A 57,050-nucleotide genomic window follows, 5' to 3' on the forward strand; every position below is an offset into this window, starting at 1 on the left:
TGCAGGTGTTCAGCGAGGTGACACCGGAGCCCGACGAAAAGACCATCCGCCGCGGTGTCGCGATGCTGGCGCGGGTCCAACCCGATCTGCTGGTCGCCGTCGGCGGCGGCTCGGTGCTGGACGCCGGCAAGGCGATCCGCCTGTTCTACGAACACCCGGAGAAGAGCCTCGATGAGCTGACGATGCCGTTCCTCGACCCGCGCCAGCATCGCGACACCGCGGCGGATGGTCTTTTCGTCGGGCTCCGGTGTCACCTCGCTGAACACCTGCACGTGTGGGGCGCGCAACTTGCCGCGCAGCTGGTCGACCACGCCGCGCTCTTCGGTCGGGACGTCGGTGATCACCACGACGGTTTCGCAGTCGAGATCGCGCAAGTTGTCCAGTGCGCCTTCGTTGAAGTAGGTATTGGACGGGACGCGGAACCACTGCGGCGGGGTGCGGCGCCGCGAGACGGTCTTGATGTTCAGTAGTTGTCGATAGTTGACGTTCTCCGTCGTGCTGGACCCGCCCCAGGTGCCGCAACCCAACGAGAACGTGGGCGTCAGGTTGTTGTACACCCCGCCGAGGGCTCCGACCGCGGTGGGCGCGTTCACCAGGATGCGCCCCGTGCGGACCGCCAGGGCGTATGCCTCGATGACGTCCTCGTCGTTGGCGTACACCGCCGACGTGTGACCCAGCCCCCCGTGCTCGGTGACCAGGACGGCCACGTCGATGGCGTGCTGTACGCCGGTTGCGCGCACCACGCCGAGCACCGGCATCAGCTTCTCGGCCAGCAGCGGATGCGAAGCGAGTTCGTCCAGGTCGGCAGGTAGCTGTGCCAGCAACACCTTCACGGTCGGCGACACACTGAAGCCGGCTCGGGCGGCCAGCTCCGGCGCCTTCTGCCCGAGCGCCTCGTGCGAGACCTTGTCGCCGCAGCCGAATGCGAACTCTGCCAGCGCCGTGGCCTCGCCCGGGGTGAGCAGTCGGGCGCCCATCCGCTCGAACTCGGCAATCGCCTCGTCGTATATCTCGTCATCGATGATGCAGGTTTGCTCGGCCGGGCAAATGACCGAGGAATCGAAGGTTTTCGAGATCAGGATGTCGACGACCGCGCCCTGCAAGTCGGCCGTCTTGTGAACGTAGATGGGCGCGTTGCCGGGGCCAACGGACAGGCCAGGCTTTCCGGCCGAATTCGCCAGCGCGACGATCTTCGGTCCGCCCGTCACCCAGATGAAATCGACTCCTGGGTGCTTGAACAGGTAGTGCGTCACCTCGTGCGCGGCGTCCGGAATGACTTGGAGCGCCCCAGGTGGCATTCCGGCCGCTTCGGCCGCGGGGCGGAGGATCTCCAGGCTGCGTGCGCAGCAGCGCACCGCATCCGGCGAGGGCCGGAAGAGGATGGCGTTGCGGGTCTTGGCGGCCACGATCGCCTTGAACAGCACCGTCGAGGTCGGGTTGGTCACCGGGGTGATACCCAGCACGACGCCGATCGGCTCGGCTACATGGGCGATGTTGTTTTCGACGTCCTCGTCGATGATTCCCACCGATTTCTTGCCGCGCAGGTAGTCGTGCAGGAACTCGGTGGCCACATAGTTCTTGACGACCTTGTCCTCGAAGACGCCGAAGCCGGTCTCCTCGATCGCGACAGTCGCCAGTTCCCCGGCGGCGCGCACGCCCGCGCGCACCATCGCCTCGACGATCGCATCGACCTGCTGCTGGTCGAGCTTGCGGAATTCTCGGGCCGCCTGGGCCGCCGCGTCGACGATCGCGTCGACTTCGTGTTTGCGCTGTTCGGCAACCGCGGGTGCTTCGAGCGGGGAGGCGGTCTGCGTTTGTGTAGTGGTCATGATCGCGATTTCGGCTCAGGAACAGGTACTAAGGGCTCCAGAATGAGCGGATGCCACGTCGTCCGCCTAGGGCTGAAAGGCCCTCGCCGAGCTGGCCCGGCCAGGCCACATCTGGCGCGTGCGGACCGTCCGCGGTGCCCAGCCCGGGCCGATACTGGCGGTCATGCGCGTCACCGTCGACTACGACCTGTGCGAAGGGCACGGACAGTGCCTGCTGGCGGCTCCCGACGTGTTCGACATTCCCGACGGTGCCGAACAGGTGGTGGTGCTCGAGCCGGAGCCACCCGAAGCCGACCGCGAACGGGTGATTCGGGCGGCCGCGATGTGTCCCGCCCAAGCGATCCGAATCCTCAACTGATCCGGACGGTTTCGGCAACGTCATCGAGCAACCGGTAGCGCCCGGCCAACGCGGCGGCGGCGATGCGGTTGTTGACCCCCAGTTTGTGCAGCAGCGCGGCGACCATGCGTTTCGCCGTGCGCTCCGACACCAGCATCCGCTGGGCGATGTCACCGGTCTCCATGCCGGTCGCGAGCAGCGTCCACAGTTGCAGATCCTGCGCGCTGAGGCTGTCCAGCAGCTCGGATGGCGGCTTGCGGGTGTTGCTCAGCAGCGCATCGAGCAGGGCGCCGTCGACGACCCGCAACCCCTCGGCGATCGTCCAAAGTGGCCCCGCCAGCGCCTCCGGCCTCGCGGTCTTGGGCAGGAAGCCGTCGGCTCCGGCCCGCAACGCCTCTTCGGCCAGCCCCAGGTCGTCGGTCCCCGAAAGCGCCAGGATCCGGGTCTTCGGGTGGCGCGCCTTGATGTGCCGGATGGCGGCGACGCCGCCCAGGGGCGGCATCGACAGGTCGATGATCGCGACATCGGCGCCGCAGCGGGCCACCAGGTCGGCTGCCTCTTCCACGTACGTCGTCTGGCCGCCGACGGTGAACAGCCCGCCCCATTCGCGGGTGAGCAACAGGGCCAGGCCCTGTGCAAACAGTTCATGGTCGTCCACGATCACCACGACGTACGGCGAGCGAGTCATTGCCGCGATGCTAACCCCAACTCTATGGTCAGCTGGGTGAGACAGCTCGATCGAACGGACTTCGACGGCGAGGACTACGGGCTGGCCCGAACCGTCGTCGCGGTACGGGTCGCCGTGGTCATCTCAATCGGCGTGCTGCTGGCGATCGGACCCCAGTGGGTCCGGCAGCACACCGCCGCCACGGTGGCGGTGTTGGGCGCCGCGATGCTGTACGCGGCCGTGCTGATGGCCTATCCGCAGCTGGAGGTCCGGCGCACCCGGTACTCGTGGCTGGTCACCGGCTTCGATTCGGCGTTCACGCTGGCGCTCATCGCCTTCAGTGGCGGCGTCTACAGCCCGGTGGTCGCGGTGCTTGCGCTGGCCGTCATCGCCTCGGCTGCGCGGCTGTCGTTCAGCGAAACCCTATTGGTCGCAGTACTTTTAGGTGCCGCCTACGTCGCGGTGGCGCTGACGTCGTCGCCCCGACTTCCGGTCACCGCGGCCCCGGCCCTGCAGGCCGGGTGGTCGGCGGTCTATCTGATCTTCGTCGCGATCATCACCGCGGGTCTCTCCGCGCTCGCCGAACGCGAACACCGCTCCCGGGTGCGGGCTTTGGTGGAGGCCGAGGCCGAACACGCCGCCGCCGAAGAGGAACGCGACCTGCGGGCGCGCCTGCTGCGGTCCTACCAGTCGCAACAGGACGGACTTCAGGTGCTGGTGCACGAATTCCGCACCCCGGTCACGTCTTTGGAGGCGCTGACCGAGGCGCTGACTTCACAGCGGGCCATGTCGCAGGCCGACCGGGACACCAGCCTGCAGCTGGTGGCGCGCCACGTCCACCACCTGGCGGACATGCTCGACGCGCTCTCCGACGTCGCGCTGAGTCGCCGCCCGACCTTCTCGGCGGGGCGGGTCCGTCGCGTTGACGTGGCCGACCTCATCGTTGCCGCCGCCGACGCCGTCGGTCTGGCGGCGCCGCGGTTGCGGCTGAGTGTCAGCGGCGACGTCGGCGCCGTGGCCGTGAACGCCCAGGGGCTGCGCCGGCTGCTGACCAACCTCCTGGAGAACGCCTCCCGGCACGGCAGGCGCGAACCGGTCGACGTCACGTGCTCGCGGGAAGGCGATGAGTTGGTCTGCGCCGTGGCCGATCGGGGCCCCGGCATCCCGGCCGACAGCCTGGGCGAGCTGACCACCAAGTACGTCAGCGTCGGCGGCCAACGTGGCACCGCCGGGCTCGGCCTGTGGATTGTGCAGCAGATCGCCGAGGCGATGGGCGGCCGGGTCGACTTCGCCGCGCGCGACGGCGGGGGCCTGGTCGCCACCTTCCGCGCACCGATCGCCTGATCGCGGGTTTCATGCGCTGGCCCGCGCAGGCCAGTGTTTGGCACTCGCGCCTGTGCCGCGCCGCCACCGCGCTGGTCAGCATGGCCAGATGACCGCACCCACGACCGCGCCCACCCACAAGGGCATCGATCTGAGCGCCCGCGAATTCTGGGCGAAACCCCCGGAAGAGCGCGACGCCGCCTTCGCCGTCCTGCGCGCGGAGAACCCCGTCCCGTGGAGCCGCCCCGCGGAGTCGGATCTGTTGCCTCCCGAGCTGAACACCAGGGGCTTCTGGTCGCTGACCAAACAAGAGGACATCCGGATGGCCAGCCGCCACCCGGAGATCTTCTCCTCGGCGCAGGGCATCACCATGGAGGACTTCGCCCCGGAGGCGGTGGAGATCGCCCAGTCGTTCATCGCCATGGACGCCCCGCGGCACACCCAGCTGCGCGGGATCACGACGGAGGCCTTCAAGCCCAAGAACGTGCGCCGCCTGGAAGGCTGGATTCGCGGCCACGCCCACGACCTGGTCAGCGAAATGGCACACCTGGGTGAGGGCGACTTCGTCCAACTCGTGTCGGTCAAGCTGCCCGGCCGCATCTTCGGCAGCTTCTTCGGCCTGCCCGAAGGCGAACTGCGTGATCAGGCCGTCAGCGCCGCGCAGCGGCTCGTGGGCTGGACAGACCCGAACATCCGCGGCGAGCAGAGCGAACTCGAATTGTTCATGGGCGCCGTGATGGACCTGCACGAGGTCGCAACGGTCTTGATCCCGCAGCGGCGGGCCAATCCCGGCGACGACCTGATGACCTGGATGGTGCAGGCCGAGTTCGACGGCAAGAAGATGACCGACGACGAGCTCAAGGCCTTCTTCGTCTTGATGGGTGTCGCGTCCAACGACACCACGCGGCACGCCTCGGCCCACGCCATCGCGGCCCTTTCGAAATTCCCCGACCAGCGCACGCTGCTCGTCGAGGACGTCGAGGGCCGGGTCGGCACCGCCGTCGAGGAGGTGTTGCGCTGGGGGTCGCCGCTGCTGCACATGCGCCGCACCGCCACCCAGGACATCAACATCCGCGGCTCGGAGATCAAGGCCGGCGACAAGGTGGTGCTGTGGTACTACTCGGGCAACCGCGACGAGGACATCTTCGAAGACCCCCACTCGTTCAACATCCTGCGAAACCCGAATCCGCACATCGCCTTCGGTGGCGGCGGTCCGCACTTCTGCCTGGGCGCGGCGCTGGCACGCACCATGCTCAAGGCGTTGCTGACCGAGGTCTACACGCGCATCCCGGATATCTCGGCGCCGCAGCCCAACTACGCCCTGGCCAACTTCATCAACGGTGTCAACAGCCTGCCGGCGACCTGGACGCCCGAGAAGCGCTGATCCCAAGGAGTTTTCGATGAAAACCAAAGCAGCGGTGCTGTGGGGGCTGCACCAGAAGTGGGAGGTCGATGAGGTCGACCTCGACGGGCCCAAGGAGAACGAGGTCCTGGTCAAGATGGCCGCCGCCGGGCTGTGCCACTCCGATGACCACCTGATCACCGGCGACATGCCGATGCAGTTACCGGTCGTCGGTGGGCATGAGGGCGCCGGCGTCGTCGTCGACGTCGGCCCGGGCGTCACCGAAGTCGCCGAAGGCGATTCGGTTGCGCTGAGCTTCATCCCAGCCTGCGGCCGCTGCGAACCGTGTTCGCGCGGCATGAGCAACCTGTGCGTGCTCGGCGCCGCCATCATCGCGGGACCGCAACTCGACGGCACCTTCCGGTTTCACGCGAAAGGACAAGCGCTGGGCCAAATGTGCGTGCTGGGAACGTTCTCCGATACACGGTGGTGCCGCTGGCCTCGGTGATCAAGGTCGACCCGTCCACCGCACTGGACACCGCCGCCCTGGTCGGGTGCGGAGTCACCACCGGCTACGGCAGCATGGTGCGCACCGGCGAGGCACGAGACGGCGACACCGTGGTGGTCATGGGCGTGGGCGGGATCGGCATGAACGCGGTGCAAGGCGCGCGGATCGCGGGTGCGCGCGTGATCGTCGCGCTGGATCCCGTTGAGTACAAGCGTGGCCGCTCACTGGAGTTCGGTGCCACCCACACCGCTGCGACGGTCGACGAGGCCCAAGCCCTGATCACCGACCTGACGCGCGGCCAGATGGCTGACGTCTGCGTGGTCAGCACCGATTCGGCTGAAGGGGCGTATGTGGCTCAGGCGCTGAGCCTGGTCGGCAAGCGCGGCAGGGTGGTGATGACCGCGATTCCGCATCCGACCGACACGTCCGTCGCCATGTCGCTCTTCGATTTGACCCTGTACGAAAAGCAGGTTCGCGGTTCACTTTTCGGATCCTCCAATCCGCGGCACGACATACCCCGAATGCTCGACCTGTACCGCGCCGGGCGGCTCAAGCTCGACGAGCTCGTCACCCGGGAATACACCCTCGACGAGATCAACACCGGCTACGCCGACCTGCACGCCGGGGTCAATCTCCGCGGACTAATCCGGTTCTGACTCTGCCATGAGCCTAATCACCATCATCGTCATTCTCGCTGCCCCGCTGGGAATCCCGGCCGGGGTAAGCGCCGCGCACCACGCCGCCGGCCGATGGAGGAGCTTCGCGCGATGGCGCCGACGGATCACGGCTCGAAGTTAGTGCCGCTCGTCAGCTGTTCCCATTTCGCGATCTCGCCGGCGCGAGCGTCCGCGGCGTAGCGGTAGTAGGCCAGGGCGTCCGGGCCGAGGAGCAGGAATCCCGGGGGCTCGCTTGACTCGACCGCCGCGATGATCGCGGTGGCCGCCTTGGCGGGGTCGCCGGCCTGGTTGCCGTGCATGGTGTCGTTCTCCTTGCGGCGCCGCCCCGCGGTCGCGGCGTAGTCGTCGATGACGGTGGCCGACTGGACGAGCGAGCGACCGGCGAAATCGGTACGGAATGCACCAGGCTCGACGATGGTCACCGAAATGCCCAGTGGGGCAAGCTCACCGCGCAGGGCGCCACTCATGCCTTCGACGGCTGCCTTGGCGGCCGCGTAGTAGCCGGACCCCACCGGGGTCACGGTTGCGCCGATCGAGGAGATGTTGACGATCGCGCCGCTGCGGCGTGCCCGCATGCCGGGCAGGACGGCCTTGATCATGGCGACGGTCCCGAAGAAGTGCGTGTCGAACAGGGTGCGCACGTCGGCGTCGTCGCCTTCTTCCACGGCGGCGCGGTAGCCGTAGCCGGCGTTGTTGACCAGGACGTCCGGGACGCCGAACCGATCGTGGGCTTCGCGCGCCGCCGAGGCGACCTGTGCGGGGTCGGTGACGTCGAGCGTGACGGCGAGCACCCGCTCGGGCGCGGCCGACGCCAGGTCGGCGACCTTCGCGGCGTCGCGCGCGCTGACGACGGCGTTGTGGCCGGCCCCGATGACGGCTTCGGCGAGCGCGCGACCGAGTCCGGTCGAGCAGCCGGTGATGAACCAGGTGGACATACGGACGGCTCCTTAACACCGAGACGAAATGCAGGGCTATGCCGTTGCAATTCTTCTCTTCGATCGCGGAACGTGGGCCTTCATAATCAACTATCGTCCGTCTTGAGCAATTGATCGGCACCGGCGAAGGAAGCATGCAGTGAGGACGCTAGAGGGCGTTCTGGCCAGGCACCCGTTCTTCCGCGGGATGGACCCGCGCCATGTGCAGTTGGTGGTCGGGTGTGCGGCAAACCTGCGCTTCACCGCGGGCGAGTTGATCTTCCGCGAGGGCCAGCCCGCTGATCACTTCTATCTCATCCGCGCGGGCAGGATTGCGCTCGAAACCCCCGCGCTGGGCCGCGGCAGCTTGACGGTGCAGACGCTCGGAGACGGAGACATCCTGGGCTGGTCGTGGTTGGTGCCGCCCTACAACTGGCGGTTCGACGGGCGCGCGGTCGAGACGACGCGCGCCATCGGTTTCGACGGCAAGTGCCTGCGCGGCAAGTGCGAAGAGGACCACGAACTCGGGTACGAACTGCAGAAGCGTGTGATCGCGGTTCTCGGCCAGTATCTCGATGCGACAAGGTTCCGGCTCCTGGACATCTATGCCGATGTCGTCGGATAGGGACGGACCGGCCCTCAGCCTTCGAATGCCGGACCGTCGAAGCGGTCACGAGTGATGAATTCCGCGACCGGTCGGCGGCGCAGCCTGGTCGGCTGGCGCACCGGTTTGCCAAGGGGCACAACCGCGGCGAGCGCGTGCAGGTCGGGGATCCCCAGCAGGCGGCGAACCTGGTCCTCGGCCGCGATGGCCATGGTTGTGATGGTGCCGCCGTAGCCCTCGCTGCGGGCGGCCAGCAGGACGTTCCAGATCAGCGGGTAAACGGATGCGCCACCGGCCAGGCCGACGCGGTCCAAGTCCTGATCGATCGAGGCGACGACGGTCAGGTCGACCGAAACCACAAGGACGACCGGCGCTTTCGCGATCGGCGCGACGAAGGTGTCGGGGATGTCGGTCTGGTCGATGACGTCCTGCGGCACACCGCTGGGATGGATTGAATTCCAAGGGTTTTCACCCGCCTGCAGTTGGGCGAAGTAGCGCCGGGCCGCGGTCACGCCCAGATCGGCGAGGCGGCGACGGGTGTCCGGGTCACGCACCACGGTGATGTGGGCGCCCTGGCGGTTGCCGCCGCTCGGGGCGAACCGGGCGTTGTCGAAGATGCGCCACAACACCTCGTCGGGCAACGGGTCGTCGGTGAAATCGCGCGCCGCGAACGTCGTCCGCATGACGTCGTACAGCTCCATGGCGGCGTCACGCGCTCGCGGAGGCGCGGCGCTCCAGGCGGAAGGTGCGTTTGAATCCGGCCGGCTGCGTCGTCAGGGTCACCTCGACCGCACCGCTGGGCGCGATGACGTAGCGCTCCTCGACGTCGGGCCCGTCCCGCCACCGGCCGACCTGCTGGCGCCCGAGGTCGTCGCGCTCGTGCAGGGCCGGGTCGAACGGGAAAAGAACCGGGTCGTAGGGCGTCACGTCGCCGTCGGGCCGGCCGTTGACCAGGCGGCTGCACTCGACGAACCGGAAGTGGCCGATGTTGTGCGCCGCCCGGTAGGTCCGCTTCACCACCAACGGGGTGTGCCCATCGGCGGGCAGCGAGACGTCCTTGCACACGATCGGGTCGAAGACGACGCCGGCGCCGGCTTCGGCCTCGCGGAAGACGCCGAAGTTGCGCGAGAAGCGTTCGGAGAGCGCGAAATCGGATTCCTTGTCGAGAAAGACGGCCAGGCCGATCGCGGTGGCCGCGAAGGGGTGCGGCGAGCGTTTGACCCGCTTGTCGCCGAAGGCGGTGCGCAGCATCCGCGAAACGAGCGGGAAGCTGCCGGCGCCGCCCACGACGTAAATGCCGGCGACTTCCGACCAGGTCACGTCGGTGCCGCCCGGCGCGGGGTTGTGCAGGACGCGTTCGAGCAGCTTCATCGTCTTGTCGACCAGCGGAGCGCAGGCCGCGTAGACGTCGTCGACCGGACACGAGAACGGGGGCCGGTCCGCCCCGTCGACGCCCGAGAGGTCCACCAGGAAGCGGCGCGTCTGCGGACCCACCGCCTCCTTGCGGGCCGCGACCTCCTCCCGCAGCAGGTCGCGGGCGGCGGCGTCTACGCCGGAGAGCCGCGAACCGGCCAGCACGAGGTCGACGATCGCCTCGTCGAAGTCGTCGCCGCCCAGGCGCTGGATGCCCTCACTGATGACGACCTCGTTCGCGTGTCCGGTCATCTTGAGCAAGGAGGCGTCGAAGGTGCCGCCGCCCAGGTCGTAGATGAGGACGTATTCCCGTTTGGCGGTGATGGTGGAGCGGTACCGGTGCGCGTATTCCAGGCTCGCGGCGGACGGCTCGTTGAGTAGCGCGACGACGTGGAAGCCGGCCGCGACGAAGGCGTCCAGTGTCAGCAGGCGCTGGGCGCTCGAGGCGTTGGCCGGCACGCTGATCGCGGCCTCGACGGTTTCTCCGGCGGCGAGACTGGCGTTGGAGCGGCGCAGCAGGTCGCTCTTCAGCTGGGCCAGAAAGCCGGTAAGCAGGTCCGCCAGTCGATGGCTGCGGCCGGCCAGGCTCACCTCGGTCTGGGGCCCGGCCTCATTGAGCAGACGTTTGAACGATCGCAGGACCGACCACCCCGGGTCGTGGCGGACGGCGGCGGCCTCCGCACCGAACCGCAAGTCCCCGGCGGCGTTGGCCGCGACGATCGACGGCCACGCGTCAACGCCGTCGAACGAGATGACGGGATAGTTGCCTCGGTCGACGGCCGCAACGACAGTGTGTGTGGTGCCAAAGTCGATGCCGACTCTCATCGCGCAATCTTAGGACCGCGCTGGGGAGTTCGACACGACCTTTTCGGTCGGCGCGTCCCATCGTTTTTGCAACTCCCGCTCGGCGGCGGTAGCGACCAGACCCGACGGCGCGAACCGCTTCGACGGCACTGGCTCATCCTCGGTCAGCGGCCTGCCCGCGCCGCGCATCGCGCTCAAGGCGACGACCACCCCGGTGATGACCACGATGACGACGACAAGCGCGAACAGGATGGACAGCGTGCCCTGGACGAAGGTGTTCCTGATGACCTCGTCGAGTTGATGGGCGTTCTTGGCCGAACCGAACGACGTCTTGCCGGCGTTTCTGGCCGCGAGGTATTGGAAGTGCTGCGTCCAATAGCCGACATTGGGATCCGCCGAGAAGATCTTCTGCCACGACGCGGTGAGCGTGACCGCCAAGTCCCACAGCAGCGGAATCCCGGGAATCCATGCCCACTTCAGCAGGCCCTTCTTCACGACGATCACGGTGATCACGGTCAGCGCGACGGCGGCCAGCAGCTGGTTGGCGATGCCGAACAGAGGAAACAGGGTGTTGATGCCGCCCAGCGGATCGGTCACGCCCATCAGCAGGATGCTGCCCCAGGCGGCGGCCACGGCGAGGCTGCAAACCCACACGCCCGGCCGCCAGCTCGGGTTGCGCAGTTTGGTCAGCGGGCCGCCGAGGTTGCCGAGTGCGTCGGACAGCATGAACCGCGCGACGCGGGTGCCCGCGTCGACGGCGGTCAGGATGAACAGCGCCTCGAACATGATCGCGAAGTGATACCAGAACGCCTTGAGACCCACCCCGCCGAAGACGCGTTGCAACACCTCCGACATGCCGACCGCCAGGGTCGGGGCTCCGCCGGTGCGCGACACGATCGACTTTTCTCCCACCCCGGCGGCGGCCCTGGTGAGTTGGTCCGCGGTCACCGGGGTGCCCGACAGGCCGAGCCGATTGACGTAGTCGGCGGCGGTGGCCGCGGTGCCACCCGTTTGCGCGGCCGGGGCGTTGAGGGCGAAGTACAGGTGTTGGTCGAGGATCGCTGCGCTGATCAGGGCCATGACGGCGACGAACGACTCGGTGAGCATGCCGCCGTACCCGATGAACCGCATCTGGCTTTCCTTCTCCAGCAGCTTGGGCGTCGTCCCCGACGAGATCAGCGCGTGGAACCCGGACAGCGCGCCGCACGCGATGGTGATGAACAGGAAGGGGAACAGCGAGCCGGGGAACACCGGTCCGTCGCCGCTGGCGGCGAACCGCGAGATCGCGGGTGCCTGCATGAGCGGGCGGGCCAAGCAGATGCCGACCGCTAGCAGGGCGATGGCGCCGACCTTCATGAATGTGGAGAGGTAATCGCGCGGGGCCAGCAGCAGCCAAACAGGCAGCACCGAAGCCACGAAACCGTAGCCGATGATCAGCCACGACACAGTCACCGGTGAGATGCTCAACCACGTTGCGGCCCAGGGTGTTTCACTGACCCAGTTGCCGGAGGCCACGGCCAGCATCAGCAGCACGAAGCCGATGATCGATACCTCCGCCACCCGCCCCGGCCGCAGGAATCGCAGGTAGCACCCCATGAAGAGGGCGATGGGGATGGTCATGCCGATGGAGAACACGCCCCAGGGACTTTGGGCCAGGCCCCGCACCACCACCAGCGCCAGCACCGCGATGATGATCACCATGATGACGAACGCCCCGACCAGGGCGGCAGCGCCGCCGGTGGCGCCGAGTTCGTCGCGGGCCATCTGACCCAGGGAACGTCCCCGCCGCCGGGTGGAGATCCACAAGACCAGGTAATCCTGGACCGCGCCGGCGAACACCGCGCCGATGACGATCCAGATAGTGCAGGGCAGGTAGCCCATCTGCGCGGCGAGCACCGGGCCGACGAGTGGTCCGGCTCCGGCGATGGCGGCGAAATGATGACCGAACAACACCCGCCGGTCGGTGGGCACGTAGTCGGTGCCGTCCTCGAACATTTCAGCCGGCGTCGCGTGATCGTCGCGCGGGCGGACGATTTTCATCTCGATCAGCCGGGCGTAGAACCGGAAGCCGATGAGGTACGTACAGATCGCCGCGACCACGAACCAGACCGCGTTCACCGCCTCGCCGCGCGCGAACGCGATGATCGCCCACGCGACCGCACCGATCACGGCGATGGTCCCGAACACGACCTTGTGCCGGACGGTGATGGGGGAGCGGTCCACGATCGCGACGGGCGGCAGCTGCTCGTCGGTGTGGATGTAGCTGACGTCGTCGTCGCGCGCTTTCACTGCCACGGCGGAAACCCTACGCGCGGAAGAAGAACAGCGCTTGACTTAATACAGCGCGCGCACGGCATCGATGGTGTCGGCCTCCGCCGGGCCCTTGTCGTCGCGGTAGCGCACCACCCGGGCGAACCGCAGTGCCACACCCCCGGGGTAGCGGGAGGATTTCTGGACGCCGTCCAACGCCACCTCGACCACCTGCTCGGGCCGCAACCGCACGACGTAACCGTCGGTTCCGCTGACGGCGAGTTCGCTGAACCGCGCGGTCTGCCAGTCCAGCATCGCGTCGGTCATTCCCTTGAATGTCTTTCCCACCATGACGAATTCACCGGTGGCCGGGTCGCGCGCCCCGAGATGGATGTTGGAGAGTTTGCCGCTTCGGCGCCCCGACCCCCATTCCACCGCGAGCACCACCAGGTCCAGCGTGTGCACCGGCTTGACCTTCAGCCAACCGGCCCCGCGCCGGCCCGCCTGATACGGCGCGTCCGGCGCCTTGGCCAGCACGCCTTCGTGGCCGGCGGCCAGCGTCGCGGCCAGGAAGTCCTCGGCGGCCGCGGGCTCGGAGGTCAGCAGCCGATCCACCCGCTGCGCCTCCGGCACCAGCGCGTCCAGGGCGGCCAGCCGCTCGGCGGTCGGCGCGTCGAGAAGGTCATCGCCGTCACGGTGCAGGATGTCGAAGAAGAACACCGAAAGTGGTTGCGCCGCACGGGCCGCGTCCACATCGACCGACCGGCCGAACCGCGACGCGGTGACCTGGAAGCGGTGTGGGGAGTTGTCGGAACGCAGCGCGATCGCCTCGCCGTCGGCGATGAGGCCGCGCACCGGCAGGGCCAGCGTCGCCTCCACCACCTCGGGCAGCCGGGCGGTGACGTCGTCGAGGCTTCGGGTGTAGACGGTGACCTCGTCACCGGACCGGTGAATCTGCACCCGGGCACCGTCCAGCTTCGCCTCGAAAATGGCTGTGCCGCCGTGGCGTTCGAGCGCATCGGCCACCCCGGTGGCGGTCTGAGCCAACATCGGGCCGACCGGCCGGCCGACCCGCAGGGTGAACGCGTCCAGCGCGCCGGTCCCGCCGCCCAGGGCGGCGGCCGCCACGGCCGGCAAGTCCCCGCCCAGCATCGCGGCGCGCTGTACCGACGCGGCGGGGATGTCGGCGGCCCTGGCCACCGCGTCCGCCATGATCCCCGCCAGCGCGCCCTGGCGCAGCTCCCCGCCCAGCAACCGCACCAGGAAGGCCTGCTCGATGTCGGTCGCGGCGGCCAACAGTCCCGCCACCAGTTCGGCGCGCCGCGCCTGCGACCCCTTGCCCGACACCGCCCCGATCTCCGAGAAGCTGGCGTCCACACCGGCGACGGTCAACGTCGGTTGCGACGCCGCCGCCGGCCGCGACCGCAAAGACGCCCAGCCGACCCCGATCTGGCGCTGCCGCAGCTCCCCCGACAGCCAGGAGACCACGATCGCGACCCCGTCGGGGTCGGGCGCCGCGCGGCGCAACAGGTCGGCGATGTGGGCGACCTTGCTCAGCCGTGACGACGTGCCGCCCACGTCAAGTGAGGTCGTCGCGACGTCGAGAAGGAGCACGAAATCAGCTTGGCACGGCTCTCGGACAAGGCGGGGTCAACCCTGCCAGACGGACACGCTAGCGTGCCTACGTAACGTTACAGATCGCATGGATTCTGACAACCCAAAGGAGAGGCCGGATGGAGATCAACGGGAAGAAGGTCGTCGTCATCGGCGGCGCGTCGGGGATGGGTCGTGCGTCCGCGGAGTTGCTGGCCGAGCGCGGGGCGGACGTCGCGATCTTCGACCGTGAGGGTTCCGACGGGAAAGACGTGGCCGAGGCCATCGGGGGCGCGTTCTACCCGGTCGACGTCACCGACTTCAAGGGCACCGAGGAGACCCTGCAGACCGCCGTCGACAAGCTGGGCGGCCTGCACGTCATCATCACCACCGCCGGCGGCGGCATCGCCAAGCGGACGATGACGAAGTCCGGCCCGCACGACCTCGAATCCTTCCAGTCCGTGATCGACCTCAACCTCATCGCCACTTTCAACATCAGCCGGCTCGCGGCGGCGCACATGGCCAAGAATGAGCCCGAGGACGAAGAGCGCGGCGTGATCATCAACACCGCCTCGATCGCGGCCTTCGAAGGGCAGATCGGGCAGGTCGCCTACACCGCCGCCAAGGCCGGCATCGCCGGCATGTGCCTGACCATGGCCCGCGATCTCGGCTCGCTGGGCATCCGCGTGCTGGCGATCGCGCCCAGCCTGTTCGCCACGGGATTGACGCAGGGCATTCCGGACGAATTCGCCGCGGCACTCACCAAGGACGCGGCCTTCCCCAAGCGTCTCGGCCGGCCGATCGAGTACGCCAAGCTGGTGGCGGCCATCGTGGAGAACCCGATGCTCAACGGCCAGTGCCTGCGGCTGGATGCCGGGCAGCGGTTCGCGCCCAAGTAGCGACCCGCCCGGGCAGCCCTCCTCGCATTAAGTACACTCTTTAGGCAGCCGCCCCGCTTCCCCTCGAAGCGGGGCCGGCTACCCAGCCGGTAGCGAGGAGGGTCCCTCATGGGTATCGCACTGACCGACGACCACCGCGAACTCGCCGAGGTCGCGCGCGGGTTCCTGACCTCGCAGAAGGCCCGCTGGGCGGCGAGGTCCCTGCTCGACGCCGCCGAGGAATCCCGGCCGCCGTTCTGGCAGAACCTGGTCGAGCTGGGCTGGCTCGGACTGCACGTCGACGAAGAACACGGCGGTTCCGGTTTCGGTCTGCCCGAACTGGTGGTGGTGGTCGAGGAACTCGGCCGCGCCGTCGCGCCCGGGCCGTTCGTGCCGACCGTCATCGCGTCGGCGGTGATCGCCAAAGACGGTAGCGCCGAACAGAAGTCGCGGCTGCTGCCCGGCCTGATCGACGGGACCGTCACCGCGGGCATCGGCCTGGACGGCCGGGTGGAACTCAAGAACGGGATCGCCGACGGTGACGCCGGAATCGTGTTCGGTGCCGGGATGGCCGAGTTGCTGCTGATCAACGCTGGCGAGGACGTGCTGCTGCTGGAGCGCGATCGCGCCGGCGTGTCGGTCGACGTGCCGAACAACTTCGACCCGACCCGGCGCTCCGGACGGGTCCGCCTGGAGAACGTCAACGTCAGCGCCGACGACGTCCTGGTCGGCGCGCGGGCATCGGCGCTGGCCCGCGCACGGACCCTGCTGGCCGCCGAGGCGGTGGGTGGCGCGGCGGACTGTGTGGATGCCGCCGTGGACTATGCCAAGGTGCGGCAGCAGTTCGGGCGCACCATCGCGACTTTCCAAGCGGTCAAGCATCATTGCGCGAACATGCTGGTGGCGTCCGAGTCGGGGGTCGCCGCGGTGTGGGATGCCTCGCGTGCGGCATCCGAGGACGAAAACCAGTTCCAGCTGGCCGCCGCGGTGGCCGCGACCCTGGCGTTCCCCGCCTACGCGCGCAATGCCGAGCTGAACATCCAGGTGCACGGCGGCATCGGTTTCACCTGGGAGCACGACGCGCACCTGCATCTGCGCCGCGCGCTGGTGATCGCGGCGCTGTTCGGCGGTGACGCGCCGGCCCGGGATGTCTTCGAGCGCACGGCCGCAGGCGCCAAGCGGGAGAACAGTTTGGACCTGCCGCCCGAGGCCGAGGAACTGCGCACCCGGATCCATGCCGACGCCGCCGAGATCGCCGCCCTCGACAAAGAGGCGCAACGCGACAAGCTGATCGAGACCGGCTACGTCATGCCGCATTGGCCCAAGCCCTGGGGCCGCGCCGCCGACGCGGTCGAGCAGCTGGTGATTGAGGAGGAGTTCCGCGCGGCCGGCGTCAAGCGGCCCGACTACTCCATCACCGGGTGGGTGATCCTGACCCTGATACAGCACGGAACCGATTGGCAAATCGAGAGATTCGTGGAGAAGGCGCTGCGCCAAGAGGAGATCTGGTGCCAGTTGTTCTCCGAACCCGAGGCCGGCTCCGACGCCGCATCGGTGAAGACCCGCGCCACGCGGGTGGACGGCGGCTGGAAGATCAACGGGCAGAAGGTCTGGACCAGCGGGGCCCAGTATTGCGCGCGCGGCCTGGCCACCGTGCGCACCGACCCGGAAGCTCCCAAGCACGCCGGCATCACCACCGTCATCATCGACATGAAGGGCCCGGGCGTCGAGGTGCGGCCGTTGCGGCAGATCACCGGCGGCTCGGAATTCAACGAGGTGTTCTTCAACGACGTGTTCGTTCCCGACGAGGACGTCGTCGGGACGCCCAATTCGGGGTGGACGGTCGCCCGCGCGACGCTGGGCAACGAGCGAGTGAGCATCGGTGGCAGCGGATCGTTCTACGAGGGCCTGGCGTCCACCCTGGTGCAGCTCGCTGCGCAGCAGTCGGATCGCTTGGCGGGCGCGCCGATTCGGATCGGGTCCTTTCTCGCCGACGATCACGCGCTGCGGCTGCTGAACCTGCGCCGCGCCGCGCGCAGCGTCGAGGGAGCCGGGCCAGGACCGGAAGGCAACATCACCAAGCTGAAGCTGGCCGAGCACATGGTGGACGGGGCCGCGATCTGGGCGGCGCTGGCGGGCCCGGAGGTCGCACTGATGGACGGGCCCGGTGCGGTGGTGGGCCGTCTGGCGATGGGAGCGCGCGGCATGGCGATCGCCGGCGGCACCTCGGAGGTCACCCGCAATCAGATCGCCGAGCGGATCCTCGGCATGCCGCGCGACCCGCTGATCAACTAAGCCGCCCGGGTCAGGCGGGTGCGAACAACGGCGCCCCGCCGCTGCCCTTTTCCGGCCGGATCTCGACGGTCATGCCGCACCTGACCGAATCGGGTTCGCAGTCAACAATGTTGGCGGCCACCCGCAGGCCCTCTTGTTCGGCGAGCTCGACGATCGCGATCACGTACGGGACGGGAATCTCCGGGTTATACGGGTGGTGGTTGACCGTATAGGTGAACACCGTGCCGCGGCCGGAAACCGGCCGCGCTACCAGTTGGCCGCCGCAAGTGCGGCATTCGCCGGCCGCGGGATGCACCCACCGCGCGCAGTGGGTGCAATATTCGATGAGCAGCGGCTCGTCCGGCACGACGAATACAGTACACTCAATTGATCCGATGCGGGGCTGTGGGCTGACGGGCGGTGTGCATGACGCATTTCGAGAAGGACGCGATCCTGTCCGGCATCGGCATCTCGCGGATCGGTCGCCGCAGTGGCATCCCGGGCCTGGACCTGACCATGGAATCGGTGCGGGCCGCCATCGAGGATGCCGGGCTGGTTCCGTCCGACGTCGACGGCATCGCGACCCTTGGCGACACCCCCGCCGAGGAGGTCAACGCGGGGCTGCGGATCGAGGCGGCGGATTGCGGATCCGGCTTCGGCACCGGCGGCTTGCTCAGCCCGGTGATGTCGGCGTGCCGCGCAGTCGCCGAGCGTCGCGCCCGCCACGTGGTGGTGTACCGGACCATCCAAATGCTCGGGGGCACCGTCCCCGTCAAACCACAGGAGAACGCGCCCGCGCCCCCGCTCGCGCGGATGTTCGAGGCGCCGGAGGGCGCCGAACGGCCGGCCGTCGGCGCGATGGACGACGTCAACGATCTGGTCGCGGCCAACGCCTACTCCGCCGCGAACTGGCTGGCGCTCAATTGCCGGCGTCACATGGAGTTGTACGGGACGACCAAACAACAGCTGGGCTGGGTGGCGCTCAACGGCAGGCGCAACGCCGCGCTGAATCCGCGCGCCGTTTATCGCGATCCGATGACCATGGCCGACTACCTCAGCGCGCGGCCGGTATCCACCCCGTTCGGGCTGCTGGACTGCGACGTGCCGATCGACGGCTCCATCGCGGTGGTGGTCTCGCACGCCGAGTACGCGCGGGATTGCCCGCACCGCGCGGTGGCGGTGGAGGCGATCGGCGGGTCCGACGGCGCCGGCGGCTGGTTCCACCGCGACGACTACCCGAAGATGGCGATGTCTGATGCGGCGGCGCAGATGTGGTCGCGGACCGAGCTGAAGCCGTCCGACCTCAAGGTCGCCGAACTCTATGACGGATTCACCTATCTGACCCTGGCCTGGCTGGAAGCGCTGGGAATCTGCGGCGACGGCGAGGCCGGGCCCTATGTCGAAGGCGGCGCCCGCATCGCCCGCGACGGTGAACTTCCCCTGAACACCTACGGTGGCCAGCTCTCGGCCGGGCGCATGCACGGCTACTGGGCGCTGCACGAGGGCTGCCTGCAGTTGCGTGGCGAGGCGGGGGAGCGGCAGGTGTCGCGGCGTCCGGACGTCGGCGTCGTTTCCGTCGGAGGCGGCCCAGTCGCCGGCTGCATGTTGCTCACATGCTGAAAAGGTTTGCGCCAAAACGCCATTGGGCCTGACATGAGCACTGGTCTCGGGAACAAGCTGGCGTCCAAGGTCGCGCGGGACCTCGAGGCCGAGATCGTCCGCCGCGGCTGGGCCACCGGCGAATCGCTGGGCTCCGAACACGCTCTGCAAGAGCGCTTCGGGGTGAGCCGCTCGGTGCTGCGCGAGGCCGTCCGGCTCGTCGAGCACCACCAGGTGGCCCGGATGCGCCGCGGGCCGGGCGGCGGGCTGATCATCTGTGAGCCCGATGCCGGCCCCGCCACCCGCGCCGTCGTCATCTATCTCGAATACCTCGGAACGACGCTCGGCGACCTCCTCAATGCACGCCTGGTGCTCGAACCGTTGGCGGCCTCGCTGGCCGCCGAGCGGATCGACGAAACGGGCATAGCCCGGCTGCGGGCCGTATTGCGGGGCGAGGAACAGTGGAAGCCCGGGTTGCCGACACCTCGGGACGAGTTCCACATCGCCCTGGCGGAGCAATCGAAAAACCCTGTGCTGCAACTATTCATCGACGTGCTGATGCGGCTCACCACCCGCTACGCCCTGCGGTCGCGGACGGACACGGCCAGCGAGGCCGTCGAGGCGGTCGACCGGATGCACGTCGACCACTCCGAGATCGTCGCCGCCGTTACGTCCGGCGACTCGGCGCGGGCCAAGACGCTCAGTGAACGACACGTCGAGGCCGTGACCGCCTGGCTGCAGCACCATCACCCCGGCAATGCGAGCAGGCGACGCAAGCCGCGGCCGCTGAACATCGAGGTGCCCCGCGGCAAGCTGGCGGAGATGCTGGCGGCCACGATCGGCGACGACATTGCGGCCAGCGGTTGGAAGGTCGGGTCGGTCTTCGGCACCGAGACGGCCCTCCTGGAGCGCTACAGGGTGAGCCGCGCGGTGTTCCGTGAAGCGGTGCGGCTGCTCGAATACCACTCGATCGCGCACATGCGCCGCGGGCCCGGCGGTGGCCTCGTCATCGCCACACCCCAGGCGCAGGCGAGCATTGACACCATCGCGCTGTACCTCCAATATCGCGACCCCAGCCGCGAGGACTTGCGTTGCGTCCGGGATGCCATCGAGATCGACAACGTCGCCAAGGTGGTGAAGCGGCGCGGCGAATCCGAGGTGGCCGCCTTCCTGTCCGCCCACCGGTGCGAGGTCGACGAAACGCCGGGTGACATCGCCGACGCCGCCGTCGAGGAGTTCCGATTCCACGTGGGGCTGGCCCAACTGGCGGGCAACTCGCTGCTCGACTTGTTCCTGCGCATCATCGTCGAGTTGTTCCGGCGGCACTGGTCGACCACCGGGCAGGAGCCGCCGACCTGGGCGGACGTCCTGGCGGTCCACCACGCCCACCTGCGGATCGTGGACGCCATCGAGGCGGGTGACGAGAGCCTGGCCCGATATCGCGTGCGGCGTCATCTGGACGCCGCCGCGTCCTGGTGGCTGTAGTTCGCAGATGTGATCTGCAGCGCGGTATAGCGAAGGCCCGTCGGGGGTACTGGGGAGGGAGGAAGTGACGGCCGGTCCAGCAGGGGGTTGGCGTTAGTGATCGAGAGCGAGAGTGCTGGAGTGACGGCGGGCACCGACATTGGACAACTCGGCTTCGTCCATTCGGCACTCATCTACCAATCCCAGCGGGAGTACCTGGAATTCGTGACGCGCTTCGTCAACGAAGGGCTGGCGACCGGTGAGGCGGTGATGGTCGCCGTGCCTTCGGACAAGTTGGCGCTACTCCATGACGCGCTGGGCGAGTCTTCGGCCGATGTGCAGATGGTCGACGTCACCGAGGTCGCCCGCAATCCGAGCCGGCTGATGGCGATGGAGGGGGCTTTCGTCGACGACCACCCCGACCGGCGGGTGCGGATCGTCAGTCAGATCGCCTGGCCCGGCCGCACCGAAGAGGAGCTGGTGGCCTGCGTGGAGCACGAGGCACTGGTCAACGGGGCGATGGACGGCTACCAGGTGACCGGTTTGTGCCTCTACGACGGGAGCCGGCTCGGCGACGACGTGCTGGCGGACGCCCGAGCGACACACCCGCTGCTCTGGAGGGGCGACGCGCTGCAACGCAGCGCGGACTACGCGCCCGACGACGCCCTGCAGCGCTGCAACCGACCGCTGCCCGGCAATCCGGGGGCCGTCACCTACGTGGTCAAAAAGTCATCGGACCTCAGCCCCGCGCGTTCGTTCGCCACGAATTACGCCGGGTGGATCGGGTTGTCCCAAGACGGGATCGAGGACCTGCAATTGGTGGCCACCGAGCTGGCCAGCAACAGCCTGATGTACACCGAGGGCGCGTGCCAGCTCGCCTTCTGGCGCGACGACGACTACCTGGTGTGCGAGGCGCGAGACACCGGGTGCTTCGAGGATCCGCTGGTCGGGCGAATGGATCCGGGGCCGTGCGGCCCCGCCAGCCGCGGTCTGTACCTGGTCAATGCCATCTCGGACCTGGTCCGCACCCACACCACCGCCAGCGGCACGACGATTCAGGCGTATCTGCGGGTCGATCCGTCGGCTGGGCCTAGGGGGTAACCGAAGCAACCCCCGGGAACCGCCCCCCACATCGCGGTCCCGAGGGTCGCTCGTTACAAACGGTTAGACGCAGATACCAAGCGCGCTAACTACGCAACCTCCGCCGGCGGCCCCGCCGCCGACAAGTCCCCCGCTTCCGGCCGCCGATGAAGCGCATCCTGTCGGTAGGAGCGACATCGCGGCCAACCCGACGGCCGCGGTGGCGACTTTGAGGGTCTTCTTGGTGTCTTTCGCCATCATGATGAGCCTTCTTTCATCACATTCCGAGGGGGAGTAATTGCACATCCGTTCAACGAACGGATGCCCCGACCCCATACCCGGTGCTGGGCGCGAGTAAACCTAAATTCTTCACTAATTTCGAGACGGGTTGACGCGTTATGCCGCTCGGCAGAAACTTGCACGTCAGGGCCGTATACGGCTAATGTCTTCGCTCGTGCGTCTTCACGATCGCGCCTTCAAGAAGGCCGTAGTAGCTAGCACCCGCAGCGGGGTCTGACCTAGACCGACCCCCCGCTGTGGGTCGGAAGCTACTGCAGTCGGTCGCTCCTTTCGACCGAAGAAGACCGGCACATGACCCTTCTCGAGACCCTGCCCGAGCGGCTCAACCCGTCCAGTGACCAAGCCGGCCAGTGCGCCGCGACGGCGTGGTTCGCCCAGCAGTTCGGCGCGCCGTTACCCCGCGGTCTGCGGGAAAAGGCCGACGCGATGTCCTGGGAGCGTTTCGTAGCGACCTACGGTCACTCGGCAGGCCCGATCCGCCTCGGCAACTGGGCGTGCACGGACACCCACCGACGACGGGGGCCGCAGGCCCGCCACTTCCGGGCCACGATCGCGGTCGGCGACCGCATCGAGACGTCAACCGCCGCGGCCGGTGGCCCGATCGCGGCGCTCAGCGCGATGCTGCACGAGCGCGGAATCCCGGTGGAGATCCTGAAGTTCCATCAGCTGCGATCGGGCGGGGACACCGCCACCTTCATCTGCGGCAGCAACGGCGCCCGCGAGGAGTGGGCGATGGGCTGGGCCGGCGACCCGACGCAGTCGGCACTGCGCGCGGTGATCGCCTGCGCCAACCGGTTGCTCGCCTGAGGCCTACAGCGGGCGCAGCACGATCGGCATGCCGTCCATCGGTATCGGCATGCCGCCGTAGTCCAAGTGCGGCTGGTAGCCCGGCCGGGCCAGCTCCAGCCGGTAGCGGCGCAGCAGCCGGTGGACGACGGTCTTGACCTCCAGCTGACCGAACACCATGCCGATGCACTTGTGCGCGCCGCCGCCGAACGGCGCGAAGGCGTAGCGGTGCTTCTTGTGCTCGGAGCGGGGCTCGGCGAAGCGCTCGGGATCGAATTTGTCTGGGTCGGTCCACAATTCGGGCAGCCGGTGGTTCATGCCGGGCCAGATGGTGATGTTGGTCCCGGCTGGAATGTAGTGGCCGAGTAACTCGGTGTCGCGAACGGCCTGCCGCATGTTGAACGGCAGCGGCGTCACCATGCGCAGCGACTCGTTCATGATCAGTTCGAGGGTCTCCAGCTTCTCCAGCGCCTCGATGTCCAGCGGGCCGTCGCCGAGCCGCGCCGACTCCTCACGGGCCCGCTCCTGCCACTCGGGGTTCGCGGCCATGTTGTAGACCATGGTGGTGGTGGTCGACGTCGATGTGTCGTGGGCGGCCATCATCAAGAAGATCATGTGGTTGACGATGTCTTCGTCGGTGAAGCTGTTGCCGTCGTCGTCCTCGGTGTGGCACAGCACCGTGAGCATGTCATTGCCGGTGGCGTTGCGGCGTTCCTTGACCCGCTCGATGAAGTAGTCCTCGAGGAGCCTGCGGGCCCGCAGCCCGCGCCACCACTTGAATGGCGGAACGGGCTGCCGGACGATCGCGCCGCCCGCGCGCGTCGTGATCGTGAACGCCTGGTTGACCTTGGTCACCAGGTCGTGGTCCGTGCCCGGCTCGTGCCCCATGAACACCAAGGACGCGATATCCAGGGTGAGTTCCTTCATCGCCGGGTGGAACAGGAAGCGCGCGTCGTTGGTGGGCCAGTTGGCGACGATGTCGCTGGCCACCCGGTCGATGTGCTCGACGTAGCCCGTCAACCGGGTGCGGGTGAAGGCCTCTTGCATGATGCGCCGGTGGTACATGTGCTCGTCGAAGTCCAGCATCATCAGGCCGCGGTTGAAGAACGGCCCGATCACCGGGTGCCAGCCCTTCTGCGAGAAGTCCTTGTTCTTGTTCGAGAACACGGCCTGGGTGGCGTCCGGTCCCAGCGCGGTGACCGCCGGCATGATCGGCGAGTCGAGGAAGTGCAGCGGGCCGCGGGTGCGATACAGATGCAGCGCGTAGTCCGGTCCGCCCCGGAACATCTCGATGATGTGCCCGAGGATCGGGAGGCCGGCGTCGCCGAGCACCGGCTTGAGGCCGCTGCCGGCGGGCGGTTCGGCCAGGACCTTGGTTTCCCAGTCGTGGTTGAGCAGACGCCTTTCGACCGCACCCATCCCCGGGATGGTGTTCAGCGTCGGAGTGAACCGGCGCCGCGCCTGGTCCAGCAGGTAATGCGGGGTGCTGATCGTGGCGGTCATAGACGCTCCTTTGCGTTCCCTCCGAGGTGACAGCCGTCACTGTCTTATAACCTTCGGAAAAAACTTGACGGCTGTCAAGTTTGCTTTTTGACCGGCGTGGTGCAAGGTCAGGGAATGAGCAGCCACGCCGCCACTCCGGAGCCGGGCGGGCAACGGCGCGGCGACAAGCAGCGCCAGGCGATCCTGCAGGCGGTGCGGGAACTGCTGCAGGAGAAGCCATTCGCGGAGCTGTCGGTCAGCACCATCAGCCTCCGGGCCGGGGTGGCCCGATCGGGCTTCTATTTCTACTTCGACTCCAAGTACGCCGTACTCGCCCAGCTGATGGCCGAGGCCGCCGAGGAGCTCGAAGAGCTCACGCAGGATTTCGCCCCCCGCCAGCCGGGCGAGTCGCCCGAGCAGTTCGCCGAGCGCATGGTCGGCAGCGCGGCCGCCGTCTATGCGCACAACGACCCGGTGATGACCGCCTGCAACGAGGCCCGCAACACCGACGTCGAGATCCGCAACCTGATGGATCAACAGTTCGAGGTGGTCCTGGGTCAGATCGTCGCGATCGTCGAGGCCGAGATGAAGGCCGGGACCGCCAGCCCGATCAGCGACGACCTGCCGACCCTGATTCGCACCCTGGCCGGTACCACCGCGTTGATGCTGACCGGCGATCCCATCCTGGCTGGCCGTGACAGCGATCGCGGCCGCCGTGTGCGCGTGCTGGAGCGGTTATGGCTGCACGCGCTGTGGGGCGGGCGTCCGTAGGGCGTTACCGCCGGTATCGTCACGGCAATGGGGCAGCAGGGGTATTACGCAGGCAAGCGGTGTCTGGTCACCGGCGCGGCCAGCGGCATCGGCCGTGCCACCGCGCTGCGGCTGGCCGCGCAAGGCGCCGAACTCTATCTGACCGACCGTGACCGGAAAGGCCTCGAGCTCACCGTGGCCGACGCCCGCGCGCTGGGCGCTCAGGTACCCGCACAGCGGGCCCTCGACATCGCCGACTACGACCAGGTGGCGGCGTTCGCCGCCGACATCCATCGCGACCATCCGAGCATGGACGTCGTGCTCAATATCGCCGGCGTGTCCGCCTGGGGCACCGTCGACCGGTTGACGCACGACCAGTGGAGCAAGATGATCGCGATCAACCTGATGGGTCCGATCCACGTCATCGAATCGTTCGTGCCGCCGATGGTGGCCGCCCGCAACGGCGGGCACCTGATCAACGTTTCGTCGGCGGCCGGGTTGGTCGCGCTCCCGTGGCATGCCGCCTACAGCGCCAGCAAGTACGGCCTGCGTGGGCTGTCGGAGGTGCTGCGTTTCGACCTGGCCCGCCACCGCATCGGGGTGTCGGTCGTGGTGCCGGGCGCGGTGAACACCCCCCTGGTGCAAACCGTCGAGATCGCCGGGGTGGACCGCGACGACCCCAAGGTCGCGCGGTGGGTGAACCGCTTCAGCGGCCACGCCGTCTCGCCGGAGAAGGCGGCCGAGAAGATCCTGGCCGGGGTGGCCAAGAACCGCTACCTGATCTACACCTCGCCGGACATCCGGGCGCTGTACGCCTTCAAGCGGCTGGCCTGGTGGCCCTACAGCGTGGCGATGCGCCAGGTCAACGTCATCTTCACCCGTGCCCTGCGGCCGGCCCCGGCGCCGCTAGTCCGGCATGGCCAGTTCGAGGCGCACCCCGAGCAGCCGGACCGGACGGTCGAGCTCGAATAGGTCCAGGACGCGCAGCGCCGCGGCGACGATGGTGTCGCGATCGGTGGTGGGCGCCTCCAGCTTGCGGATTTTGGTGCGGGTATAGAACGTCGCGGTTCGCACGGTAACCGCCACCCGCGTCACGATCCGGCCCGACGCCAGCACGTCCGCCAACGCCTGTTCGGCCAGTTGTGTTATCGCCGAATCCATTTCGGCGCGATCGGTGAGGTCGCGCGGGAAGGTGACGACGTGGCTGCGCGAGCGCGGAATCCACGGCTCGGCGCTGACTTGCGCGTCACCGCCGCCCTTGGCCAGCAGCAGCAACCACAGGCCGGTGCGCGGGCCGAACACCGAAGTCAGCAACTCGGCATCACTGTGCGCGAGCTGCCACACCGTTGTGATCCCCAGTGTGGCAAGCTTTTTCGCCGTCTTGGGGCCAACGCCCCACAGCGCCTCGACCGGGCGGTCCGCCATCAGGGTCATCCAGTTCCCGTCGGTGAGCGTGAAGATGCCCGCTGGCTTGGCGAATCCGGTCGCGATCTTGGCCCGCTGCTTGTTGTCGCTGATTCCGATCGAACAGGACAGCCCGGTTTCCGACGAGATGACCGTGCGAATCTCTTCGGCCACGGCGGCCGGATCGGCCGCCGCGACGCCGACATACGCCTCGTCCCAACCCCACACTTCGACCGGGTGTCCCAAATCGCGCAACAGCCCCATCACCTGTTCGGATGCCGCGTCGTACGCGGCGGCATCCGAGGGCAGAAACGTCGCATCGGGGCAGCGGCGCGCGGCGGCCCGCAACGGCATGCCGGCGTGCACGCCGAACTCGCGGGCCTCGTAGGAGGCGCAGGTGACGACCTTGCGGGGTTCGGACGGGTCGCCGTTGCCGCCGACGATGACCGGCTGCCCGGCCAGTTCGGGGTGGCGGCGTAATTCCACCGACGCCAGAAACTGATCGAGGTCGACGTGCAGGACCCAGGCCGGGCTCATCAGCGGCCGCAAAGCTTGCGCGCCACGCTTTCCCAGGCATCGCCCAGGGTCTGGAGGGTATGGCCGCGGTCGTTGAGCTGATGCTCGACGTAGTTCACGTTGAGCAGAGCGAGCAGGGCGTCGGCCTGGGCGTCGAGATCGCCGGTGGTATGAGCCGCCCGGAGCAACACCCGGACGTGGGTGTGGTGCACCAGGACGGGCGCGCTGTAGCGGGTCTGCGGATCGCGGTGGGCTTCCGAGAGCAGTTCGTGATGGGCATGGGCGAAGCAAATCCGCTCCCGGCCGAACGCCACCAGTCGATCGATCGGCGGAGCGTCGGGTCCCAGCGGGGGCGGGCCGAATAGGAAAGCCTGCTGGCTGGCTCGCTCGTCCTCGTCGAGCAGCACCATCATCAAGCCGGCACGGCTACCGAAGCGCCGGAACACCGTACCTTTGCCGACGCCGGCGGCGGCGGCGATGTCGTCCATGGTGACCGCGTCGGCGCCGCGCTCTGCGATCAGGTTTCGGGCAGCCTGGAGTAGGAGTGCCCGGTTGCGCGCCGCGTCGCCCCGCTCCTGGTGCAGCACCTCCGGGGCCCACACGGGCAACGAGTCCAGCCGCTCGCTCATGACTGCACTGTAGCGTCGGCGGAATAAACCGGACCATAGTCCGGTTGGGGCAGGCGAGGATGGAGACCAACAACTGAAGGGAACTGCAACAGTGGCAACCAAAATCTTGGCGTTGGTGGGAAGCCTGCGCGCGGCCTCAGTGAACCGACAGATCGCCGAGCTGGCGGGCGCCGTCGCGCCGGGCGACGTCACCGTCACGATCTTCGAAGGGCTCGGGGAGTTGCCGTTCTACAACGAGGAGATCGACCACGCGATGACTTCCGATGCCCCGCCGTTGGCTCCGGTGACCGCGCTGCGCACCGCGGCGGCCGAGGCCGACGCCGCCCTGGTGGTGACCCCGGAATACAACGGCAGCATCCCGGCCGTCATCAAGAACGCGATCGACTGGCTGTCCCGCCCGTTCGGCAACGGGGCGCTGAAGGGCAAGCCGCTGGCGGTCATCGGGGGTTCCTTCGGCCAGTACGGCGGGGTCTGGGCGCACGACGAAACCCGCAAGTCGTTCGGAATTGCCGGTGCCCGCGTGGTCGAGTCGATCAAGCTCTCGGTGCCGTTCAAAACGTTGGAGGGCAAGGCGCCCGCCGAGCACGCCGAGCTCTCGGGGAACGTACGCGATGTCGTGGGGAAGCTGGTCGCAGAAGTCGGCTGATTGGCGGAAGTCAACAAGCCGGTCGCGGGGCGACCAGCGAGGTTATTGTCGCCGGATAGCAGAAGCCGCCAGCCCGAGGGCTGGCGGCTTTGCTGGCGGCGGGCCGGGATGGGCGACCGGGCCAGCGGTGGCGGAGAGTTGTCGGTGGCCGGTGATATACCCGTTCGCATGGATGGCTTCGACGAAGAATGTGACCTGCGACACGCCGGGCGCGTGTCGTCCAGAAGGCTTTCGACCAGCGAATTTCAGAAATGTTATTCCGAACATCTTGTATCTCGATATCTTGTCAGCCACTAGGTGTAGTGTTTCGAGCACCGGCAGATCCCAGGTTCACCAGCCCGACCGGGGCCTGGTTCACCACCCGAAATCGGCTCGATAGGTCATTCGACCCCGACGGCCGCAGGACGGGAATCGGAGGACTTGACGGGCCGCTGTAACACAGCGAGGACAGAGTTCGTCGCAGTACCCGAGTAGTTGCCAGACCGTAACAAGTCCCACCTTCCGCAAAGGAGCGGCTTCTATGACCATCACCGTGTACACCAAGCCGGCATGCGTGCAGTGCAGCGCCACGTTCAAGGCCCTGGACAAGCAGGGCATCGGCTACGAGAAGGTCGACATCACGCTGGACAATGAGGCGCGCGACTACGTGATGGCGCTGGGGTACCTGCAGGCACCCGTGGTGGTGGCCGGAAACGACCACTGGTCGGGCTTCCGGCCGGACCGCATCAAGGCCATCGCGGAATCGGCGCTCAGCGCGTAGACGGACGTTAGGTAAGAAGGAGGTTGCGGTGCCATGGATAGCACGCAGCGCAACCTAGGCTTTAGTGGCGACCCGCTTCGCCCGGCTCCGCCGCGCTCGCGATCGCCACTGGTCTATTTCTCCTCGGTGTCGGAGAACACCCACCGCTTCGTGGAGAAGCTGGGTGTTCCCGCCACGCGGATACCGCTGCACGGCCGCATCGAGGTCGACGAGCCGTACGTGCTGATACTGCCCACGTACGGCGGCGGACGGGCCACCCCGGACCTCAACGCCGGTGGCTATGTCCCCAAGCAGGTCATCGCATTCCTGAACAACGAGCACAACCGGTCGTTGATCCGCGGCGTCATCGCCGCGGGCAACAACAACTTCGGCGCCGAGTTTGCCTATGCGGGCAACGTGATCTCACGCAAATGCGGCGTTCCCTACCTTTACCGCTTCGAACTGATGGGGACCCCGGACGACGTGGAAGCCGTCCGCGCGGGTCTTGCCGACTTCTGGAAGGAACAGACGTGCCACCAACCGTCACTGCAGAGCCTGTAACGTCCGGCGCGCACACCAATTCTTTTGGGGGCCAGGCGGGACCTGACTACCACGCGCTCAACGCGATGCTGAACCTGTACGACGCCGACGGCAGGATTCAGTTCGACAAGGACGTGCTGGCGGCTCGCGAGTACTTCCTGCAGCACGTCAACCAGAACACGGTCTTCTTCCACAATCAGGACGAGAAGCTCGACTACCTGATTCGCGAAAACTATTACGAGCGCGAGGTTCTCGACCAGTACTCGCGCAACTTCGTCAAGGAGCTGCTGGACCGCGCCTACGCCAAGAAGTTCCGGTTCCCGACGTTCCTCGGCGCGTTCAAGTACTACACCTCTTACACGCTGAAGACCTTCGACGGTAAGCGCTACCTGGAGCGCTTCGAGGACCGCGTCGTCATGGTCTCGCTCACCCTTGCGGCCGGTGACACCGCCCTGGCCGAGAAGCTGGTGGACGAGATCATCGACGGCCGGTTCCAGCCGGCCACCCCGACGTTCCTGAACTCGGGCAAGAAGCAGCGCGGCGAGCCGGTGAGCTGCTTCCTGCTGCGCATCGAGGACAACATGGAGTCGATCGGGCGATCGATCAACTCCGCGCTGCAGCTGTCCAAGCGCGGCGGCGGGGTTGCGTTGCTGCTGACCAACATTCGTGAGCACGGCGCGCCGATCAAGAACATCGAGAACCAGTCCTCGGGTGTCATCCCGATCATGAAGCTGCTCGAGGACTCGTTCTCCTACGCCAACCAGCTGGGCGCGCGCCAAGGGGCCGGCGCGGTGTACCTGCACGCGCATCACCCCGACATCTACCGCTTCCTGGACACCAAGCGCGAGAACGCCGACGAGAAGATCCGGATCAAGACGCTGAGCCTGGGCGTGGTGATTCCCGACATCACCTTCGAGCTGGCCAAGAAGAACGAGGACATGTACCTGTTCTCGCCGTACGACGTCGAGCGGGTCTACGGGGTGCCGTTCGCCGACATCTCGGTGACCGAGAAGTACTACGAGATGGTCGACGACGCGCGCATCCGCAAGACGAAGATCAAGGCGCGGGAGTTCTTCCAGACGCTGGCCGAGCTGCAGTTCGAGTCGGGCTACCCCTACATCATGTTCGAGGACACGGTGAACCGGGCCAATCCAATCGAGGGCAAGATCACGCACTCGAACCTGTGCTCGGAGATCCTGCAGGTGTCCACCCCGTCGGAGTTCAACGACGACCTGTCGTATTCCAAAGTGGGCAAGGACATTTCGTGCAACCTCGGGTCGCTGAACATCGCCAAGGCGATGGACTCACCCGACTTCGCTCAGACGATCGAGGTGGCGATCCGCGCGCTGACCGCGGTGAGCGACCAGACGCACATCACGTCGGTGCCCTCGATCGAGCAGGGCAACAACGAATCCCACGCGATCGGGCTGGGACAGATGAACCTGCACGGCTACCTCGCCCGGGAGCGCATCTTCTACGGCTCCGAGGAAGGCATCGACTTCACCAACATCTACTTCTATACGGTGCTCTACCACGCGCTGCGGGCGTCGAACCGCATCGCCATCGAACGCGGCACGGCGTTCGGCGGTTTCGAGCGCTCGAAGTACAAGTCGGGGGAGTTCTTCGACAAGTACACCGAGCAGGTGTGGGAGCCGCAGACGGAGAAGGTGCGTCAGCTCTTCGCCGACGCGGACATCCGGATCCCGACCCAGGACGACTGGAAGCGGCTGAAGGAGTCGGTGCAGGAGTACGGCATCTACAACCAGAACCTGCAAGCCGTCCCGCCGACGGGGTCGATCTCCTACATCAACCACTCCACCAGCTCGATCCACCCGATCGCCAGCAAGGTCGAGATCCGCAAGGAAGGCAAGATCGGCCGCGTCTACTACCCGGCGCCCTACATGACCAACGACAACCTGGAGTACTTCCAGGACGCCTACGAGATCGGATACGAGAAGGTCATCGACACCTACGCCGCGGCCACCCAGCACGTGGACCAGGGGTTGAGCCTGACGCTGTTCTTCAAGGACACCGCCACCACCCGCGACGTGAACAAGGCGCAGATCTACGCCTGGCGCAAGGGCATCAAGACGCTCTACTACATCCGGCTGCGGCAGATGGCCCTAGAGGGCACCGAGGTCGAGGGCTGCGTGTCCTGCATGCTCTGACCGCCGCGGCCGGCGCCTGGCGCGCAGTCTGCCCAGGTCAGCGGCTCACTGCGGCCCCAGAGGGGTATGGTGCTTGACGTGGTGAGAATTCCGCGACCACCCCACCCCAGCGTCAAGCCGCCGGGGGCCAAGGTCGACGCGCGCAGCGAGCGGTGGCGCGAACACCGCAAGAAGGTGCGCGGCGAGATCGTGGATGCGGCGTTTCGCGCCATCGACCGCCTAGGGCCCGAGCTGAGCGTGCGGGAGATCGCCGAGGAGGCCGGCACCGCCAAGCCGAAGATCTACCGGCATTTCCACGACAAGTCCGACCTGTTCCAGGCCATCGGGGAACGGCTGCGCGACATGCTCTGGGCGGCGATCTTCCCGGCCGTCGACCTGAAGACCGACTCGGCGCGCGAAGTGATCCGGCGCGCCGTCGACGAGTACGTCGGCCTCGTCGACCAGCACCCCAACGTACTGCGCGTCTTCATCCAGGGTCGCTCGGCGGCCAGCCCCCAGATCCTCAACGAGGGCCGGGGGATCACGTTGGCAATGGCCGACCTGTTCGACAACGAGCTGCGTGAGATGGAACTCGACCATGCCGCGTTCGAGCTGGCCGCGCATGCGGCCTTCGGGTCGGCCGCGTCGGCCACCGAGTGGTGGCTGGGGCCGGACCCGCAAAGCCCGCGCCGCATGCCGCACGACCAGTTCGTCGCCCACCTGACAACCATCATGGTGGGGGTCATCGTCGGCACGGCCGAGGTGCTCGGCATCACGCTGGACCCCGACCAGCCGGTTCACAGCGTGGTGCCCAGCAATCCCGCGGCGAGCTGAGGACCTTTGGCACGTTGACATCGTTCCGGCGATCGTCAACACTCATGCCATTCGATACCCTGGGTACTGGGTATTTCTAACAGAAAGATCGATCCACCGTGACCGACGTTGTGACACACGCCGAACCGACATCCGCACACCAGCCCGTGCACGCGCGCGCCATCATCATCGGGACCGGGTTCTCCGGCCTGGGCATGGCGATCAAGCTTCAGCAGCAGGGCGTGGACTTCGTCATCCTGGAGAAGTTCAACGATGTCGGCGGCACCTGGCGCGACAACAGCTACCCGGGCTGCGCCTGCGACATCCCGTCGCACCTGTATTCGTTCTCATTCGAGCCCAAGCCCGACTGGAAGAACCCCTTCTCCTATCAGCCCGAGATCTGGGACTACCTCAAGGGCGTCACCGAGAAATATGGCCTGCGTCGCTACATCGAGTTCAACTCGCACGTCGACCGGGCCCACTGGGACGACGACGAGCAGCGCTGGCACGTCTTCACCGAAGACGGCCGCGAATTCGTCGGGCAATTCCTGATCTCCGGCGCGGGCGCGCTGCACATCCCGTCCCTGCCCGACATCGAGGGTCGTGACGAATTCCACGGTCCCGCTTTCCATTCCGCGGAATGGGACCACAGCGTCGATCTGACCGGCAAGCGGGTGGCGATGGTCGGAACCGGCGCCAGCGCGATCCAGATCGTGCCGGAGATCGTCGGGCAGGTCGCCGAACTTCAGCTCTACCAACGCACTCCGCCGTGGGTGGTGCCGCGCTCCAACCCCGAGATCCCCGTGGCGCTGCGCCGGGCCATGGCGAACGTCCCGGGCCTGCGGGCGCTGACGCGTCTCGCGATCTACTGGGGGCAGGAGGCGCTGGCCATCGGGATGACCAAGCGCCCCAACGCGCTGAAGTTCATCGAGGCCTACGTGAAATACAACATCCGCCGGTCGGTCAAGGATCGCGAACTGCGTCGTAAGCTGACCCCGCACTATCGCATCGGCTGCAAGCGAATCCTCAACTCCTCCACCTATTACCGTGCGGTCGCGGACCCGAAGACCGAACTGATCACCGACCACATCGCGCGGATCACGCCCAACGGGATCGTCACCGCCGACGGCAAAGAGCGCGGAGTCGACGTGATCGTCTACGGCACCGGATTCCACGTCACCGACTCCTACACCTACGTCCAGATCAAGGGCCACAACGGTGAGGACCTGGTGGACCGGTGGAACCGGGAGGGCATCGCCGCCCACCACGGCATCACCGTCGCCGACATGCCCAACCTGTTCTTCCTGCTGGGACCGAACACCGGCCTGGGGCACAACTCCGTGGTGTTCATGATCGAGTCCCAGATTCGCTATGTCGCCAGCGCGATCAAGACCTGCGACAAGCTGGACGTGCAGGCGCTGGCGCCGACGCGCGCCGCGCAGGACGCCTTCAACGACCAGTTGCAGCGCAGGCTGGGGCATTCGGTGTGGAACAGCGGTGGTTGCGCCAGCTGGTATCTCGACGAGCACGGCAAGAACACGGTGCTGTGGGGCGGCTACACCTGGGAGTACTGGCGGGACACCCGGAAGATCAAGCCGGAGGAGTACGAGTTCTTCGGCAACGGCTCACGCTCTAGGCGCTCGGCGGCGGCCGCGCAGGGCTGAGCCGCGGTTGTGGCGCGACCGGCTGGGACTAATCGCCAATTTTGTCTTCATTCGCGATGTGAGAGCTCCTAGACTCGATAGGACATGTGCGCCTATCAGGTCGTCGTGGTCGGCACCGATGGCTCGGACTCCTCGCTCCGAGCGGTGGAGCGTGCCGCCGCGACGGCGGCGGATCACGGCGCGACATTGATCGTCGCTACGGCGCATCTCCCAGTCCGCGAGGAGCGCGGCCGCTATGCCATCCCGCCGGGCAGCGACCACGGCCAGGACTACCGGACGCTGGGCCAGGCCCCCTTCTATGCGATCCTGCAGAACGCCAGGGAGCGGGCGCACCAGGCCGGGGCCAAGAACGTGGAGGAGAGGGCGATCGTGGGTCCCCCCATCAACGCGCTGGTGCAGCTCGCCGAGGAGGTCAATGCCGACCTGCTGGTCGTCGGCAACGTGGGGCTCAGCAGTGTCGCGGGGCGGCTGCTGGGATCAGTCCCATCCGAAGTCTCCCGCAGGGCCAAGACCGACGTTCTGATCGTCCACACGTCCGGCTGATGGGCGAACCCGCGGCCGCCGCCTAGGCGTCGGCCGAAGCGGTTGGGGCGCTGTGCCATTCGCTTGACTCCGAGCCTTTTGCGAAGGACCGAAGGTTTATGCGCACAATGAAATCCAGGACCCGGTCGGAGACGAGCCGGCTGATGCGCACTAGGATCGCGGCGTCGCGTCCGATGGTGTAGCGGGTGCGTGGGCGAGATGCGGTCGCGGCCTTGACGATCACTTTGGCGGCGTGTTCGGCCGAGACGCCGTCCCTGCCGAACGATCGGGCCTGGGCCGTGACGGCTGCTGCGAGCGCGTCGTAGCGTGCGAGCTGGGCAGGGGTCGTGTTTGTCATCAGTGCCTCCGCGGTGGCGATTCCCCGCTCGGCCATTTCGGTTTTGACCGCGCCGGGTTCGACGACGACGACCTTGATCCCGAGATCGCCGACCTCCCGGCGCAGGGCGTCGCTGACCGCCTCTAGCGCGAACTTCGAACCGGCATATGCGCCATAGGTCGGCAAGACGACCTTCCCGCCGACGGAACTTATGTTCACGACAGTGCCTTTGCTGCGTAACAGGGCCGGCAGCAGCGCCTGAGTCATCGCGATGTGTCCGAACAGGTTGACCTCAAACTGCTTGCGCCACTGAGCCATCGGCAGCGTCTCCACCGGCGCGTTGATCGCGATTCCGGCGTTGTTGATCAGCGCGCGAAGGGGGCGACGCAGAGGGTCATTCGCAACGCGCTCGGCGATTGCGGCCACGTCCGACTCGACGGTGATGTCCAGGATGTGCGGCTCGATGCGCTCGGCCCGCAGCGCGTCGGCGTCGACATCGCGGCGTACACCGGCGAGTACGTGAAAACCATTGCGGGCCAATAACTTTGCGGTAGCAGCGCCCATGCCAGTCGAGGCGCCGGTCACGACGATCAGCTGATGACGGTCGGTGGAATGCGGGGAAGTCATGACGGTCTCCATTCGGCATCCGAGCCTTTGAGTTGACGTTGTCAACTGAACCTATCTGGTTGAGTTGACGGTGTCAACTGAAAATCCGGCTTATGCTCGGCGGGTGGCGACACGAGCGGAGACGGCCGCGGCAACACGCCGCTCGTTGCTCGAGGCCGCCGGGGCATTGCTCGACCTCGGCGGCGTCGAAGCCGTCACGCTGCGGGAGGTGGGCGCGCGGGCCGGGGTTTCCCGCTCGGCGGCGTATCGCCACTTCGCCGATAAGGAATCGCTGCTCGCAGTACTGGCCACCAACGCATTGAGCGAATTGGGCGACTTGCTACAGGCTTTGGTCGATAGCGACGATCCGCCCGAAGAGTCCTTGCGCTCAGGTCTGCTTGCGCTGATCGAGCTGGGCCGCATGCGACCGCACTTGTACCGGCTGATGTTCACCCCGCCGCCGGGGGATCCGACCGAAGCGATGCGGGTGGCCGAACGGGCGCAGGATCTGTTTCTCGACATCGTTGGTCGTATCACGGGTCCTGAGCAGGCGCGGCGCTATGGGGCGCTGCTGTTGACCAGTGCCCACGGGATCACGGGTTTGGACTTGAGCGGCCACATGGATTTAGACAAGTGGCACACCAACGCCGAAGAGCTTGTAGACACACTGATCTCGGTGTTACCGAAATCCAAATAGTTCAGCCGCTCAGCAGGTCGGCAAAAGCCTGCGCGGCGGCGTGGACGCCGGCGTCGTCGTTGGTGGCGACCAGATCCAGCAGCAGGCCGCGGATGACGGCCAACCCGAGGCGGGCCAGCGCGGGGTCCGAATCGACGTCCAGCGCCCCGATCTCGGCGAGCCACCCATCGACCGCACCGGGAACCATTCGGGCGAAAGGCTTTTCGCCCTGGGCGGCGCGGGCGTAGCACTCGAAGAAGAGGCGTTCGGCCTGGCGCAGCTCGGGACGGCGGACGTCGGCCCACATGGCGGCGAAACCCTCAGCCGGTGTCGTTGGCAGGGTGGCCAGCACGCCCATCTGGCGGTGCTCCACCTCCTCGACGACGGCCAGCAACAAATCCTCTCGAGACCCGAAGTGATGCAACAGCATTCGATGGCTGGTGCCCACCGCGGCGGCAACGTCGCGCAGCGATCGGTCGCCGACGCCGCCCGCCGCGAACTCGGTGACGAGCGCGTCGAGGAGCTGCCGGCGCCTTTCGGAGTCAGGAGTGCGCGCCATCGGCACGGCTGAGTTGCTCAGACCGGGCCTTGAGTCCTTGCGCCTCGAGTTCCAAAAATCGCTTGGTCTTGTTGAGCATCAGCCGTCCGACCAGCGCTCCGAGCAGACCGCGCTGATCCAGTTGCTGGCGCACCAGAGTGCGGCCGCCCGGTTGCGGGATCACGTCGTGCCGAGCGCTCACCCGCACGCCCGGGGAGCGTTGCACCCAGGTCCAGGACGAGCCCGGGTCGATCTCGGTGACCTTCCAGACCAGCTTCGACATGCCGGGCTGCTTGATGGTGAACCGCTTGCCGACCGCGAGCGCGGGGCCGTCCCGTCCCACCAGCGACGTCACCGACGCGGTCCACTCGGGCCAGCGCTCCACCTCGCTGAAGACATTCCACACCAGCTGCGGCGACGCATCGATCTCGACACTGTCTTCGGTAAACATGTACCAAATGGTACATCGGGTGGGCGCTGCTGGGTAGGGGGCCGAAGAGCCGCGGCGGCCGCGCAATACTGGGAGGTAGCGCAATTGAATGCGGGGGTGGGTCCGCGACACGCAAACACAAGTTCTTGTGTTCCGCTCCGTTGTCGTACCCCAGGGGTAGTGTTTGGAGCCTGACGTCCCTCAGGCAAAACGGCGGGTGAAGTGGGGTTCTGGTGACCGAAAACATGAAGCTGATTGACCGCGTTTCGGCGATCAACTGGAACCGGCTGCAGGACGAGAAGGACGCCGAGGTCTGGGACCGGCTGACCGGAAACTTCTGGCTGCCCGAGAAGGTGCCGGTGTCCAACGACCTCCCGTCCTGGGCGACGCTGACCGCCGGGGAGAAACAGCTGACGATGCGGGTGTTCACCGGGCTGACCCTGCTGGACACGATCCAGGGCACGGTCGGCGCGGTCAGCCTCATCCCGGACGCGCTGACGCCGCACGAGGAAGCCGTCTACACCAACATCGCGTTCATGGAGTCGGTGCATGCGCGCAGCTACAGCAACATCTTCTCCACGCTGTGCTCGACCGCCGAGATCGACGACGCCTTCCGCTGGTCGGAGGAGAACCCCAACCTGCAGCGCAAGGCCGAGATCGTCATGCAGTACTACAAGGGCGACGAGCCGCTGAAGCGCAAGGTGGCCTCCACGCTGCTGGAAAGCTTCCTCTTCTACTCCGGCTTCTACCTGCCGATGTACTGGTCGAGCCGGGCCAAGCTGACCAACACCGCCGACATGATCCGCCTGATCATCCGCGACGAGGCCGTGCACGGGTATTACATCGGCTACAAGTACCAGCGTGGGCTGGCGCTGGTCGACGAGGCCAAGCGCGCCGAGCTCAAGGACTACACCTACGAGCTGCTGTTCGAGCTCTACGACAACGAGGTGGAGTACACCCAGGACCTCTACGACGAGGTCGGGCTGACCGAGGACGTCAAGAAGTTCCTGCGCTACAACGCCAACAAGGCGCTGATGAACCTCGGTTACGAGGCGCTGTTCCCGCGGGACGAGACCGACGTCAACCCGGCGATCCTGTCGGCGCTATCCCCCAACGCCGACGAGAACCACGACTTCTTCTCCGGCTCGGGCTCGTCGTACGTGATCGGCAAGGCCGTCGTCACCGAGGACGAGGACTGGGACTTCTAAATCCGGCGCTCCTTCGGCTTTAGCCAGGCGGGGGCGGCACGACGGGTCGGCACGTGTTGGCCCCCGGGTCCCACCAGTTGCCGGCACCGCAATCGGGAGGCGGCGGCGTCCCTACCGGTTGGCAGGCGTTGGCTCCCGGGTTCCACCAGTTGCCGGGGCCGCAATCTGGCGGTGGGGTCCCCAGCGGTTGGCAGGCGTTGGCTCCCGGGTTCCACCAGTTGCCGGGGCCGCAATCTGGCGGTGGGGTCCCTAGAGGTTGGCAGGCGTTGGCTCCTGGGTTCCACCAGTTGCCGGGGCCGCAATCCGGGGGTTGAGCCGAGCTCATCCCCGGAGACACCGCTGTCACGTACGTCATGGGCGCTAGAGCCATCATGACGACGCCCGCCGCGCGGCGAACAAGCATGCTCATGTAAGGACCTCCCATCAGGAAACCTGCAGGATCTAGAGATTGACCTTGACCTCGGGTCTTAAACAGTCGAATCGCTTTGGGCGCCGCCTGGCGACCTGCGCCTACGGGCTTCAGGCAAAGGCTCGTCGCCTGAACGTGCTCTTCGATTGAGAATCGGGCCGGCCGCACACGTCGGGGGGGAGGGACTGGGGCCGGCCCGATCGTCTATTCAGACACCGGCTGGGCCGATTTTCTTCCCGCAGGATTCTTCGCGCTCCACGCGGACGGCGGCACCCACGCCTGCAATACTTTGCGGCCGATCAACTGGCAGCCGTGGGTGTGCGCCAATTGCTTTGCGGCCCTTGTGAATTCCTGATTGCTTACCACGATGCTCCTGGTGCAGCCATGGTGGCGGGCGCCGGAGACGACCTGCTGGACGGCGGCGACGCCCACCGCTTTGCCGTAGCGCTTGCACTGGACCGCCACCGAGTGGCCGTCCTTTTCCGCGATCAGGTCGACGCCGTAGTCGCCGACCGGCGGCGTGAACGTCACCCGCCAGCCCGCGCGGCGCAGGCGGGCGGCCACATAGCCCTCGAACTCGACCCCGTCCATCGCGTCGACCGCCGCGAATCGGGCCCGCCCGCCGCGCGGCCACTGACGGTTGGTTGACCAGCCGACCAGCACCTCGAGCAGCAGCATGACATAGAACGCCACCAGCCCCATCCCGGGGCTGCGGTCGAGGACGCCGACGAACAGCCCGCAGGCAAGCGGGAGGACGACGAGCGCCTTGAGCACGCCTCGATGGTAGGGACCGGCAACGACAAACTGGACCTTTACCGCGAGCGCCACGCCCGACCCCGACGTGTTCGGGCAATGAACGGCATGTGAATTGTGGGCACGGAGCGACGGCTCGCTAGCGCCGGTGATGCCCCTGCCCTGACACTGTTCTGGTGACGAAACCCGCATCCTCCGAGAAGGATCACCGCCACCATTTCTGCCGCTCAGTGATCCAGTGGCTGCAGGTCGGCTACCCGAACGGCGTCCCCGGCCCGGACCGCGTGCCGCTGATGGCATTGCTGCGCAGCACACCGCTGACCGAAGACCAGATCCGCGAGGTGGTGCGCCACATCACCGCGAAGGAAGGCTCTCCGGAGACGATCGATCACCCGATCGACCGCGACGAAATCGCGGAGTTCATCTCCGACATGACGCAGTTCGACGCCGGCAAGGAAAACATCATCCGGGTGGCCGCCACGCTGGCCGCGGCCGGATGGCCACTGGCCGGCATCGACGTCAGCGAGGTCGTTCCCGACGACGAGCACGCGGAGGCGGCCGAAGTCATCGCCCGCGACTGCGCGCCCGAAGAACCGTCAGAGGTCGCCTCATAGCTTCGAGATGTCGATGACGAAGCGGTAGCGAACGTCGCTCGCCAGGACGCGCTCGTAGGCCTCGTTGATGTAACCCGGTTCGATCAGCTCGATTTCGGGCGTCACGTCGTGTTCGGCGCAGAAGTCCAGCATCTCCTGGGTTTCGGCGATCCCGCCGATGTTCGACCCGGACAGGCTGCGCCGCGCCAGCGCCAGCGGGAACGCGCCCACCTCCATGGGGTGCTCGGGAATGCCCAACTCGACGAGGGTGCCGTCGACGTCGAGCAGGTTGAGGTAATCGTTGAGTTTCAGGTTCGCCGAGACGGTGTTCAGGATCAGGTCGAAGCTGCCGCGCAACTTCTTGAAGGTGTCGGGGTCGGCGGTGGCGTAGTAGTGCTTGGCGCCCAGCCGCAGGCCGTCCTCCATCTTCTTCAGCGACTGCGACAGCACCGTCACCTCGGCGCCCATCGCCGCGCCCAGCTTGACGCCCATGTGCCCGAGGCCACCGAGGCCGATGATCGCGAGCCGCGTGCCCTCGCCGGCCTTCCAGTGGCGCAGCGGCGAGAACAGCGTGATGCCCGCGCACAGCAGAGGTGCCGCCTTGTCCAGCGGCAGCGAGTCGGGGATGCGCACCACGAAGTTCTCGTCGACGACGACACCCTGGCTGTAGCCGCCCTGGGTGGACGTGCCGTCTTTGTCGATGGAGTTGTAGGTGAAGGTCGCGCCCGGCTTGCAGTACTGCTCGAGACCGGCCTTGCAACTGCTGCACTGGCCGCAGGAGTTCACCATGCAGCCCACACCGACATGGTCGCCGACCTTGTACTTGCTGACCTCGGAGCCGACCGCGGAGACGACGCCGGCGATCTCGTGGCCGGGCACCACCGGGTAATTCGGCGTGCCCCACTCGGCCTTGACGGTGTGGATGTCGGAGTGGCAGATCCCGGCGAACTTGATGTCGATCGCTACGTCGTGCGGGCCGGGGTCACGGCGCTCGATGGTGGTCTTGATCAACGGTTCGGTCGCCGAGGTTGCGGCGTAAGCCGAAACAGTGCTCATGGATATATCCCTCTTCAATGTGGTCGCGTCTGCAAAAAGTTTAGCTAAGGTAATGGTCCCGGGCCACCGGAGGCCGCTCGGTATCACCTTAGGACCGCGGATACCCGCGCGCCCGCGCGCTAATTGATGGGGGCGTTGACCAGGCGGAGGTCGTCGACGATGCCGCGGGCCGCGACCAGGCCCTCGCCGGTCTGCCACAGCTCGTCGTTGACGACGTAGACGCGGTTGTCGTGGTTGGCGGACAGCTTGCGCCACGGGTTGCTGTCCAGCACGGTCGCGGCGCGCTGGGCGGCCGCCGGTGACGCACACGACACGTAGACGACGTCGGCGTCGGCGGCGGACAGGTCCGGGTTCTTGGCCAGGTCGTCGTCGGTGGCGCGGATCTCGATGTACGGCTTGTCGGTGAACCGTTGGGCCGCCGGTCGGTCCACCCCGACGGCGCCCAGGACGCTGGCCGGGAAGTTGTTGGTGCCGTAGACCCGGATCGTGTCGGTGGTCAGCTGCACGATGGACGCTTGAAAGTGGGACGCGTCATGCCTGGCGCCGACGTCGCTGGCCCGCTGCGAAAAGCCGTTGAGCAGCGCGTCCATCGCGGCCCCGCGCGCCGTCGCGGCGCCCACGCCGCGCAGGTTCTCTTCCCAGGCGGAACCGGGGGCAGCGGTGAACACCGTCGGGGCGATCGCGGCCAGCTGCGGATAGAGCTTGGGCGTCAGCCCCTGCGAGCCCAGGATGAGGTCGGGGTGGGTCGCCGCGATTGCGGCCAGGTCCGGGTTGCTGCGGGTCCCGACGCCGGGCACGCCGTGCACCGCGCTGCCCAGGTAGGCGGGCTGGCTCGACGATCCGTCCGGCAGCGCGGCGGCGACCACCCGCGAGTGCAGCCCGAGCGCGCACAGGGCGTCGAGCTGATCGCCGGAGAGCACCACGATGCGCTGAGGCTCGGCGGGCACCTGCACCACGTCCGGGTTGACGCCGGCGGCGTTGTGCGCCTGCCGCATCTTCGGCCCCGGATCGGCCGCCGCGGCATCCCGTGCACACGACTCGTCGGGGCGGCGGTCGTTTCCGAGCACGCCGGCCCCGGCGATCTGGGTGGTCGGGGTGACCAGCGTCGGAGTTGGCGCCTTCGTTCCGGGCTTGCCGGATCCGCAGCCACTGCATGCGACGGCGACCGCCACCGCCAGCGCCGCGGCCGCGCGCAGGGACGCGGGTCGGGTCACGCCGAAAAGCACGCGTCAGACGCTAACACCCGCCGGCTCGCAGCCCGGCACTCCGAACCGACACGCCGCACCGCCGAGCCGTTTACGACAGTTTGTAGGACCAGCCCTGACGTCGGCATGATCGACGGTTAAGATTCATGTCAGCTCTGTTTTTGGGCCCCTGTCCTACTGTTTGGAGAAGCTGTTGACAGCCGAAGCGCCCCCCTTGGGAGAACTCGAGGCCGTTCGTCCGTACCCAGACCGGACCGGCCCCAAAGGGAACCTCGTCTACAAACTGATCACCACGACCGATCACAAGATGATCGGCATCATGTACACGGTCACCTGCTTCGTCTTCTTCTTCATCGGCGGACTGATGGCCCTGTTGATGCGCACCGAGCTGGCCGCGCCGGGACTGCAGTTCCTGTCGAATGAGCAGTACAACCAGCTGTTCACGATGCACGGCACGATCATGCTGCTGCTGTACGCGACGCCGGTCGTGTTCGGGTTCGCCAACCTGGTGCTGCCGCTGCAGATCGGCGCGCCCGACGTCGCTTTCCCGCGGCTGAACGCCTTCTCGTTCTGGCTGTTCCTGTTCGGCGGTCTGACCGCGTCGGCCGGATTCATCGTCCCGGGCGGGGCCGCCGACTTCGGCTGGACGGCCTACACGCCGCTGTCCGACGCCGTCCACTCGCCCGGCGCCGGGGGAGACCTGTGGATCACCGGCCTGATCGTCGCCGGTCTGGGCACCATCCTGGGTGCGGTCAACATGATCACCACCGTGGTGTGCATGCGCGCGCCCGGCATGACGATGTTCCGGATGCCGATCTTCACCTGGAACATCCTCGTGACGTCGATCCTGATCCTGATCGCGTTCCCGATCCTGACCGCCGCGCTGTTCGGGCTGGCCGCCGATCGACATCTAGGGGCCCACGTCTACGACGCGGCCAACGGCGGGGTGCTGCTGTGGCAACACCTGTTTTGGTTCTTCGGCCATCCCGAGGTGTACATCATCGCCTTGCCGTTCTTCGGGATCATCACCGAGATCATTCCGGTGTTCTCCCGCAAGCCGGTCTTCGGTTACACCACACTGGTTTACGCGACGCTGTCGATCGCCGCGTTGTCCGTCGCGGTGTGGGCGCACCACATGTTCGCCACCGGAGCCGTTCTGCTGCCGTTCTTTTCGTTCATGACGTATCTGATCGCGGTGCCCACCGGGATCAAGTTCTTCAACTGGATCGGCACGATGTGGAAGGGGCAACTCACCTTTGAGACCCCGATGCTGTTCTCGGTGGGCTTCCTGGTGACCTTCCTGCTGGGTGGTCTGACCGGCGTGATGCTGGCCAGCCCCCCGCTGGACTTCCACGTCACCGACACCTACTTCGTGGTCGCGCACTTCCACTACGTGCTGTTCGGCACGATCGTGTTCGCCACGTTCGCCGGCGTTTACTTCTGGTTCCCCAAGATGACGGGCCGGCTGCTCGACGAGCGGCTGGGCAAGCTGCACTTCTGGCTGACCTTCATCGGCTTCCACACCACCTTCCTGGTGCAGCACTGGCTCGGCGACATGGGCATGCCGCGCCGCTACGCCGACTACCTGCCCTCGGACGGCTTCCAGCCGTACAACGTCGCCTCGACGGTCGGCGCCTTCATCCTGGGCGCGTCGATGTTCCCGTTCGTCTGGAACGTGTTCAAGAGCTGGCGCTACGGCGAGGTGGTGACCGTCGACGACCCGTGGGGCTACGGCAACTCGCTGGAGTGGGCGACCAGTTGCCCGCCGCCGCGGCACAACTTCACCGAACTGCCCCGGATCCGTTCCGAGCGACCGGCTTTCGAGCTGCATTACCCGCACATGGTGGAGCGGCTGCGCGCCGAGGCGCACGTCGGACGCCACGCCACGGCTCTCGAATCGCCGAAGGGATTCGGTCCACGGACCGAGCCCGATCGCTCGACCCCTGAGCAGTAGCGGCTGAGTCGGGGGTGAGCACACCACCGAAGGTGTCGGTGCTGATCACCGTCACCGGAGTGGACCAACCGGGCGTCACCTCGGCCCTCTTCGAGGCGCTCTCCGGGCACGGCGTCGAGCTGCTCAACGTCGAACAGGTGGTGATTCGGCACCGACTGACCCTGGGCGTGCTGGTGTGTTGCCCCGCCGACGTCGCCGACGGCCCCGACTTGCGCCGTGACGTCGAGTCGGCCATCCGCGGGGTGGGCCTCGACGTCACCATCGAACACAGCGACGACGTGGAGATCATCCGGGAGCCGTCGACCCACACCATTTTCGTGCTGGGCCGGCCCATCACCGCCGGTGCGTTCGGCGAGGTGGCCCGGGCGGTGGCCAGCCTGGGAGTCAACATCGACCTCATCCGCGGCGTCTCCGACTACCCCGTGACCGGCCTCGAGCTGCGGGTCTCGGTGCCGGCCGGATCGGACGCCGCGCTCCGGACGGCCCTCAACCAGGTGTCCGCCGAGAAGCGTATCGACGTGGCCGTCGAGGACTACACCCTCGAGCGGCGGGCCAAGCGGCTGATCGTGTTCGACGTGGACTCGACGCTGGTACAGGGCGAGGTGATCGAGATGCTGGCCGCCCGGGCGGGCGCCGAAGGGAAGGTCGCCGCCATCACCGACGCGGCCATGCGGGGCGAGCTGGACTTCGCGCAGTCCCTCGAACAACGGGTGGCCACCCTGGCGGGCCTGCCCGCCACCGTGATCGACGAGGTCGCCAGTCAGTTGGAGCTGATGCCCGGCGCCCGGACCACGCTGCGGACGTTGCGGCGCTTGGGTTTTCACTGCGGTGTCGTGTCCGGCGGCTTCCGGGGGATCATCGAGCCGTTGGCCGAGGAGCTGATGCTGGACTACGTCGCCGCCAATGAGCTCGAGATCGTCGACGGCAAACTCACCGGGCGGGTCGTCGGCCCCATCGTCGACCGCGCCGGCAAGGCGGCGGCGCTGCGGGACTTCGCGGAGCGGGTCGGGGTCCCGATGGCGCAGACCGTGGCCGTCGGCGACGGCGCCAACGACATCGACATGCTGGCCGCGGCCGGGTTGGGGGTGGCCTTCAACGCCAAGCCGGCGTTGCGTGAGGTGGCCGACGCCTCGCTGAGCCACCCGTACCTGGACACGGTGCTCTTTCTGCTGGGCGTGACGCGTGGCGAAATCGAGGCCGCCGACGCGGTGGACGGCGAGGTCCGCAGGGTAGAGATCCCGCCCGACGCGTAGCGGCCCCGGTACGGCACGATGAGCGGGTGCCCGAAAACGGAAGTGAGGCAGCCGACCCCGATCTGCTGATCGACCTCAGGAACGTGTCGCTGCGGCGCGGCGGCCACACCCTCGTCGGGCCAGTGGATTGGGCGGTCGAACTCGACGAGCGCTGGGTCATCGTCGGCCCCAACGGGGCCGGCAAGACGTCGCTGCTGCGGATCGCCGCGGCGGCCGAGCACCCCTCGTCGGGGGTGGCCTTCGTGCTCGGCGAGCGGCTGGGCCGGGTCGACATGTCGGAGTTGCGCTCCCGGATCGGCCTCAGCTCCTCGGCCCTGGCGCAGCGGGTGCCCACCGACGAGGTCGTGCGCGACCTGGTGGTCTCGGCCGGCTACGCGGTGCTGGGCCGCTGGCGGGAACGCTATGAGGACGTCGACTACCGCCGGGCCGTCGACATGCTGGAGAGCCTGGGCGCCGAGCACCTCGCGGACCGCAGCTACGGAACGCTGTCGGAGGGCGAGCGCAAGCGAGTGTTGATCGCCCGCGCTTTGATGACCGATCCGGAGCTGCTGCTGCTCGACGAACCGGCCGCCGGTCTGGACCTGGGTGGGCGCGAGGAGTTGGTGGCGCGGCTGGCCGACCTCGCGGCCGACCCCGACGCGCCCGCGCTGGTGCTGGTCACCCACCACGTCGAGGAGATTCCGCCCGGCTTCAGCCACTGCATGCTGCTGTCGGAAGGGACGGTGGTCGCCGCCGGGTTGCTCACCGACGTGCTGACGGCCGAGAACCTGTCCACCGCATTCGGGCAGTCGATAGCCCTCGATGTCGTCGACGGGCGCTACTTCGCCCGCCGCGTCCGCACCCGCGCAGCCCACCGGAGGCAGCTATGACGTCACCGAACGAAGAAGCCCCACTGGTGCCGCGGCCGGCGGCGACCGTGATGCTGGTCCGCGACGACCCGGGCGGTATCGCCGTCTTCCTGATGCGCCGGCACGCCAAGATGGAGTTCGCGGCCGGGACGATGGTTTTCCCCGGCGGTGGCGTCGATGACCGCGACCGCAACGCCGACATCGCGTGGGCCGGGCCGCCGCCACAGTGGTGGGCGCAGCGGTTCGGCATCGAGCCCGACCTGGCCGAAGCGCTGGTCTGCGCGGCGGCCCGGGAGACGTTCGAGGAGTCGGGGGTGCTGTTCGCGGGGCCGGCCGGCGACCCGGACGGGATCGTCGGCGACGCCTCGGTGTACGCCGACGCCCGCCGCGCGCTCGCCGACGGCACGTTGTCGTTCGCGGATTTCCTGCGCCGGGAGAACCTCGAGCTGCGTGCCGACCTGCTCCGGCCGTGGGCCAACTGGGTCACCCCCGAAGCCGAGCGCACGCGCCGCTATGACACCTACTTCTTTGTGGGCGCCCTGCCGCACGGGCAGCGGGCCGACGGCGAGAACACCGAATCCGACCGCGCCGGCTGGACCACGCCGCAGGCCGCCATCGACGACTTCTCCGCGGGCCGCTGTTTCCTGCTGCCGCCGACGTGGACCCAGCTGGATTCGCTGGCGGGGCGGACCGTCGCGGAAGTGCTGGCCGTCGAACGGCAAATCGTCACGGTGCAGCCGCACCTGGAGATCCAGGGCGACAACTGGGTCTTCGAGTTCTTCGATTCCGACCGCTACCACCAGGCACGCGAAGCCGGCGGGATGGGGTGGCGACATTGAGCGAGTTCGTCAGCACGGTGGTCAGCGACGGCTCGCAAGACGCCGGGCTCGCCATGCTGCTGCTGTCGCGGCCGCCGACGAACGCGATGACCCGCCAGCTCTACCGGGAGATCGTCGCCGCAGCCGCCGAGCTGGGGGAGCGCGACGACGTGGCCGCGGTCATCCTGTTCGGTGGCCACGAGATTTTCTCGGCCGGTGACGACATGCCCGAGCTGCGGACGCTGACCGGGCCGGAGGCCGAGACGGCGGCCGTGGCGCGGCAGCAGGCGATCGACGCCGTCGCGCGGATCCCGAAGCCGACCGTTGCCGCGATCACCGGGTACGCGCTGGGCGCCGGGCTCACGTTGGCGCTGGCCGCCGATTGGCGCGTCAGCGGTGACAACGTGAAATTCGGCGCGACCGAGGTCCTGGCCGGCCTCATCCCCGGCGGCGACGGCATGGCCCGGCTGACCCGCGCGGCCGGGGCGAGCAAGGCCAAGGAACTGGTGTTCAGCGGCCGGTTCTTCGACGCCGAGGAGGCGCTGGAGCTGGGCCTGATCGACGAGATGGTGGCCCCCGACGACGTCTACGACGCCGCCGCGGGGTGGGCGCGCCGCTTCCTCGACGGTCCGCGCCACGCGCTGGCCGCCGCGAAGGCCGGCATCAACGACGTGTTCGAGCTGAGTCCGGCCGATCGGGCCGCCGCCGAGCGGCGCCGCTACGTCGAAGTGTTCGCCGCTGGTGGCAGCGCTGAAGACGACTCCGAATCCGGCGCCCGTTAGGCTGCCCTGCATGACGACGAGTTCGACCGATGCCGTTCCGAACCCCCATGCCACCGCCGAGCAGGTGGAAGCGGCAAGGCACGACAGCAAGCTGGCCCAGGTGCTCTACCACGATTGGGAAGCCGAATCCTACGACGAGAAGTGGTCGATCTCTTACGACCAGCGCTGCGTGGACTACGCGCGCGACTGCTTCGACGCCGCCGTGCCCGACGAGGTGCAGCGCGAGCTGCCCTACGATCGGGCCCTCGAATTAGGCTGCGGCACCGGGTTTTTCCTGCTCAACCTGATCCAGTCCGGGGTCGCTCGCCGCGGATCGGTCACCGACCTGTCGCCCGGCATGGTCAAGGTCGCCACCCGAAACGGGCAGTCGCTGGGCCTGGACATCGACGGCCGGGTCGCCGACGCCGAAGGCATTCCGTACGAGGACAACACCTTCGACCTGGTCGTCGGGCACGCCGTGCTCCACCACATCCCCGACGTCGAACTGGCGCTGCGGGAGGTCGTGCGGGTGCTGCGGCCGGGCGGCCGGTTCGTGTTCGCCGGCGAGCCGACCACCGTCGGCGACACCTACGCCCGCACGTTGTCGACCCTGACCTGGCGGGTCGCCACCAACGTCACCAAGCTGCCCGGTCTGGACGGCTGGCGGCGACCGCAGGCCGAGCTCGACGAATCCTCCCGCGCCGCGGCGCTGGAGGCCGTCGTCGACCTACACACCTTCACGCCGGACGGCCTGGAGCGGCTGGCCGTCGATGCCGGTGCGGCCGAAGTTCAAAGCGCCACAGTGGAATTCACCGCCGCGATGCTGGGCTGGCCACTGCGCACGTTCGAATGCGCGGTGCCGCCCGGGCGGCTCGGCTGGGGCTGGGCGAAGTTCGCGTTCACCAGCTGGAAGACATTGAGTTGGCTCGACGCCAACGTCATGCGCCACCTGGCCCCGAAGGGCTGGTTCTACAACGTGATGATCACCGGGGTCAAGCCCTCCTGAGTGACGGCCTTACGTTCGGCATCGGGGACGTCCGTTACCTGCGGTCGGAATCGGGTGCCGCGGCGCTGGCGGTGGTCGCCGAACTCGAGCTGACCGATGCCACCCGGATCGCCGATATCGCCTCGGCGCGCGCCCGGTTCGGCGACCGGGCGGCGGTGCTGGTGGAAACGACGTTGCTGCGCCGGCGCGCCGCCGAGAAATTCAGCGGACTGGGTCCCGAAATCCCGGTGTCAGAATGGCTTTTCACCGACGAGGCGCTGCAGCAGGCCACCGCGGCCCCGGTGGCTTTGCACCGCGCCGCGCGGCTCGCCGAGGCGGGAGTCGTCGTGCACGACGCGACCTGTTCGATCGGCACCGAGTTGGCCGCGCTGCACCGGCTCGGGGTCCGGTCGGTGGGCAGCGACCTCGATGCGGTGCGGCTGGCGATGGCCCGGCACAACCTGGGCGAGGCCGCCCACCTCTGCCGCGCCGACGCACTGGTGCCGGTGACCCGCGACGCCGCCGTGCTGGTGGACCCGGCGCGACGCGACAGCGGGCGGCGCCGCTTCCGCATCGACGACTACCGGCCGGGCCTCGGCGCCCTGGTCGACACCTATCGGGATCGCAATCTCGTCGTAAAGTGTTCGCCCGGAATAGATTTCGACGAAGTCAGCCGGCTCGGTTTCGACGGCGAGATCGAGGTGACGTCCTATCGCGGCGCGGTGCGAGAAGCGTGCCTCTGGTCGCGCGGGCTGGCGCAGGGCGGTGTCCACCGGCGGGCCAGCGTCCTCGACCGCGACGAGCAGATCACCGACACCGACCCGGACGACTGCCCGGTGCGGCCGGCCGGGCGATGGATAGTCGATCCCGACGGGGCGGTGGTCCGGGCGGGGCTGGTTCGCCACTACGCGGCGCGGCACGGGTTGTGGCAACTCGATCCCGACATCGCCTACCTGTCCGGGGATGTGCTGCCGGCGGCGGTCCGCGGCTTCGAGTTGCTCGAGCGGCTGGCGTTCGACGAGCGACGGCTCCGCCAGGCGTTGTCAGCGCTGGGCTGCGGGACGCTGGAGGTCCTGGTTCGCGGAGTGCGGGTCGACCCCGACGCCCTGCGGCGGCGGATGCGGCTGCGTGGCAGCCGGCCCCTGTCGGTGGTCATCACCCGCATCGGGTCGCGGGCCGCCGGTCGCGCGACGGCGTTCGTCTGCAGGCCCTCGCGGTAGGCTGGTGGGATCGCTCTTGGAGGCGCCAGCCCCGCCTAATCTGCAAGGACAATAGAAGGATGCGTTATCTGATAGCGGCCGTTGCGCTCGCGTCGGCGGCCCTGTTGGGCTGGCCGGCCGCCGCCGCCCCACCGTCGTGCGCCAGCCTCGGCGGCACCATGGAGGACGGCCAGATGTGCCGCGTGCGCGCCACCGGCCCCACCTACATGCTCAACATGGTGTTTCCCGCCGACTATCCCGACGAGCAGGCGCTGACCGACTACATCACGCAGAACCGGGACGGTTTCGTCAACGTCGCGCAGAGCTCCGGGTCGCGCGATCAGCCCTACCAATTCGAGGCGACCACCGAGCAGCGCAGCTCCGGTCAGCCGCCGCACAACACCCGCAGCGTGGTGCTCAAGCTCTTCCAGGACCTCGGCGGGTCGCACCCCTCCATCTGGTACAAGGCGTTCAACTACAACCTCGCGACGAAGCAGCCCATCACCTTTGACAACCTGTTCGCGCCGGGCACCACCCCGCTGGACAGCATCTTCCCGGTCGTGCAGCGTGACCTGGCACGCCAAACTCCTTTGGGCGCAACCATTTTGCCCTCGACCGGGCACGACCCGACGCACTACCAGAACTTTGCGATCACCGACGACCAACTGATCTTCTACTTCGCGCCCGGTGAGATGCTGCCGGCGTTTGCCGGGCCGGTCCAAGCCGAGGTGCCCCGCAACGCCATCCCGCCCCTGGCCCTCTGACACCGCTGGCGTCAGACCGGACCGGCCAGCGTCTCCATTGCCGCGGCGCCGGCCGCCAGCGCCACCTGCGCGAGGCACCCGAGCAGCGGGACGAAGAAGGCGGTGCGGCGCCGGGCGAGGCGGCGGATGGCGACCACCAGGGCGGCGACGAAGACGATGGCCCCGCCGCCGAGGCCTAAAAACATGGCGCGGTCGATCCACGCCGGGTCGCCGCACTTCCGGGAGCCGCACGGGTCGGTACCCATGACGAAGAGGCTCAGCACGCCGATGGTGACGGCGACCAGGAAGGCGTGGACGGCGAGCAGCACAATGGTCGCGGTGCGGTCCACCGCCAGGTTGCGCTCGCTTTTTCCGGAGTAGGAGGCGACAGCGCCCCGCGTCTCGTCGTCATCGGTGGCCATGGGGTCAGTATGGCCCGGTCATGCCGGCGCGAAACCGTACACCTGGCCGTCGCTGGTCGCGGCCACGACCCGGCGATCGGTGCCGACCGAGACCCCGACCGGATATCCGGTGGCCGCCGGAAGCGGGTAGCTGCCCTGGGTGTGACCATTGCCGGGATCGAAGACCAGCAGCGACATGCCGGGCGCGCCGTTCGCGGCCGGGGTGCTGGTGACCGTATAGCCGACGCCGGCGCCCGCCAGGCTCGACGACGACAGCGGGACGACGTCGTCGCGGCGCCACGCCTGATCCGCGTGATCGCCCGCGTCCCTGAACGCCACCAGCCGGGTGTCGGGCCCGCCGCCCGCCACGATGAGTCCGCCGGGCGTGACGGCGGGCGGCGTCTGTGCCAGGAACCCCATCGGCGCCGACCATTTCACTTTCCCGTCACCGGCGTGAAGTGCCCACAGTCGTTGGTCGCGGCCGTTGACGTAGACGGTCGACCCGTCGGCGGACAGCACGGGGCTGGCGATGACACCCTCCCCGACGGCGTCGCTGGTCCACTCCCGCGACAGCAGCGGCGTCTGCCCGGGGTGATACTTCAGCCCGACCAGCCCCGCGGCCGGGGCGCCCGGCTGCCAGACGCCCAGCACCGCCATCTGGCTGGCCGCCGAGAAGGCGGGTGCGGCGGCCACCGGGCAACCCTGGCGGGCCGGCGCGCAGTCGGCCAACCCGCGCGTCGCGTCGGTGGGATCGACGCCGTCCACCAGATCCATCGGGCTGCCGGCCACCTCGCCACGGTGCGCCTCGAAGACCAGCACCTGGCCCAGGTGCGTCGCCACGAGCAGCTGCCCGTGTCCCAGAAACCGTGGCGTCGCGGGCATTCCGATCACCGGCCGCCGCCACCGCGTCCACTGCGTGACCGGGAAGGACAGGAACGCGCCGGGCTGGCCGACGTAGAGGTTGTCGAACCCGTCGAAGAGCGGGCCCGCAAACCCGCCGCCCTGGAACAGCCGCACGCACCAGCGCTGCCGGCCGTTGTGGTCGTTCTCCCACTCCATCAGCGAACAGCCGGCCGGCGTCTGCGCGTTGAGGGCCAGGTAGCCGCGCGCGCTCAGCGCCGGGCCCGCGGCCAAGCCGCCCTTGACGGAGCGCGTCCACCCCAGCGCCAGCTTGGTCGCGCCGTTGGTGCCGGTGTAGCTGCTGTTGGCGGCGTCACCGTATTGCGCGGGCCAGCCGGCCGAGGCGGATGCCTCCACCCACGAGTCGGTGTTGGCGCAGCCGGCGAACCCCATGGTGATCCCGGCCGCCAGCAGCGCGGATGACCAACGCCGAAGCCCACGCAGCAGATGTCGGGCACGCACTTGGATTCCCCAGATCCTTTCCGCGGACGTCGGCATGGGCAGCGATCGAGTACAGGTGAGGGTAACCCGTGGAGATCTCGGCGCAATTGATCGCTAGGCTGTCCGGCCATGACGAGCATGTGGGGCGCGCCGGTTCATCGCCGCTGGCGTGGATCGAACCTGCGGGACCCGCGCCAGGCCAAGTTCCTCACGCTGGCGTCGCTGAAATGGGTGTTGCGCAACCGCGCCTACACGCCCTGGTACCTGGTGCGGTATTGGCGGCTGCTCAAGTTCAAGCTCGCCAACCCACACATCATCACCCGAGGGATGGTCTTCCTGGGTAAGGACGTGGAGATCCACGCGACGCCCGAACTCGCGCAGCTGGAGATCGGTCGCTGGGTGCACATCGGCGACAAGAACACGATCCGTGCCCACGAGGGGTCGCTGCGGTTCGGCGACAAGGTGGTGCTGGGCCGTGACAACGTCATCAACGCCTACCTCGACATCGAACTCGGCGATTCGGTCCTGATGGCCGACTGGTGCTACGTCTGCGACTTCGACCACCGCATGGACAACATCAACCTGCCGATCAAGGATCAGGGCATCGTGAAGTCACCGGTGCGGATCGGGCCCGACACCTGGGTCGGGGTGAAGGTGACGGTGCTGCGCGGCACGGCCGTCGGCCGCGGCTGCGTGCTGGGCTCGCACGCGGTGGTCCGCGGTGTCATCCCCGACTACTCGATAGCGGTCGGCGCGCCGGCCAAGGTGGTCAAGGACCGCCAGCTCGCCTGGGAGAGCTCGGCCGCCCAGCGGGCGGAACTGGCCGCCGCGCTGGCCGACATCGAGCGCAAGAAGGCTGCGCGCTAGCCGGATGGCGGTGACCCGCAGCGCCCGGCTTCGCCGCGCTCGCGATCCCCGCTAGCCGGATGGCGGTGACCCGCAGCGCCCGGCTTCGCCGCGCTCGCGATCCCCGCTAGGCGGCCGGTTCAGCGTGGTCGTCGACCTTGAAATCGAAGTTGACGTCACCGGCGTCGATGTTGGTGACGGTCACCGCTACGCCGTATTTGTCCTTGCCGTCGACGAGCTGGCACCGTAGCGTCGCGCCCTGCACGCCCTTCAAGTTGTCGGGGCAGGTGACCGCGTCCGGCCGTCGGCCCACCTGCTGGGTCAGCTTGTCGCTGATAATGCTGGCGACCTGGTTCTTGTCGACCGTCTCCGCCATGTCGAACTTGACGTCATTGCCGTTCACGCTCGTGACGGTCACGTTGACATTGAATGTCTGGTTCTTGACCTTCATCTCGCAATTGAGTTGCGCCCCAACCTTTGCCGGCAGATCGTTCGGGCAGGTCACCGAATCGGGCTTATTGCCCGCGGCGTCGGTGAGCTTGGAGGTGATCTGGCCGGCAACGTCGCTCTTGCTGACCGTGTGCGACGAGCCCACGGAACACGAACAGGCGGTGACGCCTGCCAGCAATCCCGCTGCGGCACCGGAGGCCACCAACGTGCGAACGATGAAGTGTGTCATTAGTGCCTCCCGAGCGGCTTGACAACTGTGAATCGGCTGATAATTGCATGCCAGCTAGCTTCGGGGCAGGCGAATGAGCAAACGTTCACGCGGGCGACAATTCGTTGCTGGGCGAGGTGCGTCGGCTGGTGGCTCAGATGCTCTGGTAGCGGCGCAGCGCTTCGGCGCGCTCGGCGCCGTGGTCGACGATCGGGGCGGGGTAGTCGGCCGGCCGCTCGCCCTTGCGCAGGTGCGCGTCGTCGACCGAGCGCAGCTCGGGCACCCAGCGCCGGATGTACTCCCCGGACGGGTCGAACTTTTCGCCCTGGGTGGTCGGGTTGAACACCCGAAAGTACGGCGCGGCATCGGTACCGCAGCCCGCGCACCACTGCCACCCATGCTGGTTGTTCGCCATGTCACCGTCGACGAGCTGATCCAGGAACCACTCGGCGCCCCACTGCCAGGGCAGGTGCAGGTCTTTGACCAGAAACGATGCGACGATCATCCGCACCCGGTTGTGCATGAACCCGGTCTCGCGCAGTTGACGCATTCCCGCGTCCACCATCGGGAAGCCGGTTTCGCCGGCCTTCCACGACTCGAAACGGCGTTTCGCGTCGGAACCCGTGTCGGTACGGATGCCGTCGAACTGGCTGTTCCAATTGCGCCAGGCGCTGGCCGGCCGGTGATGCAGCACATCGGCGTAGAAGTCGCGGAATGCCAACTCGCGCAGATAAGCCCGGGCCCCGTCGTGACGGAGGTCGAGATCGGCGACCAGGGTCCGGGGATGGATGCTGCCGAACTTCAGGTGCGCCGACATCCGGCTGGTGCCGTGCATATCGGGCAGGTTACGTTCCTCGGCATAGCGCTGTAAGCCGTTGTCCACGAACGACTTCCACTGCTTGCGGCCCGCGGCCTCGCCGGCGGCGACGTCGAGTTCGGCGCCGGGATCTGGGATTTCGGCTTGCTCGAACGGCAGCTGCGCCGGATCGAGCCAGCGCGCCGAACCGGCGCTCGATTTCGCCGGTGCCCGCCACCCGGACTCGCGCCACTGGCGCAGAAACGGGGTGAACACCTGGTAGGGGGTGCCGTCCTTCTTGGTGACCCGGCCCGGTGACACCAGGTACGGCGATCCCGTGGCCACCAGGGGAACGGAATCCAATGCGGCACGCACCTTTTCGTCACGGCGCTTGCCGTACGGCGCGAAATCCTCGGAGATGTGCACGGCCGACGCACCGACCTCCCCGGCGATGCGCGGGATCACGTCGTCGGGCCGGCCACGGGTCACCAGTAACCGGCCATCCAGGTCGTCACGCAACTGTCGCAGCGAGTCACCCAGGAACTGGAGGCGGCGCCGGCCGGAGGAAGCCTCGAGCTTCGGATCGAGCACGAAACAGGCGAGCACTTCTCCGGCGCCGGCCGCGGCATTCAGCGCCGGATGGTCACCCAACCGTAGGTCGCGGCGAAACCACAAGAGGGTCGGCATGATCCGATGATTTCCTCAGCGGTTCAGCCGCCAAACATGGGTGGCCAGGACCGTCGCGAAGGAGCACCACAGCGGATACGCCGACAGGGCCAGTCCGGCCCGCGGGTCGGCTTGCGCCGTCCGACGCGTGAGGTCGACGCTGCTGGCCGTCAGCGCGGCGGCACCGACCGCGGAGGCGCCGAGTTTGTGGAAACGGAAGAAGAGCCAGCTCCACGCGGCGTTGAGAACAAGATTGAGCCCGAGTGCCGCGGTGTAGCGGCGCGCCTTGTCGTATTGTCCCGCCGCGCGAAACCGGTCGATGGCCACCGCGGACGTGACCGCGATGTCGCCATAAAGCGTGGTCCACGCCACCGGGAAGGCGGCGTTGGGGGGCTGGTAGGGCGGCTTGCGCAGCCGCGCATACCAGGCGGGAACGGCCTTGGCGCTCGCGATGCTTCCGGATCCGCCGGCGACGGCCACGGCGAGGCTCGTCGCGGCCAGGGTTGACTTGTTCACTTGGCGCTCCGTTCGTGTTGATATTCGGCTTGTGCTGCAACGGTGTTGGCGGGTTTCGGTACGGCGGGCCACCAGATACGGTCGCCGATGACGGCGAACAGCGCGGGGATGACCAGTGTGCGGACCACGAAGGTGTCCAGCAGGATGCCCAGGCCGACAATGATTCCCAGCTGGGTGAGCACGATCAGCGGCAACACGCCCAGCACGCAGAAGACGGCGGCCAACACGATTCCCGCACTGGTGATGACGCCGCCGGTGGCCGACACCGCCGCGACCATCCCCGCCCGTGCGCCGCGCTGCGCGGACTCCTCGCGCGCCCGGGTGACCAGAAAGATGGTGTAGTCCACCCCGAGGGCGGCCAGAAAGAGAAAGGCGAACAGCGGCGTGCTGTTGTCCAGCGCCGGAAAGCCGAACACGTGGCTGCTGGCCCATCCGCCAAGGCCTAATGCGGCCAGTGCCCCGAGAATCGTCGCCGCGAGCAGTGTGGGCGGCGCGAGTACGGATCGCAGCAGGACATAGAGCACGACGAGGATGACCGCAAGAATCGCCGGGATCAGCAGATGCCGGTCGTGGGTTGCCGCGTTGCGGACGTCGAGTGCCTGCGCATCCGTTCCGCCCACCAGCGCCGCCGGGTCGGCGGACTTGGTCGTATCACGCAGCGCGGCAATGGTATTGAACGCCCGATCGGTGGCTGGCGGCGCATCGATCACCACCGACCACTTCGTCAGCCCGGACGCCGAGTGGCCCGAATCGATGGAGGAGATCACGCCGGGGGTCGCCTTGATGGCCTGCGGCACCCGCGAATCGGTGGGGGCGACCACGAGCGTCGGGCTGGCCAGGCCGGCCGGAAAATGTGCGGCCACAATGTCGTAACCGGTCACCGAATCCGCGTGAACCCGGAACTGCTCGGTCTGCGACAAACCGATGCGCGTGCCCAGTAGACCGGTGGCAAGGGCCGCC

53 protein-coding genes and 3 pseudogenes (1 of these 56 running past the window's edge) are annotated in these 57,050 nt (G+C 67.7%); 33 read left to right on the top strand and 23 right to left on the bottom strand.

Annotation, left to right across the window (positions count from 1 at the left end):
• Positions 1-62: 62 nt before the first annotated feature.
• Positions 63-110: pseudogene (locus A5697_RS28590) on the top strand (hypothetical protein); the annotation flags it as partial.
• Between the two features lie 81 nt (positions 111-191).
• Here A5697_RS28590 and A5697_RS24490 read toward each other — a convergent pair.
• A pseudogene (locus A5697_RS24490) lies at positions 192-1,829 on the bottom strand (aldehyde dehydrogenase family protein); the annotation flags it as partial.
• 163 nt (positions 1,830-1,992) lie between these two features.
• On the opposite strand from A5697_RS24490, the gene A5697_RS24495 reads away from it, so the two are divergent.
• Entirely contained in the window at positions 1,993-2,187 is a 195-nt protein-coding gene (locus A5697_RS24495; RefSeq protein WP_067945587.1) for a ferredoxin, read from the top strand.
• Here A5697_RS24495 and A5697_RS24500 read toward each other — a convergent pair.
• Positions 2,180-2,854 carry a response regulator transcription factor gene (locus A5697_RS24500; protein WP_197501104.1) on the bottom strand — a complete coding sequence of 225 codons (675 nt, stop codon included), beginning with the start codon at positions 2,852-2,854 and terminating at the stop codon, positions 2,180-2,182. The two genes, A5697_RS24495 and A5697_RS24500, sit on opposite strands and share 8 nt — an antisense overlap.
• A gap of 36 nt (positions 2,855-2,890) precedes the next feature.
• Between A5697_RS24500 and A5697_RS24505 the strand changes: the two genes are divergently transcribed.
• The 3 genes and pseudogenes from A5697_RS24505 (at position 2,891) to A5697_RS24515 (ending at position 6,662) form a co-directional block, all read left to right on the top strand.
• The gene (locus tag A5697_RS24505) at positions 2,891-4,177 is read left to right on the top strand and encodes a sensor histidine kinase KdpD (RefSeq protein ID WP_231972172.1); all 1,287 of its coding nucleotides are present in this window, start codon (positions 2,891-2,893) and stop codon (positions 4,175-4,177) included.
• An 88-nt stretch (positions 4,178-4,265) separates the two neighbouring features.
• Positions 4,266-5,540, top strand: a complete 1,275-nt coding sequence (locus A5697_RS24510; protein ID WP_068012307.1) for a cytochrome P450 — start codon at positions 4,266-4,268, stop codon at positions 5,538-5,540.
• A 16-nt stretch (positions 5,541-5,556) separates the two neighbouring features.
• A pseudogene (locus tag A5697_RS24515) lies at positions 5,557-6,662 on the top strand (NDMA-dependent alcohol dehydrogenase).
• A gap of 125 nt (positions 6,663-6,787) precedes the next feature.
• Here A5697_RS24515 and A5697_RS24520 read toward each other — a convergent pair.
• A complete protein-coding gene (locus tag A5697_RS24520; RefSeq protein WP_068012308.1) occupies positions 6,788-7,618 on the bottom strand; it encodes an oxidoreductase in 831 nt (276 codons plus the stop codon).
• Between the two features lie 139 nt (positions 7,619-7,757).
• Here A5697_RS24520 and A5697_RS24525 point away from each other — a divergent pair, with 139 nt between their 5' ends.
• Positions 7,758-8,222 (top strand): cyclic nucleotide-binding domain-containing protein, encoded by a 465-nt coding sequence (locus tag A5697_RS24525; protein WP_067945597.1) that lies wholly within the window; start codon positions 7,758-7,760, stop codon positions 8,220-8,222.
• Positions 8,223-8,236: 14 nt separating this feature from the next.
• Here A5697_RS24525 and A5697_RS24530 read toward each other — a convergent pair whose 3' ends face one another.
• Genes A5697_RS24530 through A5697_RS24545 form a run of 4 tightly spaced genes read right to left on the bottom strand, consistent with a single transcriptional unit; the run spans position 8,237 to position 14,282 of the window.
• Complete coding sequence (locus A5697_RS24530) at positions 8,237-8,902, bottom strand: nitroreductase family protein (protein ID WP_068012309.1); 666 nt, start codon at positions 8,900-8,902, stop codon at positions 8,237-8,239.
• Between the two features lie 7 nt (positions 8,903-8,909).
• On the bottom strand, positions 8,910-10,439 hold the full coding sequence (locus A5697_RS24535) for an Hsp70 family protein (protein WP_068012310.1): 1,530 nt from the start codon (positions 10,437-10,439) through the stop codon (positions 8,910-8,912).
• 9 nt (positions 10,440-10,448) lie between these two features.
• Complete coding sequence (locus A5697_RS24540; protein ID WP_068012311.1) at positions 10,449-12,713, bottom strand: carbon starvation CstA family protein; 2,265 nt, start codon at positions 12,711-12,713, stop codon at positions 10,449-10,451.
• A 39-nt stretch (positions 12,714-12,752) separates the two neighbouring features.
• Positions 12,753-14,282: an ATP-dependent DNA ligase gene (locus A5697_RS24545; protein ID WP_068012312.1), complete on the bottom strand. Its 1,530-nt coding sequence runs from the start codon at positions 14,280-14,282 to the stop codon at positions 12,753-12,755.
• A 119-nt stretch (positions 14,283-14,401) separates the two neighbouring features.
• Here A5697_RS24545 and A5697_RS24550 point away from each other — a divergent pair, with 119 nt between their 5' ends.
• Both A5697_RS24550 and A5697_RS24555 read left to right on the top strand, forming a co-directional pair.
• A complete protein-coding gene (locus A5697_RS24550; RefSeq protein WP_067945607.1) occupies positions 14,402-15,160 on the top strand; it encodes an SDR family NAD(P)-dependent oxidoreductase in 759 nt (252 codons plus the stop codon).
• Between the two features lie 108 nt (positions 15,161-15,268).
• The gene (locus A5697_RS24555) at positions 15,269-17,434 is read left to right on the top strand and encodes an acyl-CoA dehydrogenase (RefSeq protein ID WP_068012313.1); all 2,166 of its coding nucleotides are present in this window, start codon (positions 15,269-15,271) and stop codon (positions 17,432-17,434) included.
• Positions 17,435-17,444: 10 nt separating this feature from the next.
• On the opposite strand, the gene A5697_RS24560 is transcribed toward A5697_RS24555, so the two are convergent.
• Positions 17,445-17,780 (bottom strand): Zn-ribbon domain-containing OB-fold protein, encoded by a 336-nt coding sequence (locus tag A5697_RS24560; protein ID WP_068012314.1) that lies wholly within the window; start codon positions 17,778-17,780, stop codon positions 17,445-17,447.
• Positions 17,781-17,839: 59 nt separating this feature from the next.
• Here A5697_RS24560 and A5697_RS24565 point away from each other — a divergent pair, with 59 nt between their 5' ends.
• From A5697_RS24565 to A5697_RS24580, 4 genes are all read left to right on the top strand, one after another.
• On the top strand, positions 17,840-19,033 hold the full coding sequence (locus A5697_RS24565; RefSeq protein ID WP_067945613.1) for a thiolase family protein: 1,194 nt from the start codon (positions 17,840-17,842) through the stop codon (positions 19,031-19,033).
• A gap of 33 nt (positions 19,034-19,066) precedes the next feature.
• Complete coding sequence (locus tag A5697_RS24570; RefSeq protein ID WP_068012316.1) at positions 19,067-20,497, top strand: FadR/GntR family transcriptional regulator; 1,431 nt, start codon at positions 19,067-19,069, stop codon at positions 20,495-20,497.
• Between the two features lie 96 nt (positions 20,498-20,593).
• On the top strand, positions 20,594-21,577 hold the full coding sequence (locus A5697_RS24575) for a sensor histidine kinase (protein ID WP_068012318.1): 984 nt from the start codon (positions 20,594-20,596) through the stop codon (positions 21,575-21,577).
• Positions 21,578-22,147: 570 nt separating this feature from the next.
• Positions 22,148-22,663, top strand: a complete 516-nt coding sequence (locus A5697_RS24580) for a homocitrate synthase (RefSeq protein ID WP_068012320.1) — start codon at positions 22,148-22,150, stop codon at positions 22,661-22,663.
• Positions 22,664-22,666: 3 nt separating this feature from the next.
• Here A5697_RS24580 and A5697_RS24585 read toward each other — a convergent pair whose 3' ends face one another.
• Positions 22,667-24,145 carry a cytochrome P450 gene (locus A5697_RS24585; protein WP_068012321.1) on the bottom strand — a complete coding sequence of 493 codons (1,479 nt, stop codon included), beginning with the start codon at positions 24,143-24,145 and terminating at the stop codon, positions 22,667-22,669.
• A gap of 114 nt (positions 24,146-24,259) precedes the next feature.
• Between A5697_RS24585 and A5697_RS24590 the strand changes: the two genes are divergently transcribed.
• Both A5697_RS24590 and A5697_RS24595 read left to right on the top strand, forming a co-directional pair.
• Positions 24,260-24,895, top strand: coding sequence for a TetR/AcrR family transcriptional regulator (locus tag A5697_RS24590; RefSeq protein WP_067945624.1), 636 nt, complete (start codon positions 24,260-24,262; stop codon positions 24,893-24,895).
• 27 nt (positions 24,896-24,922) lie between these two features.
• The gene (locus tag A5697_RS24595) at positions 24,923-25,846 is read left to right on the top strand and encodes an SDR family oxidoreductase (protein WP_068012322.1); all 924 of its coding nucleotides are present in this window, start codon (positions 24,923-24,925) and stop codon (positions 25,844-25,846) included.
• Here the strand turns inward: A5697_RS24595 and A5697_RS24600 are convergent.
• Positions 25,781-26,815 carry a DNA polymerase IV gene (locus A5697_RS24600; protein ID WP_068012326.1) on the bottom strand — a complete coding sequence of 345 codons (1,035 nt, stop codon included), beginning with the start codon at positions 26,813-26,815 and terminating at the stop codon, positions 25,781-25,783. The two genes, A5697_RS24595 and A5697_RS24600, sit on opposite strands and share 66 nt — an antisense overlap.
• Complete coding sequence (locus tag A5697_RS24605) at positions 26,815-27,423, bottom strand: TetR/AcrR family transcriptional regulator (protein WP_068012328.1); 609 nt, start codon at positions 27,421-27,423, stop codon at positions 26,815-26,817. The genes A5697_RS24600 and A5697_RS24605 overlap by 1 nt, the downstream gene beginning before the upstream one ends.
• A 91-nt stretch (positions 27,424-27,514) precedes the next feature.
• On the opposite strand from A5697_RS24605, the gene A5697_RS24610 reads away from it, so the two are divergent.
• The 7 genes from A5697_RS24610 (at position 27,515) to A5697_RS24640 (ending at position 34,515) form a co-directional block, all read left to right on the top strand.
• Positions 27,515-28,069, top strand: coding sequence for an NAD(P)H-dependent oxidoreductase (locus A5697_RS24610; RefSeq protein WP_068012330.1), 555 nt, complete (start codon positions 27,515-27,517; stop codon positions 28,067-28,069).
• A 520-nt stretch (positions 28,070-28,589) separates the two neighbouring features.
• Positions 28,590-28,829: a glutaredoxin-like protein NrdH gene (nrdH, locus tag A5697_RS24615; RefSeq protein ID WP_067945634.1), complete on the top strand. Its 240-nt coding sequence runs from the start codon at positions 28,590-28,592 to the stop codon at positions 28,827-28,829.
• Between the two features lie 33 nt (positions 28,830-28,862).
• A complete protein-coding gene (nrdI, locus tag A5697_RS24620; protein WP_231972173.1) occupies positions 28,863-29,369 on the top strand; it encodes a class Ib ribonucleoside-diphosphate reductase assembly flavoprotein NrdI in 507 nt (168 codons plus the stop codon).
• Positions 29,339-31,516 (top strand): class 1b ribonucleoside-diphosphate reductase subunit alpha, encoded by a 2,178-nt coding sequence (gene nrdE / locus A5697_RS24625; protein WP_082953579.1) that lies wholly within the window; start codon positions 29,339-29,341, stop codon positions 31,514-31,516. Before nrdI ends, nrdE begins: the two co-directional genes overlap by 31 nt.
• A 78-nt stretch (positions 31,517-31,594) precedes the next feature.
• Positions 31,595-32,329 carry a TetR/AcrR family transcriptional regulator gene (locus A5697_RS24630; protein ID WP_156673432.1) on the top strand — a complete coding sequence of 245 codons (735 nt, stop codon included), beginning with the start codon at positions 31,595-31,597 and terminating at the stop codon, positions 32,327-32,329.
• Between the two features lie 98 nt (positions 32,330-32,427).
• Positions 32,428-33,972: an NAD(P)/FAD-dependent oxidoreductase gene (locus A5697_RS24635; RefSeq protein WP_067945638.1), complete on the top strand. Its 1,545-nt coding sequence runs from the start codon at positions 32,428-32,430 to the stop codon at positions 33,970-33,972.
• Between the two features lie 84 nt (positions 33,973-34,056).
• A complete protein-coding gene (locus tag A5697_RS24640) occupies positions 34,057-34,515 on the top strand; it encodes a universal stress protein (protein ID WP_067945639.1) in 459 nt (152 codons plus the stop codon).
• Between the two features lie 22 nt (positions 34,516-34,537).
• Here the strand turns inward: A5697_RS24640 and A5697_RS24645 are convergent, their stop codons facing one another.
• A complete protein-coding gene (locus A5697_RS24645) occupies positions 34,538-35,470 on the bottom strand; it encodes an SDR family oxidoreductase (protein ID WP_231972174.1) in 933 nt (310 codons plus the stop codon).
• A 91-nt stretch (positions 35,471-35,561) separates the two neighbouring features.
• Here A5697_RS24645 and A5697_RS24650 point away from each other — a divergent pair, with 91 nt between their 5' ends.
• Positions 35,562-36,134 carry a TetR/AcrR family transcriptional regulator gene (locus A5697_RS24650; RefSeq protein ID WP_068012333.1) on the top strand — a complete coding sequence of 191 codons (573 nt, stop codon included), beginning with the start codon at positions 35,562-35,564 and terminating at the stop codon, positions 36,132-36,134.
• A gap of 1 nt (position 36,135) precedes the next feature.
• Here the strand turns inward: A5697_RS24650 and A5697_RS24655 are convergent, their stop codons facing one another.
• Together A5697_RS24655 and A5697_RS24660 are read right to left on the bottom strand one after the other, a co-directional pair.
• A complete protein-coding gene (locus A5697_RS24655; RefSeq protein ID WP_067945644.1) occupies positions 36,136-36,672 on the bottom strand; it encodes a TetR/AcrR family transcriptional regulator in 537 nt (178 codons plus the stop codon).
• Positions 36,656-37,102: an SRPBCC family protein gene (locus A5697_RS24660; RefSeq protein WP_067945646.1), complete on the bottom strand. Its 447-nt coding sequence runs from the start codon at positions 37,100-37,102 to the stop codon at positions 36,656-36,658. Before A5697_RS24660 ends, A5697_RS24655 begins: the two co-directional genes overlap by 17 nt.
• A gap of 212 nt (positions 37,103-37,314) precedes the next feature.
• Here A5697_RS24660 and nrdF point away from each other — a divergent pair, with 212 nt between their 5' ends.
• Positions 37,315-38,289: a class 1b ribonucleoside-diphosphate reductase subunit beta gene (gene nrdF / locus A5697_RS24665; protein WP_197501105.1), complete on the top strand. Its 975-nt coding sequence runs from the start codon at positions 37,315-37,317 to the stop codon at positions 38,287-38,289.
• Between the two features lie 613 nt (positions 38,290-38,902).
• On the opposite strand, the gene A5697_RS24670 is transcribed toward nrdF, so the two are convergent.
• Positions 38,903-39,472, bottom strand: a complete 570-nt coding sequence (locus tag A5697_RS24670; protein WP_231972175.1) for a restriction endonuclease — start codon at positions 39,470-39,472, stop codon at positions 38,903-38,905.
• Positions 39,473-39,627: 155 nt separating this feature from the next.
• Here A5697_RS24670 and A5697_RS24675 point away from each other — a divergent pair, with 155 nt between their 5' ends.
• On the top strand, positions 39,628-40,065 hold the full coding sequence (locus A5697_RS24675; protein ID WP_067945650.1) for a DUF3349 domain-containing protein: 438 nt from the start codon (positions 39,628-39,630) through the stop codon (positions 40,063-40,065).
• Here the strand turns inward: A5697_RS24675 and A5697_RS24680 are convergent.
• Together A5697_RS24680 and A5697_RS24685 are read right to left on the bottom strand one after the other, a co-directional pair.
• A complete protein-coding gene (locus tag A5697_RS24680; RefSeq protein WP_068012337.1) occupies positions 40,060-41,100 on the bottom strand; it encodes an NAD(P)-dependent alcohol dehydrogenase in 1,041 nt (346 codons plus the stop codon). The two genes, A5697_RS24675 and A5697_RS24680, sit on opposite strands and share 6 nt — an antisense overlap.
• Before the next feature lie 119 nt (positions 41,101-41,219).
• A complete protein-coding gene (locus A5697_RS24685) occupies positions 41,220-42,296 on the bottom strand; it encodes an iron-siderophore ABC transporter substrate-binding protein (RefSeq protein WP_156673436.1) in 1,077 nt (358 codons plus the stop codon).
• A gap of 202 nt (positions 42,297-42,498) precedes the next feature.
• On the opposite strand from A5697_RS24685, the gene ctaD reads away from it, so the two are divergent.
• The 8 genes from ctaD to A5697_RS24725 are packed head-to-tail and all read left to right on the top strand — an operon-like array spanning position 42,499 to position 50,887.
• Positions 42,499-44,259 carry a cytochrome c oxidase subunit I gene (ctaD, locus tag A5697_RS24690; protein ID WP_067945728.1) on the top strand — a complete coding sequence of 587 codons (1,761 nt, stop codon included), beginning with the start codon at positions 42,499-42,501 and terminating at the stop codon, positions 44,257-44,259.
• Between the two features lie 14 nt (positions 44,260-44,273).
• The gene (gene serB / locus A5697_RS24695; RefSeq protein ID WP_068012340.1) at positions 44,274-45,512 is read left to right on the top strand and encodes a phosphoserine phosphatase SerB; all 1,239 of its coding nucleotides are present in this window, start codon (positions 44,274-44,276) and stop codon (positions 45,510-45,512) included.
• A gap of 26 nt (positions 45,513-45,538) precedes the next feature.
• Entirely contained in the window at positions 45,539-46,381 is an 843-nt protein-coding gene (locus tag A5697_RS24700; protein ID WP_068012342.1) for an ABC transporter ATP-binding protein, read from the top strand.
• Positions 46,378-47,199 carry an NUDIX domain-containing protein gene (locus A5697_RS24705; RefSeq protein WP_068012343.1) on the top strand — a complete coding sequence of 274 codons (822 nt, stop codon included), beginning with the start codon at positions 46,378-46,380 and terminating at the stop codon, positions 47,197-47,199. The genes A5697_RS24700 and A5697_RS24705 overlap by 4 nt, the downstream gene beginning before the upstream one ends.
• Positions 47,196-47,960: an enoyl-CoA hydratase gene (locus A5697_RS24710; protein WP_067945730.1), complete on the top strand. Its 765-nt coding sequence runs from the start codon at positions 47,196-47,198 to the stop codon at positions 47,958-47,960. The genes A5697_RS24705 and A5697_RS24710 overlap by 4 nt, the downstream gene beginning before the upstream one ends.
• 10 nt (positions 47,961-47,970) lie before the next feature.
• The gene (locus A5697_RS24715; protein WP_067945661.1) at positions 47,971-48,945 is read left to right on the top strand and encodes a class I SAM-dependent methyltransferase; all 975 of its coding nucleotides are present in this window, start codon (positions 47,971-47,973) and stop codon (positions 48,943-48,945) included.
• A complete protein-coding gene (locus tag A5697_RS24720) occupies positions 48,942-50,144 on the top strand; it encodes a class I SAM-dependent methyltransferase (protein ID WP_197501109.1) in 1,203 nt (400 codons plus the stop codon). Before A5697_RS24715 ends, A5697_RS24720 begins: the two co-directional genes overlap by 4 nt.
• A 59-nt stretch (positions 50,145-50,203) precedes the next feature.
• A complete protein-coding gene (locus A5697_RS24725; protein WP_068012345.1) occupies positions 50,204-50,887 on the top strand; it encodes an esterase in 684 nt (227 codons plus the stop codon).
• An 11-nt stretch (positions 50,888-50,898) separates the two neighbouring features.
• Here A5697_RS24725 and A5697_RS24730 read toward each other — a convergent pair whose 3' ends face one another.
• Positions 50,899-51,288: a DUF6264 family protein gene (locus A5697_RS24730; RefSeq protein WP_068012348.1), complete on the bottom strand. Its 390-nt coding sequence runs from the start codon at positions 51,286-51,288 to the stop codon at positions 50,899-50,901.
• Positions 51,289-51,306: 18 nt separating this feature from the next.
• The gene (locus A5697_RS24735; protein ID WP_068012413.1) at positions 51,307-52,560 is read right to left on the bottom strand and encodes a PQQ-binding-like beta-propeller repeat protein; all 1,254 of its coding nucleotides are present in this window, start codon (positions 52,558-52,560) and stop codon (positions 51,307-51,309) included.
• Positions 52,561-52,737: 177 nt separating this feature from the next.
• On the opposite strand from A5697_RS24735, the gene A5697_RS24740 reads away from it, so the two are divergent.
• Positions 52,738-53,475 (top strand): acyltransferase, encoded by a 738-nt coding sequence (locus tag A5697_RS24740; RefSeq protein WP_068012349.1) that lies wholly within the window; start codon positions 52,738-52,740, stop codon positions 53,473-53,475.
• Positions 53,476-53,581: 106 nt separating this feature from the next.
• Here the strand turns inward: A5697_RS24740 and A5697_RS24745 are convergent, their stop codons facing one another.
• From A5697_RS24745 to A5697_RS24760, 4 genes are all read right to left on the bottom strand, one after another.
• A complete protein-coding gene (locus A5697_RS24745; protein WP_068012351.1) occupies positions 53,582-54,133 on the bottom strand; it encodes a DUF4333 domain-containing protein in 552 nt (183 codons plus the stop codon).
• A 133-nt stretch (positions 54,134-54,266) separates the two neighbouring features.
• Positions 54,267-55,595 carry a deoxyribodipyrimidine photo-lyase gene (locus A5697_RS24750; protein WP_068012353.1) on the bottom strand — a complete coding sequence of 443 codons (1,329 nt, stop codon included), beginning with the start codon at positions 55,593-55,595 and terminating at the stop codon, positions 54,267-54,269.
• Positions 55,596-55,610: 15 nt separating this feature from the next.
• On the bottom strand, positions 55,611-56,090 hold the full coding sequence (locus A5697_RS24755; RefSeq protein ID WP_067945671.1) for a TspO/MBR family protein: 480 nt from the start codon (positions 56,088-56,090) through the stop codon (positions 55,611-55,613).
• Positions 56,087-57,050: the 3' portion of an MMPL family transporter gene (locus A5697_RS24760; RefSeq protein ID WP_082953581.1), read on the bottom strand. 1,133 nt of this gene lie beyond the right edge of the window; the window shows 964 of its 2,097 coding nt (coding positions 1,134-2,097); the start codon falls outside the window, past its right edge; it ends in the stop codon at positions 56,087-56,089. The genes A5697_RS24755 and A5697_RS24760 overlap by 4 nt, the downstream gene beginning before the upstream one ends.

Origin of the sequence: Mycobacterium sp. E3251 (genome assembly GCF_001666835.1) — a bacterium.
Classification (GTDB): Bacteria; Actinomycetota; Actinomycetes; order Mycobacteriales; family Mycobacteriaceae; genus Mycobacterium.

What these genes read in the sequence shown, in the direction of transcription:
- nrdI (WP_231972173.1), top strand. Translation starts at nt 28,863, where the DNA reads ATGGATAGCACGCAGCGCAACCTAGGCTTTAGTGGCGACCCGCTTCGC.
- A5697_RS24715 (WP_067945661.1), top strand. Translation starts at nt 47,971, where the DNA reads ATGACGACGAGTTCGACCGATGCCGTTCCGAACCCCCATGCCACCGCC.
- A5697_RS24745 (WP_068012351.1), bottom strand. Translation starts at nt 54,133, where the DNA reads ATGACACACTTCATCGTTCGCACGTTGGTGGCCTCCGGTGCCGCAGCG.
- A5697_RS24585 (WP_068012321.1), bottom strand. Translation starts at nt 24,145, where the DNA reads ATGACCGCCACGATCAGCACCCCGCATTACCTGCTGGACCAGGCGCGG.
- A5697_RS24595 (WP_068012322.1), top strand. Translation starts at nt 24,923, where the DNA reads ATGGGGCAGCAGGGGTATTACGCAGGCAAGCGGTGTCTGGTCACCGGC.
- A5697_RS24730 (WP_068012348.1), bottom strand. Translation starts at nt 51,288, where the DNA reads ATGGCCACCGATGACGACGAGACGCGGGGCGCTGTCGCCTCCTACTCC.
- A5697_RS24520 (WP_068012308.1), bottom strand. Translation starts at nt 7,618, where the DNA reads ATGTCCACCTGGTTCATCACCGGCTGCTCGACCGGACTCGGTCGCGCG.
- A5697_RS24555 (WP_068012313.1), top strand. Translation starts at nt 15,269, where the DNA reads ATGGGTATCGCACTGACCGACGACCACCGCGAACTCGCCGAGGTCGCG.
- A5697_RS24510 (WP_068012307.1), top strand. Translation starts at nt 4,266, where the DNA reads ATGACCGCACCCACGACCGCGCCCACCCACAAGGGCATCGATCTGAGC.
- A5697_RS24535 (WP_068012310.1), bottom strand. Translation starts at nt 10,439, where the DNA reads ATGAGAGTCGGCATCGACTTTGGCACCACACACACTGTCGTTGCGGCC.
- A5697_RS24495 (WP_067945587.1), top strand. Translation starts at nt 1,993, where the DNA reads ATGCGCGTCACCGTCGACTACGACCTGTGCGAAGGGCACGGACAGTGC.
- A5697_RS24660 (WP_067945646.1), bottom strand. Translation starts at nt 37,102, where the DNA reads ATGTTTACCGAAGACAGTGTCGAGATCGATGCGTCGCCGCAGCTGGTG.
- A5697_RS24655 (WP_067945644.1), bottom strand. Translation starts at nt 36,672, where the DNA reads ATGGCGCGCACTCCTGACTCCGAAAGGCGCCGGCAGCTCCTCGACGCG.
- A5697_RS24605 (WP_068012328.1), bottom strand. Translation starts at nt 27,423, where the DNA reads ATGAGCGAGCGGCTGGACTCGTTGCCCGTGTGGGCCCCGGAGGTGCTG.
- nrdH (WP_067945634.1), top strand. Translation starts at nt 28,590, where the DNA reads ATGACCATCACCGTGTACACCAAGCCGGCATGCGTGCAGTGCAGCGCC.
- A5697_RS24550 (WP_067945607.1), top strand. Translation starts at nt 14,402, where the DNA reads ATGGAGATCAACGGGAAGAAGGTCGTCGTCATCGGCGGCGCGTCGGGG.
- A5697_RS24500 (WP_197501104.1), bottom strand. Translation starts at nt 2,854, where the DNA reads ATGACTCGCTCGCCGTACGTCGTGGTGATCGTGGACGACCATGAACTG.
- A5697_RS24725 (WP_068012345.1), top strand. Translation starts at nt 50,204, where the DNA reads ATGCGTTATCTGATAGCGGCCGTTGCGCTCGCGTCGGCGGCCCTGTTG.
- A5697_RS24640 (WP_067945639.1), top strand. Translation starts at nt 34,057, where the DNA reads ATGTGCGCCTATCAGGTCGTCGTGGTCGGCACCGATGGCTCGGACTCC.
- A5697_RS24570 (WP_068012316.1), top strand. Translation starts at nt 19,067, where the DNA reads ATGAGCACTGGTCTCGGGAACAAGCTGGCGTCCAAGGTCGCGCGGGAC.
- A5697_RS24530 (WP_068012309.1), bottom strand. Translation starts at nt 8,902, where the DNA reads ATGGAGCTGTACGACGTCATGCGGACGACGTTCGCGGCGCGCGATTTC.
- A5697_RS24705 (WP_068012343.1), top strand. Translation starts at nt 46,378, where the DNA reads ATGACGTCACCGAACGAAGAAGCCCCACTGGTGCCGCGGCCGGCGGCG.
- A5697_RS24600 (WP_068012326.1), bottom strand. Translation starts at nt 26,815, where the DNA reads ATGAGCCCGGCCTGGGTCCTGCACGTCGACCTCGATCAGTTTCTGGCG.
- A5697_RS24580 (WP_068012320.1), top strand. Translation starts at nt 22,148, where the DNA reads ATGACCCTTCTCGAGACCCTGCCCGAGCGGCTCAACCCGTCCAGTGAC.
- A5697_RS24750 (WP_068012353.1), bottom strand. Translation starts at nt 55,595, where the DNA reads ATGCCGACCCTCTTGTGGTTTCGCCGCGACCTACGGTTGGGTGACCAT.
- A5697_RS24590 (WP_067945624.1), top strand. Translation starts at nt 24,260, where the DNA reads ATGAGCAGCCACGCCGCCACTCCGGAGCCGGGCGGGCAACGGCGCGGC.
- A5697_RS24740 (WP_068012349.1), top strand. Translation starts at nt 52,738, where the DNA reads ATGACGAGCATGTGGGGCGCGCCGGTTCATCGCCGCTGGCGTGGATCG.
- A5697_RS24680 (WP_068012337.1), bottom strand. Translation starts at nt 41,100, where the DNA reads ATGAGCACTGTTTCGGCTTACGCCGCAACCTCGGCGACCGAACCGTTG.
- A5697_RS24735 (WP_068012413.1), bottom strand. Translation starts at nt 52,560, where the DNA reads ATGGGGTTCGCCGGCTGCGCCAACACCGACTCGTGGGTGGAGGCATCC.
- A5697_RS24645 (WP_231972174.1), bottom strand. Translation starts at nt 35,470, where the DNA reads ATGGAGACCGTCATGACTTCCCCGCATTCCACCGACCGTCATCAGCTG.
- A5697_RS24565 (WP_067945613.1), top strand. Translation starts at nt 17,840, where the DNA reads ATGACGCATTTCGAGAAGGACGCGATCCTGTCCGGCATCGGCATCTCG.